This is a genomic window from Streptomyces lacaronensis, from assembly GCF_047337785.1.
GTDB classification, from domain to species: Bacteria; Actinomycetota; Actinomycetes; order Streptomycetales; family Streptomycetaceae; genus Streptomyces; species Streptomyces lycopersici.
Genome location: NZ_JBLHDK010000003.1, coordinates 2,900,097 through 2,957,767 on the forward strand (window position 1 = coordinate 2,900,097; position 57,671 = coordinate 2,957,767).

The following is a 57,671-nucleotide window of genomic DNA, read 5'->3' on the forward strand; positions in this document are numbered from 1 at the left end:
CGGCGTCAGCACCTATCTCGAATCCTCGGCGAGCTGGGGCGTGTGGAACCTCCCCGCCGCGCTGCTGCCCTCGGGCTACCACCTGCTCGTCCAGCGCGCGGGCGGCCTGGCGGCGATGCTGCCACCGGACGAGGACCCGGCCGCCGCCGCGTCGGTGGTCTCCCGCCTCGACGGGCTCGTCATCTCCGGCGGCCCGGATGTGGAACCGGTGCGGTACGGGGCCGAGGTGGAGCCGCGCACCGGGCCGCCCGCGCGGGAGCGGGACGCCTGGGAGCTGGCCCTGATCGAGGCGGCCCTGGCGTCGGGCACTCCCCTGCTGGGCATCTGCCGGGGCCACCAGCTCCTGAACGTCTCCCTGGGCGGCACCCTCGTCCAGCACCTGGACGGCCACGTGGGCCCGCCCGGCGTCTTCGACCACCACGAGGTGAAGCCGGTCCCGGGCACGCTCCTCGCCGGGATCCTCCCGGAGCCGGTGTCCGTCCCCACCTTCCACCACCAGGCCGTGGCCCACCTGGGCAAGGGCCTGACCCCCTCGGCCCACGCCACGGACGACGGAACGGTGGAGGCGGTGGAGCTGCCGGACGCGGAGGCGTTCGTGCTGGGCGTCCAGTGGCATCCGGAGGCGGGCGACGACGTACGGGTCATGCGCGCCCTGGTGGAGGCGGCGTCGGGCTGAGGAGCCGAGAGGGGGCCGGCTCAGCCGAGCTTGAGCAGCAGTTCGGTGAGTTCGGCGGGCATGGTGATCATGCAGTCGTGGCCGGTCTCCAGCTCCCACACCTGTGCCGGGGTGCCATTGGGCTGGATCGCGGGGACGGGCCGCCGGGTGATGCCCTCCGGCACATTGGCGACGCAGTGGATATGCGTCCGCGGGACCGTGTTCGCGGCCGGGTTGTCCAGCCGGACCGGCTGCTGGAGGCAGCGCACCGGCTGATCCGACAGCATCGACCGCAGCCACGCCACATCCGCCGGTTCGGTGACCCCGAACAGATCCGAGGACGGCTCCATCCCGGCCAGGGGCGGAACCCGCCAGCCGCTCTCGGACGCCAGGGCCTGGTCGATCATGGCCTGGGTGAAGGGCATGACATCGGCCGCGGTCTCGCCGTCCTCCGGGACCATGGCGTCGAGATAGACCAGATGCCCGATCCGGTCCGGGAGCTGGTTGGCCGCGGACGAGATGACCAGCCCGGCGTAGCTGTGCCCGACGAGCACCACGTCGGTGAGGTCCTCTTCGGTGATCAGCCCGACGATGTCGTCGACATGCGTATCCAGCCCCACCTCCGGGCCCGCCAGATGCGCCGTGTCGCCGTAGCCGGTCAGCGTCGGCGCCAGCACCCGATGCCCGGCCGCCGCCAGCAACGGGACCACCCGCTCCCAGCACTGCCCACTGTGCCAAGCTCCGTGCACCAACAGATATGTCGACATAGCCGTACTCCATCCCCACACCAAATAAACGGGACACTGTCCCGATTGAAGATATGGGACAGTGTCCCGCTTAGCAAGCGGGGACCGGCTCGGCGGTCAGGAGTTGATCTCGTACGGGTCGCCGTAGACCTTCCACTTCAACGGGGGCGCCAGGTCGAAGTTCTTCTCGTTGAGGAACTTCCGCTGCTCGGTGTCGACCCGGCTGGTGTCGCTGTGCGCCTCCTCGCTCTTCATGGCCTCCTTACGGGCGTCGAGGAAGGCGTTGAGGTAGGTGGTCTCATTGCCGCCCTGCGCCGGGGGCTTGGCCTTGGACAGGGCGGTCTTACGGATGCCACCGAAGCTGTACTTGCTGTTGCCGGGGCCGTGCATCACGATCGCGTCGTAGTAGATGAACTGGCCGAGCGCGCCCAGGCCGTCGCCCTTGCCCTGCTTGACGGCCGGGTTGAAATAGACGCGGTCGCGCTCGTGCTCCTGGGCGTCCTGGAACGCCTTGTCGGCGGCGGCCTTCTTCCAGTCCTTGGTGAAGTTCGGGTCCAGGCCGTCATGGGAGTCGCCGCCGTTGACCTCGCGCAGCGCGGGGAGGTACTTGGCCAGGACGTTGCCGGGCTTCTGCTGGGTGTAGTACTCGACGAGTTCCAGCATGTCGCCGGTGCCGGAGCAGAATCCGACGATGCCGGCGGTGTAGCCGCGGCCGTCGCCTATGTCCTCGATGTACTTGAACTGGGCGCGCCAGTCGAGCGAGGAGTTCTCGGCACTGGAGACCAGCTTCATGGCGATCTCCTTCTTCGCCGGGTCGTCCAGGTTGCTCCCCGCCGCGGCCTTGTGCGCCGAGTGGGTGTGGCGCGCGTCCGACGTGGACGGCAGATGGTCGGACGCCTGCCCGACTCCGACGCCGGTGAAGACGAGCGCGGCCGGTACCGTGACGGCCACGGCCGCGAGGCCGATCCTCCTGTGCATGGGGGACATGGGGACTCCGTTCCTTGTCGACTGTGGGGGAAGTGCGCGCGGCCGCCCAGGGCGCGCCGGGGCAGCCCCGGATCCTGAGCGATCCGTTAGGAACCTTTCCTAACCATTCAAGCGAGCGCGTCGTGTCCACCACAAGGGTTTCGACGCCATTCAGCGCCATTCGACAAAGAAGCAACCCGTGCCGTACCGCCTCGGAAAGGCGGCGCCAACCCCGGTGTTACGACTGGGGGATGGGCATCGCGGGGTCCGCGCCGCCGGTCGCCCCGGGACGCTTTCCGGTCGTCCCGGACGCCCCGGCGCCCGACCGTCCGGCGGGAACGGTCGGCTCGGCCGCGCCCTCGGCCGCGGCCGGTACCTCCGTCACCGGCCGTGCCGCGATCGCCCGCCACCACGGCTCCAGCGGCAGCCCGCGCTCCGGCTCGAACGGCTGGCCGGGACGCGGCACGGCCACGGTCGCCCCGGCCTCCTTCGCCGCCGTCACCGTGCCCTCGGCGGGCTCCTCCCACGGATGCGGGGCGAGGTTGAAGGTGCCCCAGTGGATCGGCAGCATGATCCCCCGCGCCGGGTCCCCGCCCTGGAGATCGAGATGGGCCCGCATGCCCTCCTCGGGGGTCATGTGGATGTCAGGCCAGTATTCGGAGTAGGCACCGATCTGGATCATGGTCGCGTCGAACGGCCCGTACGCCGCGCCGATCTCCGCGAAGCCGGAGAAGTAGCCGGTGTCCCCGCTGTGGTAGATCCGGCGCCCGGAACCCGCCACCACCCAGGAGGCCCACAGGGTGTGCTGGGTGTTGCGCAGCCCGCGACCGCAGAAGTGGCGGGCCGGGGTGGCGGTGAGCGTGAGCCCGGCGACCTCGGTGGACTCGTGCCAGTCCAGCTCGGTCATCCGCTCGGCCGGAACGCCCCAGCGCTCCAGATGGGCCCCCACCCCGAGCGGGACGACGAACATCGCGTGGCTCCGCACCAGCGCCCGGATCGTGGGCATGTCCAGATGGTCGTAGTGGTCATGGGAGATGACCACCGCGTCCACCGGCCCCAACTCCCGCAGCGGTACCGGAACCGGGTGCAACCGCTTGGGCCCCACCATCGAGAAGGGCGAACAGCGCTGTCCCCACACGGGGTCGAACAGCACCCGCCGCCCGTCGATCTCCGCGAGCACACTGGAGTGTCCCATCCAGGTCAGCCGCAGCCCGGAGGCGGGCGGGGTGGCCAGATCGGCGACGGTGGTGGGGTGCACCGGCACGGTCCCGGCGGGTGCCCGGCGGACGCGCTCCTCCTTGCGGAAGTAGGTGGACGCGAACGTCAGCATCGAGCCGGACGGGGCGGTGCGGGCCCCCACCGGGTTGACGAACACACCGTTCGCGAAATTCGGCGACCGCCGGATGCGCTCCATCCGCTCCCCGCTGGGATCCGCTCCGAAGGCGGCTGGGCGCAGGGCGGCGGTGAGCCGGGATCGTGTCGGATGGGAGCCGGTCACGGGGCCTCCAAGGTGAGAGGGCGGGAGCACTCCAACGCGCGGTGCCGTTGGGCTGCAATGACACAACTCTTACGAGGGGGGACCTTGTTCCGCGGAGGAGGAGAAGGACAGCACCAGATGGTCCTCCACCGGGCGGTAGCCGAGACGCTGGTAGAGGGCGTTGCTGGTGGGGTTGTCAAGATCGGTGAAGAGCAGGAGCTCCTTCACCCCGGCGGCCCGCGCGGCCCCGCTCACGGCGGCCGTGGCGGCGCCCGCGTAGCCGCGTCCGCGCAGCTCGGGCGGGGTGTACACCAGGGCGACCCGGGCCATGTCGGCGACCGTACGGCTGATCCCGGCGCAGGCCACCGGCCGGCCGTCGAGCTCCCACACCGTGATCCCGCCATGGCCGAGCTTGTCGTCCACCTGCGCGGTGGCATCGCCCCTCAGCGCGGCGGTCTCGCGGGCGAACCCCTCGCACCAGTTGATCAACAGGTCCCGGTCGGCGGTGGTGGCGGTCCGGGGCCGCCCCGGTGGGGCCGGATCGGGCGGGGTGAGGGCATCGAGTCGATAGAGCCGGTGGGTCTGCTCGACGGTGTTCACCGCACCGGTGAAGTCCTCCCAGGCGGAGGCGAAGGTCTCGGCGGTCTCGCGCCCCGCGTTCACTCCGGTGACCTTCAGCTCGCCGTCCCGGGCGAGGGTGCGGGCGAGGGCCCGTGCCGCCTCGCCGGAGAGGGGGGAGAGCAGCGGGGGGTAGGGCGGGGTGCACAGGAACGCGCCCTCCGCCGGACCCTTCTCCTCCCCGGCCCACCAGCCGTAGACCGGCGGCTCGGCGCCGTATCTGCCGCTGCCCGCCGCTGTCAGGGAGGAGACCACCGTGAGCAGAGTGGTGTTCCGGGCCGGGTGGGCGCGCAGGAAGCCACCCGCCGCGGCCCGGAACTCCTCGAGGTCGTCACTCACCGTCCACGCCATGTGCTCCAGGCTGGCGCGTGGCGGCGGAGCGGCGCACCTCAATTTCCTCGCTTCCGACCGGACGGCCGCTCGGCGCCGGTCATCGTCGGTCGATCAGCGGTGAATCGGCTGTCGCCGGCGGCCGGTCAGCAGCTCAGGTTGGAGCCGGGGGTGGTGCCGAGTATCTGGACGAACCGCTGGTAGGCGTCTATTCGGCTCTGCACCTGGCCGGGGTTGCCGCCGTTGCACTCCAGGCTGCCGTTGATCGCGCGGATGGTCTCGCCGAAGCCCCGCTGGTTGACCATGGCGTCGTGCGGGGTCATCGAACCGGCCCCACGCTGGGTGTTCCAGAACCACAGGGCGGTCTTCCAGGACACCGCGGCGTCCCGCTCCACCAGCCAGGGGTTGCCGAGCAGATCGATGCCGAGCGCGTCGCCCGCGGCCTTGTAGTTGAAGTTCCAGCTGAGCTGGATCGGTCCGCGGCCGTAGTACGCCGCCTGGCCCGCGGGGCAGCCGTAGGGCTGGTTCCAGTCGCAGTAGTGCGGGTAGTTGGAGGTGTTCTGCTCCACGATGTGGACCAGGCCGCCGGTCTCGTGGTTGACGTTCGCCAGGAAGGCGGCCGCCTCCTGCTTCTTGACGGTGTCGCTGCCGGTGTTGGCGAAGCCGGGGTAGGCGCTCAGGGCGGCGGTCAGGCCCTGGTAGGTGTAGAACGAGTTCCGGTTCGGGAACATCTGGTTGAACTGCGCCTCGCTCACCACGAAGCCGCTCGGGTTCTGGCCCTCGCCGCCGCAGGTGTAGGGCTCCCAGTACCAGGTGCTGATCACCGGGTCATAGCCCGGGTTGTCGTGCTCCGCGCGGTAGTACTTGCCGTCGGTGTACCGGACGATGTCGCCGGTGACGTACGGCTTGCCCGCCGCCCAGTTCGGGTAGTCGCAGGCCGCCTGGGCGGTCGTTCCCGCCGCCGAGGCTGAGGTCATGGGCATGACAAGCACACTCGCACACACCGCCGCGGTCGCCGCGAGCGGCGCCAGAACACGTCGTCTCCACATGGGGCCGATCTCCTTCGCGTGGGGGGCCCTGGAACTCTGAGGGACACTCAAGCGGTTTGGTCTATACCAGTCAAGGTATAGACCAAACCTTTGTGCCCGGGATGAGTAATTGGGCCGCCCCGGAGCAATTCCGGGCGTACGAAGGTGATCTGACCCGAACCGTGAATCACCCGGATCGGCACGCCCGAGGGGCTGGTGCCCCCAAGTGGACCGGGCTACAGCCGCCACCCGCGCCGAAGCGCCGGTCTGCCATGCAGGACCGGCGCCTCGGTGATCTCGGTGGACATCGGCTATGTGCACCTGGAATCGCTTTGTACGACGTGTTCGCGGGCGGTGCGCTGGAACGCGTCCCGGCGACACCGCCCCCGCCGGTCACTTCATGGTCGGTCGGTCACACTGTTTCCCCCTCGTTCCCCCTGGTCACGACGAGCGTCACAGAACCGGACGTCCCGGAGGACGTCACAGAAACAAAAAGTCCGCTTCCCCGGCCTTCGCACTCTGGATGAAGCGTTTCATCTCCAGATGGGTGTAGATCAGGGCCGGTCCGTCCGGGTCGGTCGACTGGCGCAGCGCCACCCGTCCGTCCGTCAGTCTCATCGCCTCGACGCAGCTTCCCCCATTGCCACCGCTCCATGGCTTGTGCCAGCCCTCGCTGCCGAGGTCCCTTGCCGGCATGCCGCTGTAGACGCGGTTCCCGCATATGCGATCCATCGTTCAGATCTCCTTGCGAATGCGACTCAGAATCGCCTGAGTCGTCTGTGCAGGCGCGGCCTGCGCGCACATCCGGTCCAGGGCCTCCAGGAACGCCGATACGTCATCGCGCTGGTCGAAGTAGGAGCCGCTGACGAGCGTCTCCGTGTACGCGATATCGGGCAGCTCCGGGATCGGGAACCGGAAGATATGGAAGGGTCCGTACATCGCCGGGTGCGGACCGGCGTCGAACGGCATGATCTGCAAGCGGATATGAGGCGCCTCGGCCTCCTCGATGAGCCGTGTGATCTGGGCACGCATGGTCTCGGCGCCGCCGATGGGGCGGCGCACCACCGTCTCGTCCATGACCACCCACAGCATCGGCGGGTTGTCCCGGGCGAGCAGCGCCTGGCGCTCCATGCGGAGGGCCACGTTGCGCTCGATCTCCGATTCGGGTGCATGCGGCATGCCCGCGCGGAGCACCGCGCGGGCGTATCCCTCGGTCTGCAGCAGCCCTGGGATGTAGTGCGGCTCGTAGGCCCGGATCAGATTGGCCTCGACCTCCAGGCTGACGAAGGTGTTGAACCACTCCGGCAGGACGTCGCGGAACCGGTGCCACCAGCCGGCCTTGTTGGCCTCGCGCGCGAGGGAGAGAAACCCCTCGACCTCCTCGGGGTCGATGACGCCGTACGTCCGCAGCAGCTTCTCGACATACGGGAGCTTCAGGCCGACCTCGGCCTTCTCCATCCGCCGGATCGTGGCATGGGTGACGTCCAGGGCTCGCCCGGCCTGTTCGAATGACAGCCCGGCCTTCTCCCGAAGGTCCTGGAGCCGTTTTCCGAGCACGACTCGCAGGACGGTCGGGGCTCCGCCCGCCCGCGCATCCGCCACTACCGTCCCCCTCCAAGTACCTTCACGACACAGCAGTCTGGCATGGGCTCAGCATTCCGAACAGCCTGCGCTTGCGATTCTGTAATTTACAGATTGAACCTTGCCATACGCGAGCGTGACAGAGCATAGTGTCGGCGTGGCTCCTTCCTATGAGGCTCTCCGGTTAGGGCGCGGCGGCACCGTGGTCGCCCCGCCCCGCCACGACGTGTTTCGTCTGCCGGCGCTGAGCACGTCCGTCGCCGAGGCGAGAAGGCATGTCGTCCGGCGGCTGGGCTCATGGGGCATCGACCAGGACACCCGGGACAGCGCGGAGTTGATCGTCTCCGAGCTCTTCACCAACGCGGTGCGCCACACCTCCAGCGAGGACGTTCGCTGCTCACTCCAGCTCATAGGCACCCGGCTGCGGCTGGAGGTGGCCGACCAGGGCTGTGCGCGCACGGTGCCCGAGGCCCGGTCGGTGAGCGCGGACCAGGAGGGCGGCCGCGGGCTGATGCTGGTGGAGGCCATGTCGGAGGCCTGGGGGGTCAGGCCGAACCAGGGGGGCGCGGGCCGCGCCGTCTGGGCCTACCTGGCGATATAGCGGCCCCGCGGCGACGATACGACGGACGAGCGGTGCCGAGGGAATAGGGGCAGCGACAGCGCACCGGGCGGTCAGCCTCGGGGCGCCAACGGGGGTCTGCCCCTATTCCTCCGGGACCGCTTCGGGTCACGGATCGTTCAGGGCCGCAGCGGCAGCAGATCGGGCCGCTTGGGCTCCACATGGTCACCCGACGACTCCCCGCGCAGCCGTCGGCCGATCCAGGGCACCAGATATTCGCGCGCCCAGTGGATGTTGTCCCGGCGCACCTCGGCCGCGGTGCGCTGCCCCTCCGGGGGCCAGGGCTGATCGGGATCGGCCGGGACGTCCAGGCCGAGCACCTGACCCGCCCTCAGCGCGACCCGGGTGTGCCCGTCCGCCGACAGATGCAGCCGGTCGGCGTCCCAGGCCCGGCGGTCCTGCACCGACCGCAGCGACCACAGGTCCAGCACCGGGCAGCCGTGGCGGTCGGCGATCGCCCGCACATGTGCCGTATACGTGGCGATCTTGCCCCGCAGATGGCGCAGCACCGGCACCCCTCTGGTGTCGAAGCCGGTGCACAGCAGCACCGTGCCCACCCGCGCCCGGAGGTCGGCGACGGCCGCCTCATAGCGCTCGGCCACATCGTCGGGGTCGCTGCCGGGGCGCAGGATGTCATTGCCACCCGCGCAGAAGGTGACGAGATCGGGGCCGAGTTCGATGGCGCGGGCCACCTGCTCGGCCACGATCTGGTCAAGGAGTCGACCGCGTACGGCCAGATTGGCGTAGCGGAAATCGTCGTGGGGTCGTTGGTCGGACAGCAGGACGGCGAGCCGGTCGGCCCAGCCGACGAACACCCCGTCAGGACCGGGGTCGCCGACGCCCTCGGTGAAGCTGTCTCCGACGGCTGCGTACGACCCGATGGAACCGTTGCTGAATCTCTCCTTATCGTCTGCCACGTCGGGACATCATTCACCCGATGGCGTGACTTACGCCACCGTAACCAGGGCTTGACGTGGGGTGATCTATCCCACCCGGTCAGTTTCGGCGAAGGTGGAATACGGCGGCGTCCAGGTCGCCGCTCAGCCCGGTGCGCAAGCCCCGGTGGGCGAGCACCGCTCCCCGGTGCACCTCCCCGGTCTCCAGGTCCCGGTAGGTGGCCGCCGGGTCGAGCCCGCGCAGCCGCAGCGGAAGCGGTGCCCGGCCGTGGTGCTGCGCCTGGAGCCAGGCCAGCACGACGGTCTCCGCGCCCCGGACGTACTGCACCGCGCTGAGCCCGTCGCCCTCCGGCGGCCGCAGCCGGTACAGCTCACCGTGCTGGACGACCGGGCGCACCCGCTTGTAGAGCGCCACCCAGTCGCGGGCCTCGGCGAGTTCGGCCTCGCTCCAGCGGGTCAGATCGCCGCCGACGCCCAGCACCCCGGCCATCGCGCTGACGAAGCGGAAGCGCAGCGAGCTGACCCGGGCGTTGCCCATGGCGTTGGGGCTGTCGGTGACCCAGGCGGCCATCACCCGGGCCGGGTGGAGCTGACCGAAGCCGTGCTGGATGGCCAGCCGGTCCAGCGGATCGGTGTTGTCCGAGGTCCACACCTGGTCGGTGAGGCCCAGGACGCCGAGGTCGATCCGGCCACCGCCGCCCGAGCAGGACTCGAAGGCGACCCCGGGGTGGGCGGCGCGCAGCCGCTCCAGCAGCTCGTACAGCCCCCGTACATGGTCGATCCACAGCCGCCGCGGATAGGGGTCGCCGGGCCAGCCGGGGTCCGCGAAGGAGCGGTTGAAGTCCCATTTCACATAGTCGATGGGCGCGCCGCTCAGCAGGGTGTCCAGCCGTTCCCACAGATGGGCGCGCACCTCGGGGCGGGCGAGGTTGAGCACGAGCTGGTTGCGGAACTCGGTGCGGGCCCGGCCGGGGTGGTGCTGCACCCAGTCGGGGTGGGCGCGGTAGAGGTCGCTGTCGGGGTTGACCATCTCCGGCTCGACCCAGATGCCGAACCGCATCCCGAGCGTGTGCACCTCGTCGGCCAGCGGCTTCAGCCCGTGCGGGAAACGGTCCGGGTTGGGCGTCCAGTCGCCGAGCCCGGCCCGGTCGCTGGTGCGCGCCCCGAACCAGCCGTCGTCCACGACGAACAGCTCGACGCCCATGTCGGCGGCCAGCCGCGCGAGCGAGCGCTGCTGCTCCTCGCTCACCTGGAACTCGGTGGCCTCCCAGGAGTTGTAGAGCACCGGCCGGGACCGGTCGGCGCCGGGGACCACATGCGCGAGCTGCCAGGCGTGCCAGGCGCGGCTCGCGGCCCCGAAGCCGCCGTCGGTCCACAGCCCCGCGAAGACGGGCGTGGTGAAGGACTCGCCCGGCGCGAGGAGCAGCTGGCCCGCGTCGTCGTGGCCGACCCCGCCCACCGCCTGGACGGCGCCGTCGCTCAGCAGCTGGACGGCGATCCGCCAGGCCCCGGACCAGGCGAGCGCGCAGCTGTGCACCTCGCCGCTCTCCTCGGTGGCGGCCCCGCCGTCCAGGGCGATCCAGGGCAGATGGTGATGGCTGGTGTGGCCCCGGCGGCTGCCGATCACCTTCTCACCGGGGGTGAGCTCGGTGCGGGCGAGCCGGCTCTCGGCGGCCCAGCGGCCGTGCAGATGGGACAGCCGCCAGCGGTCGCGCGCCGGGAGCGACCAGGCGGCGGAGTCGGCGCGCAGCAGCTCCACCGGCTCCTGCCCGGCGGTGCCGGTGTGGGCGAGGGTGGTCCAGCGCTCGATGACATCGCCGTCGTCCCGCATCCGGTAGTGGAGGGTGATGTCGAGGTGGTGCAGCGGATCGTGGAAACCCAGCCGCAGCTCCTCACCGGTGCCGGGGTCGAGGACGGTGCCGCCGTCGAAGCGCCACTCGGTTCCGCGTACGCCCCCGGCGTGCACGGACAGGGCGGGGCGGACGAAGCGCGGGCCGCCCTCCACGGGGTACTCCTCGCGCCCGTCCAGCGGGGATTCGAACGGCCAGTCCGGCGGCCCCGGCTCGGCGGCGAGGGCCTCGGCGTCCTCGGCCGCGATCCTCGGCCCCCAGTGGAGATGGAGCAGCTCATCACGGTCGGTGAGGTGCAGGGCGTAGCTACTGTGCCGCCCCGTGAGCACCCAGAGCCGACCGCTTCCACCGGTTTCGATCATCGCACTCCCCAATTCTCCACAGGTCTCAACATGATCGAGGAGGGCGGGCGGTGCGGCAATGCCCGCACCCTCACGAGACCGATTGCCCGCTGCACGCATGTCGTATGGTCAGCTTCAGCCGCCTCGTCGACGAGCCGCGTCGGCGGCCCATGGTGAAGGAGAGCCCGTGACGCAGCAGTCGCAGTCGCCGCAGGTCCCCCAGGCCGAGAGCCAGCTGGTGGGGGTACGCAATTTCCGTGATCTCGGTGGACTGCCGGCTGCCGACGGCCGCCGCGTACGGCCCGGAGTGCTGTTCCGCAGCGGCCATCTCGCCCATGCCACCGAGGCGGACACGGCCTACCTCGACTCGCTCGGCCTGCACACCGTCTTCGACTTCCGCAACGCCGCCGACATCAAGCTGGAGGGCCCGGACGTCAGGCTCCGCGGGGTCCGCAACGTCAATCTGCCGCTGTCCGACCCGGCCGACGGCGCCGGGTTCTGGAGGATGGTGCGCGAGGGCGATCTGAAGACCTTGCGCGAGCTGCTCTCCGAGGGCCGGGCCGAGAAGCGCATGATCGGCTCCTACCGCTCCATCATCACCAACCGGCTCGTCGAGCACGGCCGGATCCTCCGCGACATGGCCGAGGACAGCTCACCGGTGCTGATGCACTGTTCGGCGGGCAAGGACCGGGCCGGGCTGTCCATCGCGGTGACGCTGCTGGCCCTCGGCGTCCCCCAGGAGGCCATCGAGGCCGACTACCTCGAGTCGGCCGCCGCCCACCGGCGCTACAAGATCTGGCGCAAGGGCGCTCCGGGGGACGGCTCCGACCCCATGTCGCCTGAGGTCATGGCGCTGCTGCTGCCGCTGTTCGACGCGCGCGCCGAATATCTGGCGGCGGCCCTCACGACCATCGAGGAGACCTGGGGCGGCACCGAACGCTATCTCGCCGAGGGGCTCGGTCTCGCCCCCGAGCAGCGCGACCGGCTCCGGGAACGGCTGCTCACGGGCTGACGCCCGGCCGGGCGGGCTCATGGCCCGCCCGCCGGTTCACCACATGGTGTCGGGCCCGGCCTCCGGCTCGGTGACCCAGCCGGCCGTCAGCACCAGACCGGTGGCGCGGTGCACGGCCAGGAAGCCGAACGGCCGCTCGTACCGCACGCTGATCAGCCTCGCCGTCCGCTGCGGCGGCGCCGAACCGGGCGCCATGGCGAACGCGGTCACCGCCGCCGCGAGGAAGCCCTCGGCGCTGAACGAGGCGGTCATGGACTGCTCCGCCGAGGACAGCGCCAGCGCGGCGGGGCTGATCCCCGGAAAGTGGCCGTGCGCGGTGTCCTGGGCGGTACGCAGCCCGAACAGCCCGGCCCGGCGCAGCAGATCGTGCCGCGCCGTCACGGTGAACTGCGGGGTGGTGAGCGACGCCCGGGGCGTGGGGTCCCAGCTCGGGACCTCCATCACCCGGATCCCGGGCCCGGCCTCGCCCGGCGGCAGCGCCGAGCCGGGCCATCCCGCGTAACCCCCGGCCGCCGCGCCGATCCCGGCCTCCAGCACCTCGCCGCCCGGGGCGTCCTCGGCGCCGAGGACCAGATGCACATCGAGCCCGTTGCCGCCCGCGACCCCGGACAGGGTGAGCGGACCGGCCGGGGTGTCGGGGAAGACCCGCAGCACCCCGTCGAGGTCGTCCGTGGAGCGGGTGAGTCCGGCCAGTGACCGGTCCCGCCAGGGGCCGCTCGCCGGCCTCAGCAGGCCCGGCTGGAACGGCTGGAGCCATGCCGTCTCCACCGTGAGCGCCCCGGCCAGCACCAGCCGGGTGTCGGGGGTGAGCGGCACCGGCATCTCGGCGATCGCGCCCCGGGTGCGCCGGGACGCCCAGCCGTCCAGCTCCTTGCGGTCGCGCTCGGCGTCCCCGGTCAGCGTGGACCGTACGCCCGGGGGCAGCGCGGCCTCCCACTCGGGCCGGATCGGCAGGTCCTGACGGGTCCACAGCCCGGTGGCCGCGTGGACTCCGTCCATGGCGTCCAGCGCCCCGAGCGTCTGTCCGCCGAGCGCCGTCGCGCCGTCCGCGCCGACGCCCAGCGCACCCTCCAGCTCCTGCCGGGCCGGGCCGTCGGCACCGCCCGCGAGCAGGGCGAGCAGCGGCCAGACACCGGTGGCGGCGAAGGCCGTGCCCTCGTCCGCCACGGCCGCCCGCGCCCACCGCGCCGTCAGCGTGTTCACGGCCCGTACGGCGGTCGCGTCGATCATGCGGGGTCCCCCATCGGTCAGCGGTTGGCCACCGCCTGTTTGACCAGCGTCCGGCCGAAGTCCCAGATCAGGCCGCCGCCGTCGTGTGCGTCGTCCATGACCGCTGTGAACGCCTCGACGAAACGGTCCACTTCCCGCTCGCCGATGATCAGCGGCGGGATCAGCTTAATGACCTCCAGATGGTCGCCGGACACCTGGGTGAGGATGCGATGGCGCCGCAGCAGCGGGACGACGACCATCTGCGCGAACAGCCCCTTGCGCGCCGCCTGGAGCATCGCCCACCGGCTGCGCAGCCCCAGTGAGCTGGGTCTGCCGAACTCGATGCCGATCATCAGCCCCCGGCCGCGGACGTCGTGCAGCAGCTCGTAGCGGTCCACCAGCGCGGCGAGGCGGTCGCGCAGCAGCTCACCGGTGCGGCGGGCGTTGGCCACGACCTCCTCGTCCGCCATGACGGCGAGGACCGCGAGCCCGGCCGCCATGGCCTGGGCGTTGGAGCCGAAGCTGGCGGAGTGGACCAGCACCCGGTCCATCGAGGAATAGACTTTTTTGAAGATCCAGTCCTTGCCGAGGGTCGCGCCGACCGGCACATAGCCCCCGGAGAGGGCCTTGGCCACGCACACCAGGTCCGGTTCGACGCCGTCCTCGTGGCTGTAGGCGAAGAAGTCCCCGGTGCGGCCGAGGCCGGTCTGCACCTCGTCCGCGATGAGCAGGGCCTTGTGGCGGTGGAGCAGCTCCTGCGCGGCGCGCAGGAAGCCGGGCGGGGTCTCGTGCACCCCCTTGCCCTGGATGGGCTCCACCACGAACCCCGCCACGTCCCCGCGCGCCAGCTCCCGCTCCAGCGCGTCGAGGTCGCCCATCTCGATCGGGGTGTCGGGCAGCAGCGGGGCGAACCCCCTGCGGAAACCGTCCTCACCGTTGACCGACAGCGAGCCGGTGGTCAGCCCGTGGAAGGCGTGGGCGCAGTACAGGACGCGTGGCTTGCGGGTGGCGTAGCGGGCGAACTTCAGGGCCGTCTCGACGGCCTCGGTGCCGCTGTTGCCGAAGAAGACCCGGTCCAGGTGGGGGGCGTGGGTCAGCAGCCGCTCGGCCAGCAGACCGGGCAGCGGCTGACAGTCGAAACGGGTCAGATCGGCCAGGTCGGCGTCCAGGACGTCGTGCAGCGCCTTGCGTACCACGGGGTGGTGGCGGCCCAGGCCCATCACCCCGAAACCGGCGAGCATATCGAGGTAGTCCTGGCCCTCGTCATCCCAGAAGTACGCGCCCTCGGCCCGCTCGTAGACCTTGTCGAACCCGATGGTGTGCAGCATCCGGGGCAACTGGTGGTTGAGGTGCCGGGTGTGCAGGTCGTACCGCTCCGACGCCCGCTCGGCCAGCAGCTTCCCGAGGTCGAAGCCCGAACGCCGCTGCTGCTGCTCGGCTGCTGTCATGCCTGGCTCTCCTTGGCGGCGGTACGCGCCTCGGCGAGGGCGCCCGCCCGATCCGGGGGGACCGCCTCGATACGGGTCAGGGCCGCCCCGATCCGGCCCGCGATCTCGGCGGGGGTGAGCCCGATGTCGGCGAGCACCTCACCGCGCTTGGCATGCGCCAGGAACGCCTCGGGGATGCCGAGCGTCCGCACCGGCAGGTCGACTTCGGCGTCCCGCAGCGTCTGGGCGACCGCCGCGCCCACCCCGCCGGTGCGCACATTGTCCTCCACGACCGCCACCAGCCGGTGGCGCGCCGCGAGCCCGGGCAGCTCGGGGTCCACGGGCTTGACCCAGCGCGGATCCACGACCGTGCAGCCGATACCGCGCCCGGCCAGCAGCTCGGCGGCGCGCAGCGCGACGGAGGCCATCACCCCGGCCGCCACGAGGAGGACGTCCTCGCCCCGGCGCAGGACGTCCATCCCGCCCACCCGGCCGATCGCCGGAATCGGCTCCCCCACCGACTCCTTGGGGAAGCGGATGACGGTCGGCGCGTCGTCCACGTCGACCGCCTCGCGCAGCTGGGCACGGAGCTGGTCGGCGTCGCGCGGGGCGGCGATCCGCAGCCCCGGCACCACCTGGAGGACGGACATGTCCCACATGCCGTTGTGGCTCGGGCCGTCGGTACCGGTGACCCCGGCCCGGTCCAGGACGAACGTCACGCCGCACTTGTGCAGGGCGACGTCCATCAGCAGCTGGTCGAAGGCGCGGTTGAGGAAGGTGGCGTAGACGGCGAGGACCGGGTGGAGTCCGCCGGTGGCGAGCCCGGCCGCCGAGACCGCCGCGTGCTGCTCGGCGATGCCCACGTCCCACACCCGCTCCGGGTACGCCTCGGCGAAGCCAGCGAGGCCCACGGGGTGCAGCATCGCGGCGGTGAGGGCGACCACATCGGGCCGCTCGGCGCCGATCCGCACCATCTCCTCGCCGAACACCGAGGTCCATGAGCGGCCGCCGGAGGGGATCAGCGGCGCGCAGGTGAGCGGGTCCATCGCGGCCACGGTGTGGAAATGGTCCGCCTCGTCCTCCAGCGCGGGCGGGTAGCCCCGCCCCTTCTCGGTGAGGCAGTGGACGAGGACCGGGCCGTGGAACCGCTTGGCGCGGCGCAGGGCCGACTCGACCGCCTCGGTGTCATGGCCGTCTATGGGGCCGACGTACTTCAACCCCAGGTCCTCGAACATGCCCTGCGGCGCGAAGGCGTCCTTGAACCCCTTCTTGGCGCCGTGCAGCGACCCGTACAGCGGCTGGCCGACCACGGGGGTGCGCTGGAGCACGTCCTTGCCCCAGGACAGGAAGCGCTCGTAGCCGTCGGTGGTGCGCAGGGTGGCGAGGTGGTTGGCGAGCCCGCCGATGGTCGGGGAGTAGGAGCGCTCGTTGTCGTTGACGACGATGACCAGCGGCCGGTCCCGGGCGGCGGCGATGTTGTTGAGCGCCTCCCAGGCCATCCCGCCGGTCAGCGCCCCGTCCCCGATGACGGCCACCACATGGTCGGTGCGGCCCTGCACCTCATTGGCCTTGGCGAGGCCGTCGGCCCAGCCCAGCACGGTGGAGGCATGGCTGTTCTCGATGATGTCGTGCTCGGATTCGGCCCGTGACGGATAGCCGGACAGCCCGCCCTTGTGGCGGAGCTTGGAGAAGTCCTGGCGGCCGGTGAGCAGTTTGTGGACGTAGGACTGGTGGCCGGTGTCCCACAGGATGCGATCGGCGGGCGAGTCGAAGACGCGGTGCAGGGCTATGGACAGCTCGACCACGCCGAGGTTCGGTCCCAGATGGCCCCCGGTCCTGGCCACCGCCTCGATCAGGAACGTCCTGATCTCCTGGGCGAGCGCGGCCAGTTCCTCACCGGTCAGCGCCTTGAGGTCGTGCGGGCCCCGGATGTTCTCCAGCAACGGCACGGTCGGTTCCCCTCCTCGGTGTATCAGCTCACGGTGACGTCCGGGGTACCCGACGGGACCCCCTCGTCCTCCATGCGCCGCGCGATGTTCATGGCCTCGTCGATCAGAGTCTCCACGATCTTCGACTCCGGCACGGTCCTGATGACCTCGCCCTTGACGAAGATCTGCCCCTTGCCATTGCCTGACGCCACCCCCAGATCCGCTTCCCGTGCCTCACCCGGACCGTTCACCACACACCCCATGACCGCCACCCGCAGCGGGACCTCCATGCCCTCAAGACCGGCCGTGACCTGGTCCGCGAGCTTGTACACATCCACCTGCGCCCGACCGCACGACGGACACGAGACGATCTCCAGCCGCCGCTGCCGCAGATTCAGCGACTCCAGAATCTGGATGCCGACCTTGACCTCCTCCACCGGAGGCGCCGACAGCGACACCCGGATCGTGTCCCCGATCCCCTCACTCAGCAGCGCACCGAACGCCACCGCCGACTTGATCGTCCCCTGGAACGCCGGACCCGCCTCCGTCACACCCAGATGCAGCGGATAGTCACACTGAGCCGCCAGCTGACGGTAGGCGTTGACCATCACCACCGGATCGTTGTGCTTCACCGAGATCTTGATGTCCCGGAACCCGTGCTCCTCGAACAGCGAACACTCCCACAACGCCGACTCCACCAACGCCTCCGGCGTGGCCTTGCCGTACTTCTCCAGCAACCGCTTGTCCAGCGACCCCGCGTTCACCCCGATACGAATCGGCACACCCGCCCCCGACGCCGCCTTCGCGATCTCCTTGACCTTGTCGTCGAACTGCCGGATATTCCCCGGATTCACCCGCACCGCCGCACACCCGGCATCAATCGCCGCGAACACGTACTTCGGCTGGAAATGAATGTCCGCGATCACCGGGATCTGCGACTTCTTCGCGATCACCGGCAACGCGTCCGCGTCATCCTGCGACGGACACGCCACCCGCACGATCTGGCACCCCGACGCCGTCAACTCCGCGATCTGCTGCAACGTCGCACCGATGTCCGCCGTCACCGTCGTCGTCATCGACTGCACCGAAACCGGCGCGTCACCACCCACGGCCACCGGCCCCACCTGGAGGCGGCGTGAGACCCGGCGCGGTGCGAGGGGCCTGCCCGGCACCGCGGGCAGGCCGAGTGCGACCGGTTCCGCCGCACCCGCCCCGTCTGATTCCGCCGCACTCATCCCGTCACCCATTGCTTCCGGTGGCGGTCTCCCGGGCGGCGCGCAGCGACTCCTTGAGGGAGCCCATGGTCGCCAGGACCGCGGTGGGTTCATAGCCGCAGTGGGCCATGCAGTTGTCGCAGCGCGGATCCTTGCCGCGGCCGTAAGCGTCCCAGTCGGTCTCCTCCACCAGCTGGCGATAGGTCGGGACATAGCCGTCGCTCATCAGATAGCAGGGGCGCTGCCAGCCGAAGAGGGAGTAGTTGGGGATGCCCCAGGCGGTGCACGGGAAGTCCGTCTTGCCCTCGAGGAAGTCGAGGAAGAGCGGGCTGTGGTTGAGCCGCCAGCGGCGCCGGTTGCCCCCGGCGAACGCCTTGCGGAACAGCTCTCGGGTCTGCTCGACGCCCAGGAAGTGCTCCTGGTCGGGCGCCTTCTCGTACGCGTAGGCGGGCGAGATCATCATCTCGTCCACCTCGAGCTCGTCATTGAGGAAGTCGAGCACGTCGATGACGGTCTGCGGGGTGTCGGTATTGAAGAACGTGGAATTGGTGGTGACCCGGAAGCCGCGCCGCTTGGCCTCCTTGATGGCCTCCACCGCCTCGTCGAACACCCCCTCCTTCGCCACCGATTCGTCATGGCGCTCCCGCAGCCCGTCGATGTGCACCGCGAAGGCGAAGTACGGGGACGGCTTGAACAGATGCATCTTCTTCCGCAACAGCATCGCGTTGGTGCACAGGAAGACGTACTTCTTCCGCGCCACCAGCTGCCGTGCGATCTCGTCGATCTGTGGGTGCATCAGGGGTTCGCCGCCCGCGATGGACACCATCGGGGCACCCGACTCCAGCACCGCGCCCACCGCCTGGGCGACCGGCATGCGCTGCTTGAGTACCCCGGCCGGATGCTGGATCTTCCCGCAGCCCTCGCACTTGAGATTGCACGCGAACAGCGGCTCGAGCTCGACGATCAACGGGAACTTGTCCCGCCGCTTGATCATCTTCTGTTCAAAGAGATACGTCGCGACCCGGATGGTCTGGCGGAGAGGCATGGCCATCTAGCTCACCTCCTGGGAGCAGCGAGGAACGGTGCCAGTGAAAGAAAGCGGGGAGAACGGTCCGAAGAACCCGGAAAGCCGATATTCCACCGCGTAGCGTGCTGATTCGGACGAGTTCATGTTCAGGAGCGTCCACGACCACCCGGACGGCCGCAACCGGACGGACGCCGTGGCCGACGGCGGTGCGCAGGGTCGCGGCGGACTCCATGTCCACCGCGATGGCGCCGGTGCTGTGCAGCGCGGCCCGCTCCGCGCCACGCACCACATGGTCCGAGCCCACGACCGGACCGATATGGACGGCCCGGCGGGGACCGCCGGGGAGGGGGTGTGACAGGGCGTCGGCGAGGATCCGGGTGCCGGTGCACACGGTGCGGCCCGCCGGATCGCGGGTCTCGTCGGCGACAACGATGTCCCCCGGATGCATTCCGGGGGCCAGCCCGGCGCAGAAGCCGGTGGCGATGACGGCGGTGCGCCGTCCTCCGGGCTCGCCGGGCTCGCCAGGCTCATCTGGCCCACCTGGCTCACCTGGCTCACCTGGCTCACCGGACCTTCCGGTGAGCGCCCGGATCACGGCGCGCTCGGCCGACTGCGGCCCCATGCCCGTGCGCAGCACGGTCACGGCCCCCGCGGCGGCGCCGGGGTCGGCGCCGCGCAGGGCGAACCGCTCGATGCCGAGCGCACAGGCGATCAGCAGCGCCGCATCACCGGCCTCCGCGGCCGGATCGGTGGACATCAACCGCTCCGCGGTCGCGCCCCGGTGGGCTCGCCGTGGACATACCGGCCCAGTGCCGTCACCGGGAAGACCTGCCGGTACAGGTGGTAGTTGATGGAGAAGTCCCAGGGGAAGCCGGTGCCGGTGAAGTACGGCTCGTCCCAGGAGCCGTCCGCCCGCTGGGTCCCAGCGAGCCAGGTGACCCCGCGCTCGACGGCCTCGCCGTCCCGCTCCCCCGCCGCCAGCAGCGCGAGCAGCGCCCACGCCGTCTGCGAGGCGGTGGAGGCACCCCGGCCCATCCACTCGGCGTCGAGGTAGGAGCGCTGGTCCTCGCCCCAGCCGCCGTCCTCGTTCTGGACGCTCTCCAGCCAGCGGACGGCCCGGCGGACCGCCGGATGGGAGGCGGGGACGCCGGCGGCGATCAGCGCGGGGACGACGGAGCCGGTGCCGTAGACGTAGTTGGTGCCCCAGCGGCCGAACCAGGCGCCGCTCGGCTCCTGCTCGGACAGCAGCCAGGAGATACCGCGCCGGGTGCGGGCGTCGTACGTCCGCCCCTCGTGCGCCAGCATCTCCACGACATGCGCGGTGACATCGGCCGACGGCGGGTCGATGACCTCGCCGAAGTCGCAGAACGGCAGCTTGTTGGGGAGCGGGCTGGTGTTGTCGACGTCGAACGCGCCCCACGCCCCGTTCTTGGACTGCATGCCCAGGGTCCAGCGCATGGCGCGCCGCACGGCCGTCTCGATCCGCTCGGGCTCGGGGTGGTCGACCCGGCGCAGCGCCAGGATGACCTCGGCGGTGTCGTCGATGTCGGGGTAGTTGTCGTTGTGGAATTCGAACGCCCAGCCGCCGGAGGGCAGTCCGGGCCGCCGGACCGACCAGTCGCCGGGCCGGTCGATCTGCTCGGTCAGCATCCAGTCGGCGGCCTTGACCAGCGCCGGGTGGTCCGGGGCGAGACCGGCGTCGGCGAGCGCGATGGCGGCCAGACAGGTGTCCCAGACCGGGGACTGACAGGCCTCGATCATCCGGCTGCCGTCCTCGCGCCACACCGCGAACCGGTCGAGCGACTCCAGACCGGCGCGCATCACGGGGTGGTCGAGGTCGTAGCCGAGCAGATGGAGGGCGATGACGGAGTAGACGGCGGGTGGCTGGATGCCGCCCCAGCAGCCGTCGTTCTCCTGCCGCTCCACGATCCAGCGGGCGCAGGAGCGCAGCGCGGCCCGGCGCAGCGGGCGGAAGGCGACCTTGTGGTAGGCGTGCAGCGCCCGGTCCAGCCGCTGGAAGGCGCCGTCCCAGGAGGCGACGGGGGCGAGCGGGCGCGGCGGATTGGGCCTGCGGGGGTCGGTGTGGAGCTCGTCGAGGGGGAAGGGGGCCGGGCGCACGGGGCGCTTGGCCGAGACGATGGTGAGGGGCACGATGGTCTGCCGGGCCCAGCAGCCGAAGTCGTAGATGTTGAGCGGAAGCCACTTCGGGAAGTAGATGATCTCCGGTGGCAGCTCGGGCAGATCCTCCCAGCGCCACCAGCCGAAGAGGGCCAGCCAGATCCGGGTGAACACCCGACTGCTCGCGATCCCGCCCCGGGAGCGCACCCAGGCGGAGGCGGCGGCCATATGGGGCGCGTCGGGCTCGTCGCCGGCCAGCCGCAGGGCGACATACGCCTCGATGGTGGCGGAGAGCTCGGGCGGACCGCCGTGGAAGGTGGCCCAGGTGCCGTCGGTGGCCTGCTGGGAGCGGAGATAGCGGGCCGCGGCGTCGAGGGTGCCGGGGTCCTGAATGCCGAGGAACTGGCGGAGCATCAAGTCCTCGGCGTCCATGGTGACGTTGGTCTCCAGGTCGCCCTTCCACCAGCCCCGCTCGTCCTGGCGGGACAGCAGGTGGTCCACGGCGCGGGCCGTCGCCTCACGGGCGACACTCAAGGTCTTGGAGTCGGATGACTCGGAGGGTTGGACGGTCGGTGTCGCTGTCATGGCTTCCCCTCTGCAGTGTGCTCATCTGCCGTCTCTGGGGCTTCCGTCGGCCGGCACCCCGGCTGGGTGCCGGCCGGCGACTGCGAACTAGCGGTCCATGGCGATCATCTCTCTCGTACGACGACGAAGTCGGCGAGCGCCACGAACCGCGCCCGGATCTCGGCGGGCATGTCCACCGAGCCCAGCGCCTCCATGGCGGTCGCATGCTGTCTGCGGGCCTCCTGAGAGGTCCAGTCCCGGCCACCTGCTTGCTCGATCAACGCGGCGCGGACGGCGAATTCTTCCTCCGAGAAGTCGGCGAACTCCTCCTCCGGCTTGTGCGCGTCGGCCGCGAGGATCTGGGCGAGCCGCTCGGAGTCGGGGCCACCGGCGTCGAGCGCGGCGACCACGGGGAGGGACTTCTTGCGCTGGCGCAGATCGCTCCAGGTCCGCTTGCCGGTCGCCTCCGGGTCGCCCCAGATGCCGAGCAGGTCGTCGACGGCCTGGAAGGCGAGGCCCAGGTGGTAGCCGTAAGCCTCCAGGGTGTCGGCGGTGCGGTCGTCGGCGCCGCCGAGCACGGCGCCGATGGAGGCGGCGCAGGCGAGCAGGGCGCCGGTCTTGTTGCCCTCCATCTCCAGGCACTCCTCGACGGTGACCCGCTCGCGGTGCTCGTAGGAGATGTCCTGGGCCTGGCCGTCGATCAGCTTCCGGGTGGCGGCGGTGAGCCGACGGGTGGCCCGCCCGGCCTCGGCGGTGCCGATCTCCAGCAGTATCTCGTTGGCCAGCGCGAACAGGGCGTCACCGACCAGGATGGCCTGGGCCGGGCCGTGCACCTTCCAGACGGTGTCGCGGTGGCGGCGCTGCTCGTCCCCGTCCATGAGGTCGTCGTGGAGCAGCGAGAAGTTGTGCACCAGCTCGACCGCGACCGCGCCGGGCACCCCGGCCTCGGGGGTGGCGCCCGCCGCCTCGGCGGACAGCAGGGCGAGCGCGGGGCGGACGGCCTTGCCGCCGCCGCCCTCGGCCGGGTTGCCCTCGGCGTCGATCCAGCCGAAGTGGTATGCGGCGACGGTGTTCATGGGCGGGGCCAGCCGGTCCACGGCGGCGCGCAGCACCGGCGTGGCGAGCGTACGGCCGCGGTCCAGCAGCGCCATGACGCCTGCGGTGTCGACACCTGGGGTCGCCGGGGTCACGGTCTCTCCTCTGTTCTTGGTGGTGGTGCTCATGCCGCCTCCTTGGGCGTCCCCCCGCCTGGGGCGGGGAGAGGGTTCACATGCGGGCGGCCTAGGTCGGTGAGGGCCGCGCGGGCGGCGGACAGACCGCTGCGCACGGCGCCCTCCATGGTCGCGGGCCAGCCGGTGGCGGTCCACGCACCGGCCAGGTAGAGGCCGGGCGCGTCGGTCGGGGCCGAGGGTCTGAGGAGGCCGACGCCGGGGACGGGGGCGAAGGTGGCGGTGCGCTCCCGGGTGACGAAGAAGTCGCGCACCCGCGCCCCGCGGGCGACCGGCAGCAGCCGCTCCAGCTCGGGCAGATAGCGGGCGCGCAGCTCGGCCACCGGACGGTCGATGTCGTCGTACGCGGCGGACTGCGACACCGCCAGGTACTGGCTGTCCCCGGCCCCGGGCGCGTCCCTCAGCCCCGAGGCGTCCGTACGGTCGAAGACCCACTGGACGGGGGAGCCGATCGCGGCGAAGAAGGGGCGGCGCAGCACCGTGCGGTCGTAGATCACATGCAGATTGAGGATGGGTGCGGTGCCGATGCGCAGCAGCCGGCCGGGGTCCTTCAGGGCGCCGTCGGGCAGCAGGGCGTGCGCCTCGCGCTGGGGTACGGCCAGGACGAGCACGTCCGCCTCGGCCCGCGGCTCCTCCCCCGGCCGCCCGGCGGTGGCCACGCTCCAGCGGCCCTCGGGGGTGGGGGTGACGGCGGTCACCCGGGTACGCAGGTCGGTGGTCACGCCCGCCGCGTCCAGTGCGCGGTGGGCGTGGGTGTGGTGCAGCTCGCCGAGCGGGGCGCGGGCCCAGCCGATGTCGGCGGCGCCGGGCCGGGACAGCAGTCCGGTCTTGAAGACCATCGCGGCCAGGCCCAGCGAGACATTGGGCGCGGTGGCGTTGAGCGTGGCCACGCCGACCAGGTCCCACAGCGCCTCGACGGCGCGCGGCGACTGGCCGTGGCGGCGCAGCCAGCCGGCGAAGTCCACCCCGTCCAGCTCCGGGTCCTCGGGGTCCAGCCGCCCCAGGGCGAGCGCGGCGCGGCCCACCTGGGCGCGCTCGGCGAGGGAGAGATGCGGGTAGGTGGCCAGGCTCGCGGACAGATGAAGGGGCACCGGCAGGGCGGTGCGGCGCAGCCGGCCGAGCCGCCGCCCGGCGCGCCCCCGGGCGTCGAGGACGGGGACGTCCAACCGGCCCTGGAGCGGGGCGAGTCGGGCGGCGCCGACCCGCTCCAGGAACCACTGGTAGGCGGTGCAGCAGCGCAGATACACATGCTGGCCGTTGTCGACGCTGAGCACGCCCGCCGGGGAGGAGCGGTGGAAGGAGAAGGCGAGGCCGCCCAGGCGGGGGCGGCCCTCGACCAGGGTGACCCGCAGCCCGGCGTCGGCCAGCGCGAGCGCGGCCGTCGTACCGGCGAGCCCGCCGCCGATCACCAGGGCGCTCCGCCCGGCGGGGCGTCGTCCGGCGGCCGGGGCGGGGTCCAGGGTCGAGTGGGTCACACCGGCCTCCCGGTGCCGCGGCGCTCGACGGCGCGGGCGTCAAGACCGGCCAGCCCGCGCACCGCCACATACGCCTTCTCATGGCCGGGCAGCGAGACGCGGCCGCGCAGGACGGCCGCGGGGTCCTTGGCGATCCGGTCCAGCAGCCTGCGGTAGATGCCCGCCATGGCGGACACGCACGCGCCGCTGCGCCGGTCCAGCAGCGGCAGCAGCCGGAAGCCCTCGGCGAACAGGGCCCTGGCCCGCCGCACCTCGAAGTGGACAAGGCCGGTGAAGTCGGCGTCCGGCGGTGCGGTGGAGCCGCGGAACGCGTCGGTGCAGCCGAATTTGGCCAGGTCGTCGCCGGGCAGATAGGTACGCCCGGTGGCGGCGTCCTCGCGGACGTCGCGCAGGATGTTGGTCAGCTGGAGGGCGAGCCCGAGGGTGTCGGCGTAAGCCGGGGCGCGCTCGAGCTCGTCCTCGCTGTGGCCGGTGCCGGGGGCCGTCCCGAAGACGCCGAGCGACAGCCGTCCGATGGCGCCCGCCACACAGCGGCAGTAGACCTTGAGGTCGTCCCAGGTCTCGTAGGTCTGCCCGGCCACGTCCATCAGCACGCCGTCGATCAGCTCGTCCAGCGCGTCCAGCGGGATCGGGAAGCGGTGTGCGGCATGGGCGAGGGCGACGGCGACGGGGTCGGTGTCGTCCTCCTCGATGCCGCCGCCCCGCATCCGGTCCAGCAGGGCACGGGTGTCCGCCAGCCGGGCGCGCTTGGCCTCCGGGTCGAGGGGGCCGTCGCCGATGTCGTCGACCCGACGGGAGAAGGCGTACAGGGCCGACATCGCATGGCGCTTCTCCGTCGGCAGCAGCCTGATGCCGTAGGCGAAGTTGCGGGCCTGGTGGCCGGTCACGGCCTCGCAGTAGCGGTACGCCGCGAGCACTGGCGCGGACGCGTGCGGAGATCCCTTCACGGTCCGGCTCACCCCTCTCTTCGCAGTGTCGCCCCCACCTCGCGCAGCAGGCTGAGCTTGGTGGGCCTGGGCGGTCCAGGGAGTACGTCATGTCCCGCGGCCGCGACCGCCCGCAAGGCGGCCCGCCCCCCGGCCACGAATCCGGCGAGCAGCACCTTGAGCCTGCCGTGGACGCTACCCACCAGGGGGGTGCCTTCATTCAGCAGGGCGGCGGCGCGTTCCGCCTCCTTCGCGACCAGCGCGCGCAACCGTACGCCGCCCCGGGGGGCGGCGAGGTCGGCCTCGGTCACACCGAAGCGTTTCATGTCCTCGGCGGGCAGATAGACGCGGTCCCTGCGGAGGTCCTCGGCCACGTCCTGAAGGTGCTCGATGATCTGCAGGGCGGTGCAGATGGCGTCCGAGTGGCGGATCCGCTCGGGGCTCGCGGTGCCGGTGATGCCGAGGACGAGCCGTCCGACCGGGTTGGCGGACAGCTCGCAGTAGCCGAGGAGGTCCTGGTAGGTGGCGTACCGCCGGATCCGCTGGTCCTGGCGGTTGGCCTCGATCAGCCCCAGGAAGGGCTCTTGGTCGAGCCCATGGCGGTGGACGGTGGGGCGCAGGGCCCGCAGCAGCGGATGGCGCGGCTCCGCGGCGGGCTGGAAGACCCGGCGGAGGTCGGCCTCGAACGCGTCCAGCATCGCGGACGCGTCGTCCGCCCGGTCGCGGTCGAGACCGAGGAGTTCGGCGTCGGCGCCGCCGGGGGCCAGATCGCCGTCGCCGATGTCGTCGACCAGCCGGGCGTAGCCGTAGACGGCCATCAGATCGGTGCGCCAGGCGCGGGGGAGGAAGAAGGGTGCCACGGGGAAGTTCTCGTGGGCGGCCTTGTCGAGCACGGCGCGAGCGGCTTCCTGCCCGCCGCTCCGGCTGCTCGACGTGGTATGGGACCCGCTGCGCTCGTCCTCGACGGTCACCGTGGACAGCCAGGCGTACGGGCGAGACCCAGGACGCCACGTGGGTCCCGACGACCGGGCCCCTCGGGAGCGCTGGAGATGGGCCGTGTAGCCAATGCCGTCACATCCCCCGTTCTACACCGGTTACCAGGGTCCGCACGATCCGGACACGCCGCTCCGTCTTGTCAACGGGCCCCGGCCCCCAGCCCCCGAACAGGCGACAAGGGCCCGGCTCCGGCATGATCCGGACGGGCATTGCCACAGCTTACGCCTCTCGGTGTACACATGTACGGAGCGATACCCCGATGTGACCTTCGAAGGGGCGCCGGGCGGGTGACCGGCGAACGCCCCCGGGCCGGTGTCCGGGGGGCCTTCGGATGACCTCAGACGACCTCTTCGTAGAACTCCGAGATGTCCAGCACCCGGCACAGGTCGCGGAGCTCGAACTCGAAGAAGTGCTGGCCCTCGGAGAGCGCGAAGGACATATGGCCGAGCGCCTCCATGGAGATCACCCCGTACAGCCGCACCCAGCAGCGGAGCATCACGGCGATGGCTCCGGGGGGCATGTCGACGTCCTGGTCCTCGCTGAGCGCGGTGAGGGTCTGCGCGAGGCCGGGGTCGAGCTCCTCGACCTCGGGGGCGGGGAAGCCCCGCACCCGCCACAGGTCGGCGACCAGATCGGAGTACACGGAGCCGAAGACCCAGCTCATATGGCGCTCGGGCTTGGTCTCCTCGCGGCCGAGCCCCGGGGCCCAGGGGCCGAGGATCAGCCCGAACTCATGGGGATGCTTGATCGCCCAGACGCGCAGCGCGCGGGCGCCGCTGATCCACCGGCGGCCCGGCTCCTCCTCGGGGTGCTGGCCGAGGACCCCCTGCATGAAGCGGGCCATCTCCTCGAAAATGTCCACACGCAGCTGAAGGATCAGCGCATCCCGGCTACTGAAGTAGCGGTAGACGGCCGGCGCGGTCATGCCCATCTCACGCGCGATGGCCCGGATGGTCACGTTTTCCGGGCCCTCCTGAACCAGGAGCGTCCGGGCGACGTCCTTGATTTCACGGATGGTCGCGATGCGCAGCCGCTCGCGCCGTGAGTACGGTGCGACGTGCGCTTCCCCTGGCGACACGCGTCCCCCTCCCTGATGCTGCGCCGCTCGACAACCCGGCGTACACGCACACGATACCGCGCCTCCGTTTAGTGAACAGCGGCGGTGACAGTGCCTCTGGTTCAACTGCTAGCCCCCTGACCCTGCCACAGATCCGCGGGGTTGCCCCGCCGGATGGCTCAGCGACCACCATCCGGGTCACCCGGGGACGCGGGGGAGCGTCCGCACATACGTCGGACATTCATTCGGAGGCATTGTGCGCGAGTGCTCCGGGGAGCGGACGGGGGACATTGGACGGCCACACTGGGCGCCACCTGGGAGTAAACGGCCGTAGCGATCGTGAAATGAAGTTCTTGCCCGTCCCGGCGCACCTGGGGAAAGGGTCCGTCCCACCCCTTCCACCAGGAACGTCAAGAAAACCGACCGGTCGGCGCGGTGGATTTCCGACCCGGCCCGGGAACGGTTTCCGCGGCCCGCCGGAGGGCGTCGCCCCGGCGCCGGAGCGCTGCCGCGCGGTCGGCCCGGGCCTCGTCCTTCGTGTCCCGCCGTACATCTTCCGCATTCTCGTCCGCATCGCCACGGGACGCGTTTCCCCCGAAAAGCGCCCGCGTCCCGGGGATAACGATCCACCGCCATGAACCCCTGCTTCTGACGGTGCGCCGGGTTTCCCGGGCCGGGGCGCGCGGGCGAAATCGGGAAAGGCGACGGAGTGGTCCTGGGCCGGAACTCCCATTCCGCTTCCGCCCTCCGGCCTACGGGTGATGGGGGCAGGCGGCGGGGGCGGCGGGAGCGGTCCGGCGGGACGGGCGGGGCGCGGCGGTGGATCGCTCGCGCGGAGTCACCGTCACCATCACGTCCTTGAGCGGCCGCAGCGAGATCACCGGTGAGCCGTACCGCAGTTCGGTTCCCGGGATCCGGCTGATCCGGAAGCGCTGGTTCACCATGGCCACGATGATGCGCAGCTCCAGCAGCGCCATGAAGTTGCCGACGCACTGCCGGGGCCCCGAGCCGAACGGGAGATACGCCATCCGCGGCCGCTCCTTGATGGCCTGCGGGGTGAACCGGTACGGGTCGAAGGCCAGCGGGTTGTCCCAGTGGTGCGGGTTGTGGTGGGAGACCAGCGGGGACAGCAGGATCGAGGAGCCCGGCTCGATACCGTAGCCGCCGAGGGTGTCCGCCTCGACGGCCGCCCGGGGGAAGATCCAGATGGGCGGGTGCATCCGCAGACTCTCGTCGACGACCATCTTCGTGTACGTCAGCCCCTCGGCGCTCTCCGCGTCCGGCAGCCCGCCGCCGAGCACCGTGCCGATCTCGGCGTCCAGTTCCTCCTGGACGCCGGGGTGAGCGGCGACCGACAGCAGCGTCCAGCACAGGGAGACGGCGGTGGTCTCATGGCCGGCCAGATAGACCGTGAGCAACTCGTCCTTGATCTGCTGATCGGTCCAGGGCTCACCGGTGGCCGGGTCGGTGGCCCGCTCCATCAGCGCGATCAGCGGCCCCTCCCCCGTCTCCGCGTAGCTCCGGCGCACATCGGCCACGATGCGGTCGAAGACCCGGTGGATCCTGAGGATCTTGCGCTGACGGTCCGTCGGCACCCAGGAGGGCAGCATCTCGGTGGCGGTGCCGCGGCGGAACATCACCTCCACCACATCGTCCACGATCGTCTTCAGCAGGGCCGAGTCCGGCTTGATGTCGTAGGCGAACAGCGAGCGGGAGAGGGTGACCAGGGTCAGCCGCAGCATGTCGGTCATCAGGTCGACCGGCTCACCGGCGGCTGCCTTGCGCTCCCAGGTCTCCAGCATCTCCTCGGTGGCCCGGATGATGTTGGGGATGATGTCGGTGATGGCGTTCTTGAGGAAGACCGGCTGCACCGCCCGCCGGTGGGCGCGCCAGAACTCGCCGTCGGTGGTGAGCAGTCCCTTGCCCATGACGACGCCGAACTGCTCGTAGAGCGGGCCGCGGACGTAGTTGCCGTTGTTCTCCACCAGCACCCGGCGCACCGCCTCGGGCTCGGTCACCTGGTGCACCAGGAACGGGCCGAGCCGCATCCGGACGATCTCGCCGTGGTCGCGTTGCAGACCGAGCAGGAATTCGGCGGTGTTCCGCTTCCAGGGGCCCAGACTGCCCAGCAGCGGGGCGCCCTTGGGGCCGGGTGCGATGCGCGGCGCGGAGGTCGCTGTGGTCATCGGTGGTCTCCTTGCTTTCGCGGCCGCGGCCCGCGGGGCACCGGAAACAGGCGGCGCACGAAGAGATGGTCGAAAAGGACGTCGGAGGTGAGGCGCCGCAGGGCGATGGTGCTGTGGGCGAGGAGTCCGACGGGGTAGCGGGCGCGCGGCCGGGAGCCGCGGGCGCCCTTGGCCACCACCTTCGCCACCCGGCGGGCCACATCGTCCGACTGGATCGCGAAGGTGCCCGCCAGGGTCCGGCGGCTGCCGGTGTAGATCGCCTCGAAGTACTCGGCGCTCTCCCGGCGGAAGGTCTCGTACGTCCGGCTCACCGGCCGCAGATTGGCCACGTAGGTGGCGCCGAAGCGGGTGGTGCGCACCGGGCCCGGCTCGACGAGGACGACCCGCACCCCGAAGTCGGCCACCTCGTTCCGCAGCGAGTCGCTTAAGCCCTCCACGGCGTGCTTGGTGGCGTTGTAGAAGCCCGAGCCGGGGACGGCGTAACGGCCGAAGATGGAGGAGACGTTGACGATGGTGCCGCCGCCGTGGGCGCGCATCGCGGGCAGCACCAGCTGGCTGAGCCGGACCAGGCCGTACACATTGGTCTCGAACTGCTCGCGCACCTCGGCCAGGGAGGCCTCCTCGATACAGCCCGACATGGCGTAGCCCGCGCTGTTGACCAGCGCCCCTACCGCGCCGTGCGCCGCCTCGACCTTGGCGACGGCGGTGGCCATGGACTCCTCGTCGGTGACGTCGAGCGCCATGGTGCGGATGCCTGAGCCAGCGAGCTCCGCCAGCGTCTCGGGCCGCCGCGCGGTGGCGTACACGGCGTGCCCGGCCCGGTGCAGCCGCAGCGCGCACGCGCGGCCGATTCCGGAGGAGCAGCCGGTGATGAGGACCGGGATGCCGGCCCCGGGGCCCGGGGCCGGCTCATGGCCGGTCACGCGGGGGGCGCGTCGAACGCCCCGAGCTGGGTGGCGAGGTCGTAGGAGTCCATGGAGAACCAGCTCTCCACGATCTTGCCCTCGTCGTTGAACTCGTCGATGACGATGCCGGGGATCTCCAGCTTGCGGCCCTGCGCCGGGATGAGGCCCGCGTAGTCGTCGCCGGTGTGGGTGCCGCGCGCGGTGAAGCGGCTGACGACCTTGTTCCCCTCCAGGATCCAGTCGTCCACGGTGACGTGGAGGTCGGGGAAGGAGGCGCGCTGGAGCCGCACCCACTCCTTCAGGTGCTCCACGCCCTCCTTGCCGTTGGCGGCGGTGCCGTGGCTGATGTGGTCCTCGGTGGCGCCCTCGTAGATGACGTCGAGATTGCCCTTGTTGAGGCACTCCTCGTAGTAGCGCGCGAGGACGGCCTTGTTCTGCTCGGGAGTGGACATGAACTGCCTTTCTATTCCGTCGTGTTTCCCAGCGGGCCGGAGAGTCCCGAGACGGTCGCCACGGGGTCCCCGGAGTCTGCGTCGGTGATCCGCCAGACGCCGAGCGAGGGATCGCCCTCGACACGGGTGGGTCCGCGTTCGGCGGAGTGCGGTGCGATCCGGCCGAGGATCAGGGGGTCGGCGGTGACCGAGAGCCCGTCGCCCTGGGTGGTGCACCGCCGCACCACGTTCTCCAGCGCGGCGACGGGGAGGGCCGTCCCCGGCACGTACGGCGTCGCCCACAGGTCGACCGGCAGACAGCGCGGGACCTCGGCCACCAGGCGGCCCTCCGGCCCCGCCGTCCACGCGGAGAGCGGCACCACGGCGCCGCGCCAGTGCAGGAAGGGCGGCCCGGAGCGGAGGGTGGTGGTCTGAGGCACCTCGGGGCGCGGCGGGGCGGGCGGCCGTGGCGCGCCGGTCTCGTGGACGATGCGCAGGCTCGCCTCCGGGCCGCCCCCACCGCCCTCGTGGCGGTAGCGGACCTCCACGATCCAGTCGTGCCCCTCGTGGAAGCCGCGGATCTCGCGGACCAGCCGGATCGCGGGGCCGTCGAGGCTCAGCAGCGCCAGCGGCACCACGATCTCCTCCAGCGCACCGGCCCGCAGCGCCGGGAAGTCCTCCGGGACGATCCATTCGGCGGCCCGCAGGGCGTTCTCCAGCAGGAGGGAGGGCGGCAGTGCGGGGGTGCCGTCGATGCGGAAGTCACCGAGCGCGGGGGTGTGTTCGGGGTCGAAGACGACGCGTGCCGTCAGCTGGGCGTGCGGCTGGTAGGAGGTCACCTCGCCGAGGTGGAAGACCTTCGGATAGGCGGCGGCGAAGCCGGGCAGCGCGGGCACCACCGGGTAGCCGATGGCCTGCCCCGGGTCGATGGCCTTGCCCAGCGGTCCGACGAAGGTGACCTCGCCCTCGGACCCCGCCAGCAGTTCGGCCCGCCAGCGCTCAAGACCGTCCGCCACGTCGATCGCGGCCATGTAGCGCAGGGTGGCGGCGAAGTTGGCGATCAGCCCGATGCGGTCCCAGGTGGGCCAGGCGAGGGTCATCACGGGGAACGCGGCCCGGCGGGCGGCCCACTGGCCCAGCCGTGCGAGACCGTCGTTGGCCGCCGCGTATTCGAGCTGGCCGACCATGCCGCCGAGCCGTCCGGTGAGGGAGCCGACGCTGCAGAAGAACTTCAGGTCGCGCCTCCGCACCTCCTCGAAGACGTTGAGGAAGCCCTCGATCTTTACCTCGACGGTGCGCAGGATCTCCTCGTCGGTCTTCTTCGGCAGCCGGGCGGAGGTGTCCACCCCGGCGTTGTGCACCACCCCGGCGAGCCGGCCGCCCTCCAGCGCGTCCTCGCGCCGGATGAGCTCGCGCACCTGGGCACGGTCGGTGAAGTCGCAGCGCGCGTACTCGATGCGCAGCCCCTCGCGCCGGGCGGAGGTCAGATGGGTGGCCAGCTCCCACAGCCGTCGGGTGCGGGCCAGCCGGCCGCGGACCACGGCGGGCGACTCGCCCTTGGTACGGCCCGCCCAGACCTGCTTCTCGTACGCCTTCCACCCGGCCTCGTCCACGCCGAACCAGGGCTCGTCCCCGCTGGGGAACGGCTCCCGGCCGGTCACCACGACCCGTGCGCCGTGCCGGGCGGCCAGCGACCTGGCCAGCTCCCAGCCGATGCCCCGGCCGCCGCCCGAGATCAGCACGGTGTCCTCGGGGCCGAGGGTGAGGGCGGGCGCGGCCACGGGCCGGTCCTCGGGGGTGAGGGTGTACCGGCGGCCGTCGCGGTAGCCGACCTCGATCTCACCGGTGCGGCCGAGTTCGGCGGCGACGATGCCGGGCAGTTCGGCGGAGGCGGCCAGGTCGATGTCGACGACGCGGGCGGCCACGTTGGGGAACTCCCGGTGGAGGGTCTTGGCGAGCCCCGCCCAGATGCCGCCGAGCGGCTGCTCAAGACCGTCCCGCGGATGCTGGCCCATCCCGCCGCCGAGGTAGCTGACGGCGAGATAGCACAGCCGGTCCGCGGCGGTCTCGGCCGCCCAGTCGTCGTATGTGCCGCGCAGCGCGGTCACGGTCTCGGTCAGCGCCCGCCGCCAGGCCCCGGCGGAGGCGGCCCGGTCTGGGTCGTACGCCCGGCCCACGGTGAGGTCGACGATGGCGTCCACGGGGCCGGGGCCGTCCGGCCCCCGGCGCACCAGCGCGCCGTGCTCCTTCAGTTCGCGCTCCACACCGGCGGCGATGTCCTCCTCGCCGCCGATCAGCAGCACCCGCAGCCCGGCGAGCCGGGGGTGCGGCCCGGCGGGGCGGGGCAGCTCGGTGAGGCGCCACACCATCCGGGCCACCGGCTGGACCGGCGCGTCCTCCTGAGCCACGGTCATGTCGGGCCGAGTCACGGTCATGTCCGGTCCTCCCCCGCCGGTGCCTGCTCCAGCGGGACGGCCTCGCCGGTCTCGGCGTCGATGTAGCCGATGAGGGTGGCCCGCATGTCCTTCATCTGGAGCAGCATCCGGCCGTCGGGCCGCACCGCCACGAAGCGGTTGCTGATGGTGTCGGCCGTCAGATCGAAGCCGGGCGGGGTCACGAAGAGGTCGATGTCCTCTCCGGACGCGGCCAGGTCGTGGTCGCTGATCTCCTCGTACAGATCGATCCGGCGGATCGACAGCGGTGCGGCCACCGGCACCAGATGCCCGTCGACCAGATCCAGCACCCCCACCCGGGCCAGCCCGTCGAGCAGGATGCTCGGCACGGTGAAGCGGGACCACACCGGATCACCGGCCGGGACGTCGGGCGCGTAGCGGGCGCGCTTGCCCCGGGGGTGGATCCGGGTGTCGGTGGTGGAGACGAAGGGGCCGGTCAGCCGCACCGGGGAGCCGGGCTGGTGGTACGGGTCGGGGACCGGGGTCTCCTCCCCCGCCGGCCACTCCTCCCAGCGCGGCGCGGTGGGCGGCTCGGTGTCGAGCAGTACCCGGGCCAGGAAGTGCACCCGGTCCTTCACCAGGACCACTCCGCTGGGAGCGACCACGTCCTCGGTGATCCGCACCTGGACGACGGTCACCTCCCCGGGGCCGTCCACCAGTTCGGCGCGGACGCGCCTGGGACCGGCCGGGATGTCGCGGTAGACCCGCAGGAAGTGTTCGAAGCGCAGATCCTCGAAGGCGATCACCCGCTTGCCGGGGACCAGGGCCCGGGCGGCCTCGGCGGCCAGCTCGGTGACGAAGGTGCCGGGCAGGGTGGCCTCGCCGCGCACCGTGTGGTGTTCGAGATAGCCGTCGGTGTCCAGGTCGAAGGGGCATTCGTAGACCACGGACCGCTCGTCGGACTCCACCAGTCGGCGCAGGAAGAACCCGGGCCGCTCCGCCTCGCCGGTGACCGGCCGCTCCGCCTCGCCCGTGGTCCCCAGGTAGCCGGGGTAGAAGCGCTCCACCGTGGCGCGTTCGGCGTCGCCGAGGTGGACCACGGAGGGGCGCCGCACGGGCGCGTGGAGCTCCTGGACGAAGTGGTGGATGCCCTCGGTGATGGCCATGTTGCTGTACGAGCCCGCGCGCTCGTAGTACGCCTTGGTCAGCTCGTTGGCGCCCATGCCGACGCCTTCCCACAGCGTCCAGCCGATGGTGAACTCGTCCGTCGGCGAATCGGTGGCGCGGGTGTGGGTCGCGGCGGCGGCCAGGAAATCGTTGGCCGCGGCGTAGTCGGCCTCCCCCAGCTGCCCGAAGTAGCCGAGCAGCGAGCCGAAGTTGCACCACAGCCGGGGCGGCGCGGTGCGCAGAGCGTGCCTGAGGTGGAGGTAGGAGTCCAGCTTCAGATCGCGGATGGAGGTGAACTCGGCGAAGCTCTTGTCCTTGATCAGCCCGGAGCGCTGCAATCCGGCGGCGTTGACCAGCAGGTCGATCCGCCCCCGCTCGTCCAGCACCCGGCCGATCGCCCGGTCCACCGCCGCTCCGTCGCGCATGTCGCAGGCGAGGTAGGTGACCCGTCCGGCGCCGCTGTGGGCGGCCATCTCGTCCAGGTTCCGCTTCGCCCAGCGGGCGTTGACCATGCGGTCGAAGGCGCGGTTGATGTCGGCCACGGTGCGGCCGTCGCGCCGGGCGATCTCCGTCTTGATGTAGCCGGCGCGGCGGGCGGCGAACTCCTCGTCGGTGCCCTGGTACGTCTCCGGCGGGTAGTCGTCGAGGGAGTTGCTGCCCAGCACGTAGATCCGGGACCGGAAGTGTTCGGCCACCGCCTTGACCACCTCGGCGGTGATGCCCCGGGCGCCCCCGGCGACCACCACGACCGAGTCCGGGCCGAGGACGGCCGGCGCCCCCGCCCCCAGGTCGTTCGGCTCGTCGGAGAGCAGATACGCCTTGCGTACGCCGTCGAGGTCGAACACCGCCGGGAAGACCCGCTCGGCCGCGCTCTCCTCCTCGGCGCGGGCCATCGCCCCGGTGAGGTCGGTGGCCGAGGTGCACAGTGTGAAGGCGAGGCAGGCGTCACGCTCCAGGGCCGCGGTCTTCCACAGCCCGGTGAAGAGCCCGGTGTACGGATGCGGGATGCCGCCCGGCGCGGCGCCCAGCAGCAGCGCCACGGCCGAGGAGCCGGGGTCGCCCAGGTCGTCGTAGAGGTGCTGGAGGGTCAGATAGGCGGCGTCGTGCAGGGCGGTGAGGGCGGGCGCGGGGCCGTCCGTGGCCGCCCGGCCGAGGTCACCCACCACCCTGAGGTGGGTGACCCCGGGGCCCGCGCCCGCCAGGGCCCGGCGGACCGACTCCTCGGTGACCTCGGGCAGGTGGTGCCAGCCCGGGCGCGGGGCCGCGAGCGGCGCCGTGGACAGGACGGTGAGGTCCGCGTCCGGCGGCGCGGCGGCGGCGAGCGGCTCGGGGGCGTCGGTGAGCACCACCGCCCCGGCGGGCAGGAACGGGACGCGCTCGCGCACGGTGCGCGCGGGCAGCTCGGTCAGGACGGGAACCTGGCGGCGGACCCGTACCGGGGTGCCGTCCGCCAGCCGTCCGCCGGTGGCGAACGCGGCGGGCAGCGCGGCCGGGACCGCCTCCGGCCCCTCGGACTCCGGGCCGTGGGACTCGGGGCCGTCACCGGGGATGGTCAGCCGGAGCCGGGCCCCGGCGGCGCCCTCGCTCTCGTCGGTGGCGATCTCCACGGTTCCCGAGGGCCGGTGCAGCGCCCTGAGGACGGCGAGACCACCGGCCGCGCCCAGATAGCGGGCGTGCTCGGGCGCGGGCGCACCGCACAGCAGGATCTCGTCCGCGGTCTCTCCCCCGCGCCCCGCCTCGACGGCGCCGAGCGGCTCGTCCACGTACGCGAGCACCTCGAGCCCGGCGGCGCGGGCCCGCTCCTCGGTGGTGAGCGCGAACAGGAAGGCCCCCTCGGCGAGTTCCCTGGCCTCGGGCGGCAGCAGCTCGCCGATCAGTGTCCGGTATTCGGGGAGGCTGTTGCCGTTGATCCCGCCCGCGAGCGCGAAGTCCAGCTCACCGGTGCGCAGATAGCGGCCCGCGGAGGTGATGGAGGAGACGGCGGAGGCGAAGCCGGAGTCCATCGTCATGTTCGGGCCGTTGAGGTCGAAGTAGTTCGCCACCCGGGCCGAGATGATGTTGGGCATCTGGCCGGGGAAGGAGTCCTCGTTGGAGGCCGGGATCATGCCGCGTACCCGCTCGCCGAGCCGCTCCAGGACACCGGGCAGGGCGTCGGAGCGCAGTTCGCCCAGCGCCTCGGCGATGTCGTCGAGGTAGCAGCGGTTGGCGTAGAGCATCGCGGCGCGGGTCGGGCCCATATGGCCGACGAACACCCCGGTCTTGAGCGCCCGCTCCTGCCAGAAGTCCGGCATCTGGTCGCGCAGTTGATGGGCGCACTCCACGATCATCAGCTGGCAGCGGTCCAGGGCGCGGATGGTCTTGGGCGGCAGCCGGACCTTGCTGAACGGCGGCGCCGGGTACTCGTCGCCGAAGCTGTCGCGGGGGCGCGGACCGCCGCCCAGCCAGCGGGTGACCTCCTCGCGGCCCGCCAGCCCCGGCAGATGGGCCGACCAGCCGACGATCGCCACCCGGCTGCCGGTGTCCGGGACCTTGGTGACGGTCGCGGGGGCCCGGTCGGTGGCGGTGGCGGCTCCGGCGGCGGGGCGCGCCCGGTGCTCGGAGACGATCAGATGGGCGTTGGTGCCGCCGAAGCCGAAGCCCGACACCGCGGCCAGCCGGGGGCTGTCGGACTGCTCCGGCCAGCTCTTGTGCTCGGGGGTGATCTCCAGTCCGGTCTCGGCGAGCCGGAAGTCCTCGCGGGGCCTGGAGAAGCGGAACTGGCCGGGGATGGTGTGCTCGGCCAGGCCCAGCAGGTTCTCGATGAGCGAGACCACGCCCGCCGCCCAGCCGGTGTGGCCGATCAGGGACTTGTTGGAGGTGACCGCGGCCGGCCCGGCGGTGCCGTAGTACTCCCGCAGCGTGGTGAACTCGGCGAGGTCACCGGCCGGGGTGCCGGTGGCGTGGGCGTTGACCCAGCTCACCTCGGTGCCCTCGACCTCGCCCGCCTCCAGGGCGCGCCGCACCGCGAGGCTCTGACCGGCGGCGTTCGGGGCGTAGACGGCCTTGCCCTTGCCGTCCGAGGACGAGCCGAACGCGCGGAGCACCCCGAGCACCTCGTCGCCGTCGGCCCGCGCCCGGCTCAGCCGCTTGAGGACGACCAGCGCGGCGCCGTCGGCGAAGATCACGCCATCGGCGTCCTCGTCCAGCGCGTGCACCTCACCGCGCTTGGAGAGCCCCTGGAGCTTGGAGAAGAGCACGGTGCCGCGCGGGGCGAGCGCGAAGGCGCCGCCGCAGACGGCGATGTCCTGCTTGCCCATCAGCAGGCCCTTGGCCGCGATGTCGATCGCGTACAGCGACGAGGAGCAGGCGGTGTCCACCATGTGCAGCTCGGTGGAGGGCGGCAGCAGACCGCGCATCGCCAGCTCTCCGACGCGGTGCGGCAGGAAGCGCGAGCGGTCCTGTCCGGCGCGCCAGTAGCGGCGGTTCAGGGCCGCCTCGATGTCGCCGCCGAGGGTGGTGCGCTCGCCGTCGTCCAGCGGCAGGTCCCCGAGGATGTCGTGCGTCATCCGGGTGACGCTGTCCAGCACCCCGGCCTCTTCCAGGTGCTGGCTGCCGTCGGGGGTGTAGCCCACGACGAAGGAGCAGCGGTCGGAGTCCTGGTGGCGCACTCCGTCCAGGGCCTGGACCAGGCTGTGGCGCAGCCACATGGTGGTCAGCTCGTGGTCGTCCGCGCCCTCGGCCATGCTGTCGACGGAGCCGGGGGCGGCCTGGAAGTCCGTGATGAAGACGCAGCGGTCGGCGTACGCCTTGTCCTCGGCGGCGGTGTCGACGGCGTGGAAGTTCTCGTGCCGCCAGCGGTCCCGGGGGATCTTGACGAACAGCTCGTCACCGGTCGTACGGAGCTTCCAGAACTCCTCGGGGCTGTTCGCCCCGGCGACCGCCAGACCCATCCCGACGACGGCGATCGCGTCATCGGGGACGTCGGGGGGCACGGGCTCAGCGGCCACGACGGGCTCAGGCCCGGCCGTCAGGACGGGCTCGGGCGTCACGACGGGCTCGGGCTCGGCCGCCACGACGGGCTCGGGCGTCACGACGGGCTCGGGCTCGGCCGCCACGACGGGCTCCGGCGTCACGACGGGCTCCGGCTCCGGCGCGGCCTCCTCCCGTACGGGGGCCGCGGCGGGCGGCGACATGAGGGCGGCGCCCAGCGTCAGTCCCCCGTCGGCCAGCACCACCTGCCCGGTGATCCACCGCGAGGCGTCGGAGGCCAGGAAGGCGACGACGTCGGCGAACTCCTCCGGGGTGCCCAGCCGTCCGAAGGGGGTCGCCCTGGCGATCACCTCCTGCATCTCCCGGGCCCGCGGGAACTTGTCCGCGACCTCGCTCTCCAGCATGGCGGCCGAGGCGGTGTTCACCCGGATGCCCAGCGGGGCGTACTCCACGGCGAGATAGCGGGTGGCCGCCTCGGCGGCGGCCTTGGCGGGGGCGCAGGCCGAGTAGTTGGCCATCACCATCTGCGAGCCGCCGAGCGCCGAGACGGTGACGATCGACCCGCCGCCGCCCCGCGCCATCAGCGGGGCCGCGGCGCGGGCGCAGCGCAGTCCGCCCTTGTAGTTGGTGTCGATGGCCTTGGCGATGTCCTCGTCGGTCACCTCGGCCAGGGGCAGCAGGGCCCCGTTGGCGGCGCTGTTGACCAGGATGTCCAGCCGCCCGTGGCGCTCCTCGATCTCGGCGAACATCCGGTCGACCTGCTCCTGCCGGGCCACCGAGGCCCGGGCGAGCTCGACCCGGGCGCCGCTTGCCACCAGTTCGTCCCTGGTGCGCTTGGCCTGGTCGTGCGAGTGGAAGTAGTTGAGGACGACATCGGCGCCGCGGGCCGCGAGGGTCCGCGCGATCGCCTTGCCCACGCCCTTGGAACCCCCGGTGACCAGGGCCACCTTCCCCGTGAGGTCTTTCATGGGAACGACTGACTCCTTCTGCGACTGCTGCGACGAGGGGTGGGCGCTTCAGCCCGTGGCGGAGGCCGGTGTGTGGGCCCCGTGGTCGTTGAGCTGCTGGAGCACAAAATCGGTGATCTTGCCCATGGTGTTGTAGGTGGCCAGCCGGAAGCCGGACTCGCGCGGCGGCAGCCCGTAGCGGCTGGAGACCCTGGACAGGAGTTCGACCTGCTTGACGGAGTCGACGCCCAGCTCGGCCTCCAGCTGCACCTCGTCCTCGAAGACGTCCTCGGGGTATTCGAGCGCCTCGGCGTAGAGGGTCCGCAGCTCCCCGAAGAGCTGATCGCGGCCGTACCCCTCGGGCCGCGAACCGGACGCGGGGGCTTCCGGGGCCTCCGGCGCGGGAGCGGCCTCGGCGGCGGACTCCGGCTCGACGGCGGCCGCGGGCCGGGGCTCGGGCTCGGCGCCGCCGCCCTCGGTGGACTTGCGGAAGGCGTCCAGTTCGGTGCGGACCAGCTCCAGCACCATGTGGCCGCGCTCGCTCCAGTACGCCGCGAAGACGTCCGCGGGCACCGAGGGGGCCAGCAGCTCGGCGAGCCCGCCGCGCTCGGGCGACGCCAGACCGGCCTCGCGCAGCGCGTCGAGGGTTCCGTCGAGCGCGAGCCGGCCGCCGGTCACGGCCAGCGTGGGCAGCGACCGCACCGCGGAGCCGTCGGTCACCTTGGCGACCAGCTTGGAGAGCGCGGCGCGCCCGCCCGCCTCCACGAACACCTCGGCGCCGGTCTCCCGCAGGTGCCGTACGGCCGCGGCGAACCGCACCGGCCGGGTGAAGTGCTCGGCCAGCAGCTCGGCGAGGGCGTCGCCCGGCTCGTAGTAGCGCTGCAGGATCGGCGAGTAGACCGGGCGGTTCAGCGGACGCTGATCCAGCTTCGTCACGTACGCGGCGAACTCGGGGGCGGCGGGGGCGAGCGCCGGGGTGTGGAAGGGGAAGGGGGTGTCGATCTCGATGGCGCCCACGTCCAGCTGCCCGGCGATCGCCACGACCCGGTCCAGGATTCCGGCGGGGCCGCTGACCACGGTCTGCTCGTCGTGGTTCTCGGTGGCGACGGCCAGCAGCGGCTCGTCCACCAGCTCCAGCAGCTTGCGGGTGCGCTCGGCGCTCGCGGCCAGGGCCACCATGCGGCCGTCGACCCCGCCCTGCCGCTCGATCACGGCGACGCGCTGGGCGACGATCCGGACCCCGTCCTCGACCGAGAAGGCCCCGGCCGCCACCAGGGCGGTGATCTCGCCGAGGCTGTGCCCCGCCAGGACGTCGGGGGCGACGCCCTGGGCGGCGAGGATCTCGTAGGCCGCCAGACCGGCCCCGTAGATGGCGACCTGGGAGGCCCACGGGTCGTTGTCGAGCAGATCGCGCAGATCGGCCTCGCGCTCGCCGAAGAGCACCTCGGAGACGCGGCTGCCGTAGAGCTCCTCGGTCACGGTGTCGAGCCGCTCGAAGACCCGGCCGATCTGGGGATGGCGCTCCTTGGCACGGCGGAGCGCCTCGCCGTCGAAACCGCCTTGTCCGGGGAAGAGGAACGCCGTCGTGACGCCGGGGGACGGATTGCTGGACATGCCGATGCCTCCATGGCTGTGGTGGTGACGGTGGGTGAGGTGCGCCACCCGCGCGGGTGGCGCGGCGCTGTGGGCGGCCGAAGGCCGTTGTTGTGAGGTCGCGGCCGTGCCCGGGGGGCGTACCCGGGGGCGTGCCGCGGGGAGCCCGGCTAGGCCACGCGGGCGACCGGGGAGTCGAGCAGGAAGGTGCCCATGCTCCCGAGGTTGGCGGCGATCAGCCGGTCGGCGAGCCGGGTCGCCGGGGGCAGATGCCGGGGGGCGCCGCGGACGAGCCAGCGCACCATCCGGATCTTCCAGCCCGGCTCGGAGCCCGGCGGGATGTGGTCGAAGAGGGCGTGGATATTGGCCGGGGAGTAGAACTCGGCGGGCGGGACGATGGTGGCGAACATCCCGACCATGCCGCTGCCGTGGTGCGGGCTGCGTGCCATCGCCCGGATGAACTCCAGCTCCTCGCGGTTGTAGTCGGCGATCGCGGCGTGGTCGCGGGTGTACTGGAAGTGGCCGCTCACCAGGGCGTCGCGGCGCCGGGCGTAGTCGGAGAGGGCGGGGGCGAGGTCGCGGCCCCCGGCCAGGGCCGGTTCCACGGCCTCCACCAGCAGTTCGGCACCGCGCAGCGAGTCGGTGATACCGGCGGCGGTGATGGGGTCGCGGGTGTAGCCCGCGTCGCCGACCAGGGCCCAGCCGGGGCCGTGACAGTGGCGCAGGAAGTTGGGGACCGCGCCGGTCATCCACTTGTCGACGCGCCGGGTCTCCCGCAGCCGCTCCGCGAACTCCGGGTCGACCTCCTCGAAGGCGGAGACGACCGTGGCGTCGCGCTCCCCGTCGGCGGAAGCCTTGAAGTCCTTGACCGGCAGGGCGAGTCCGACGATGGTCAGGCCGTCGTGGGTGGGCCAGGTGAAGGCGTGCTGATGGCGGTGGCGGTAGGTGCGCACCTTGCCGTCGTGGGGCAGATCGGCCCAGTACGACCAGTGGCTCTTGTTGAGCACCGGGTGGGAGTCGTACTTCTCGGCCCCCACCAGCCGGGCGACGGTGGAGTTCGAGCCGTCGGCGCCCACGACCAGCCGGGCGTGCTCGACGATGGGGGTGCGGTCCTCGGTCTCGGCCCGGACGCCGATGACGGTGCCCTGGGCGTCCGTCAGCAGCTCCCGCAGCGCGACCTGTTCCCGCAGCTCCGCCCCTGCCTTGACGGCGGCCTCCAGCAGGATCTCGTCCAGCTTGCGGCGCTCCGGGGAGTACGCCTCGGCCACGCCCTCGACGGCGGGCAGCTTGGCCATCAGCTGAACCGGGCCGCTCTGCAGACCGTAGGAGTGAATGGGCGGGCAGCCGGTGGCCGCCACCTCGTCCAACAGCCCCCAGCGCTTCAGCCGGAGAATTCCCGGAGGGTGGACCAGATTGGTGGCGGCCCCCTTACCGCCGGGGAATTTCGCCCGGTCGAGGAGAAGGACCCGGTACCCCGCTCTCGCCAGGAGCATCGCGGTCGATGACCCACTGATGCGCGCTCCTACCACAATGACGTCGTACATAGCGTCCCCCATACCCAACGGTCACCCGGGGACCGGGGACCGGTGGATCATCTCGTTCGCTCTGACTTCGCTCTGTCCAAATTAGTTGCGCGACCGGCTCGGAAGGTTTCCCTCGTATGAATCCTCGACGGCCCCCGAAGAAATCACCTTCGTTTCGGCCGGCGCGGTGCGGCCGCGCGGTGCCATGAGAATGGCGAGACAGCCGGCGGCGGCTATTCCGGCGCCGATCCAGGCGGCGGGCCGCAGCCCGTCCACGAATTCCTGGGGCGAGCCGTATCCGCCCAGCGTGGTGAATACAGAGGTGAGCACCGCGACGCCGAGTGCCCCGCCGAGCTCCCGGAAGGTGTTGTTGGCGCCCGAGGCGATTCCCTGGTCGCGGGGCGCGACGACGTTCATCGCCATTTCCGCGACGGGCGAGAAGAACAGCCCCAGGCCGATTCCGCCGAGCACCAGACCGGGCACCTGGTCGGCGTACGCGGTGTCCGCGCTCACCACGGACGCCAGCCAGCCAAGACCCGCGGCCTCGAACAGCAGGCCCGCGGCGACCACCAGACGGTTGCCGAGCCGGGCGGTCAGCAGCGCCGCCAGCGGGGCGACGACGACCGGCATCGCCGTCCACGGCAGCATCTTCACGCCGGCCTCCAGCGGCGAGAAGCCCTGGATGTTCTGCATGAACTGGGTGAGCAGGAAGACCAGTCCGAACATGGCCGCGAACATCAGCAGGCTGGCCGCGTTGACCGCACTGAACGCGCGGTTGCCGAACAGCCGCATCGGCAGCATCGGTTCGGCCGTGCGCAGCTCCCAGCCGACGAAGAGCGCGAGCACCACCAGGCCGCCGGCCAGGAAGCCGAGCACCCGGCCGCTGGTCCAGCCGTGTTCGGTGGTGGACACCAGCGCGTAGACCACACCGAACACCCCGAGGCTGACCAGGACGGTGCCCACCGGGTCCAGCGAGGTGTCCGGGCGGGTGGACTCGGCCAGCTTCCACAGGCCGAGCACCAGCACCACCACGCCGATCGGCACATTGACCCAGAAGATCCACTCCCAGGAGATCTTCTCCACCACGGCCCCGCCGATCAGCGGGCCGAGCGCGACCGCGAGCCCGCTGAGGGCGCCCCAGACGCCCAGCGCGACACCGCGCCGGCGCTCGGGGACGGCCACGGTCAGCAGGGTGAGCGTCAGCGGCATCACCACGGCCGCCCCGAGGCCCTGTACGGCACGGGCGGCGATCAGGGCGTCCGCGCTGCCGGACAGCGCCGCGGCGGCGGAGGCCCCGGTGAAGACGACCAGGCCGGCCAGGAACACCCGGCGGCGGCCGAACCGGTCACCGGCGGCCGCACCGGCCATCAGGAAGACCGAGAAGGTGAGGGTGTAGCCGTTCACCGTCCACTCCAGGTCCTGGAGGCTGGTGCCCAGGTCCTTCTGAATGGCGGGCAGCGCGGTGATGACGACGAGGTTGTCCAAGGCGGCCATGAAGACGGTGAGTCCGGACACCACCAGCGTCCACACGGGGTTCATTCCGCTCGGGCCGGAACGGTCAGTCATGAATACCTTTCCTATGATGGCGCGATTGCTGTGCGACAGGTTGGTTCACGTCGTTATCCGGCCGACGGATAAACGGGCAGACGGGGCAACGCTAACCGGCCACGACTCTCCCCGGAACTGTACTTTGGTACAGGTGGCGGTAGCTCAGCGCGACGAGACCGGCCTGTAGCCGCGATTCCACCTGCAGTTTCGCGAGTATTGACGCCACATGTGCCTTCACCGTGCGCTCGGTCACTTGCAGCCGCAGCGCGATACGGCGGTTGGACCAGCCCGCGCCGAGCAGCGCAAATGTCTGGCGCTCCCTGGCTGATAACAACGGCACACGTTCCAGCTCCCGCGCCCAGTTGGGCACGGGAATATCGGGCACGACGGCGAGACCACCCCTGTCGGACACGGTTACATTTCCCCCTAGTTAGGCGGCTCTTCGAGCCGCCGATCATGCAAGAATCAGACTTGATTGCCCTCTTGATTATTGCGGCCGCACGCCCGTACGAGTCAAGGATTTCCGACCCTTTCTCGCCTCGCGAGAAAGGGCTGGTGAAGCACGGAGAATGCGCTTCACGTTTACTCCTGTTACCGTAAATTTACTTCATTCTCGTATCGTTGCCATCCGAACCGGAGGGACGGCCCCGCCCCAGGTCGGCCAGGCCCGCCGCCGTCCGCTCCACCGCCTCGATGACGGTCACCGGACACCGCGTCATGATCTGTTTGGGCTTCATCACCAGCACCGAGCCCATCACCAGTCCGTCCCAGGTGACCGGCGCCGCGCACTCGTTCCACCCCGCCGCGCACTCCTCGTGGCCCAGGGCGTACCCCCGCGCCCTGATCCGGTCCAGCGAGGCCAGGAGCCGCATATCGTCCTGGTAGGCGCCGGGACCGGCCTCGGCGGGCACCGGCCGGTCCAGCACCTCCGACTGGATGGTCTCCGGCAGATACGCCAGGATGGCCCGCCCCGCGGCCCCCACCCGCAGCGAGTGCTCGACGGTCTGCACCGCGCGCGGTGTCATCCCCAGCTCCGTCAGATCGGAGTCGCCGACGGCCATATCGGCGCACTGCCGGTGCGCGCCGCCGAAGGGCGCCAGCAGATAGAGGAAGGCCAGCCCCCCGGTGGCCCGGCGCAGCGCCTCCAGGAGGGCGTGGGCGGCCTCCGGCGCGGGCGAGTGCGCCAAGGCCTTGAGACCGAGCTGCGGGGCCGCCGAGCCCAGCCGGTACAGCCCCCGGCCCTCGCGGACGAAGATGCCCTGGTGCACCCCGGACTGGAGGATCCGGTAGACGGTCGAGTCGTCGAGATCCGCCGCTCTGGCCAGCGCCCCGGGCCCATGGGCCCGTCCGCCGAGCTGGGTGAAGGCCCGCTGCACGCGGAACACCCTCTCGGCATGGCTGCTTCCGCCCACGGCACCACTATTGGCCACCCCGTCAGCCCCCCGTGCAGATTCCCCCGTCGCTCTGCCCAACGTGCCACGGTTCCACACCCATTCCCATCCGGGGCACATAGTCCGCTTGTGGACAACAAAACCCCGCCGGGTTGCCCGGCGGGGCCTGATGGTTTATCGGACGACGTTCGCCGAGCGGCTACTTGCCGGTCTCCTTCTCGTACGCCTTGATGACCTCGTCGGTCGGGCCGTCCATCAGCAGCTCGCCCTTCTCCAGCCACAGCACCCGGTCGCAGGTGTCCCGGATGGACTTGTTGTTGTGGCTGACGAGGAAGACCGTGCCGGCCTCCTGGCGGAGCTCGCGGATCCGGGCCTCGGAGCGCTTCTGGAACTTCCTGTCACCGGTGGCCAGCGCCTCATCGATCATCAGCACATCGTGGTCCTTGGCCGCGGCGATGGAGAACCGCAGCCGGGCCGCCATACCGGAGGAGTACGTGCGCATCGGCAGGGTGATGAAGTCACCCTTCTCATTGATGCCCGAGAAGTCCACGATGCCCTGGTAGCGCTCCCGGACCTGTTCACGCGTCATACCCATGGCCAGACCGCCGAGGATCACGTTCCGCTCGCCGGTGAGGTCGTTCATCAGCGCCGCGTTCACACCCAGCAGCGACGGCTGACCGTTGGTGTAGACCTTGCCGCGCTCGGTGGGCAGCAGCCCCGCGACGGCCTTGAGCAGGGTCGACTTACCCGAGCCATTGGACCCGATCAGACCGATCGACTCACCCTTGTACGCCACGAAGGTGACCCCGCGCACCGCGTGCACCTCACGCATGCCCGGGGCGTTCTTCCGGCCCAGCAGGCGGCTGAGGGCGGCGGTGGCGCTGCCCTTCCCCTTGGGCCCGCCGTTGACCCGGTAGACGATGTGGACATCGTCGGCGATGACGGTGGGCACCCGTGTCGGCGCGGAAGCCGCCTGAGCGGACTGGTCGGCCCGCTCCGCCTGGGCACCTTTGTCGAGGGTTTGCTCAGCCACGGCCGTACTGCTCCTCTGCCTTCCAGAAGTACACGAATCCCCCGGCACCGAAGAGGACCGCCCAGCCCACGGCCAGCGCCCACACATGCGGCGGCAGGTTGGCCCCGGTGTAGTCGTCGATCAGCGCGTACCGCATCAGGTCCATGTAGACCGCCGCCGGGTTCCCCAGCATGGCGTCCGAGATCCACTTGCTCGCCCCCGCGTGTTCGAGCGTACGGGCCAGCGGGAACATCACGCCGGACGCGTACATCCAGGTACGGAGGATGAAGGGCAGCAGCTGAGCCAGGTCCGGGGTCTTGGCCCCCAGCCGGGCCATGATCAGCGAAAGCCCGGTGTTGAAGACGAACTGGAGCGCCAGCGTGGGAACGATCAGCAGCCAGGCGAAGGACGGGAAGTGGCCGAAGCCCAGCAGCACGATGACCAGCACGATCATCGAGAAGAGCAGCTGCTGCAGCTGCTGCAGCGCGAAGGAGATGGGGAGCGAGGCACGAGGGAAGTGCAGGGCCCGCACCAGACCGAGGTTCCCGGAGATCGCCCGTACGCCCGCCATGGCGGACGCCTGGGTGAAGGTGAAGACGAACACACCCGTCACCAGGAACGGAATGTACATGTCGTTCGCCATACCGCGGCTGCTCTTCAGCAGCATGCCGAAGATGAAGAAGTACACCGCCGCGTTGAGCAGCGGGGTCGCCACCTGCCACACCTGACCCAGCTTGGCCTGGCTGTACTGAGCGGTGAGCTTGGCCGACGAGAAGGCCACGATGAAGTGACGCCGACCCCACATCTGGCGGATGTACTCGCCGAGGCCCACCCGGGCGCCGCTCACCGACAGCTCGTACTTCCGCGCCAGCTCGGCCGGGGACAGGCCGTCGTCGGCTGATGGCGGGCCACTCACGGCTACCGCACCGTCGTGCGTAGTCTCGCTCACAGTTGACACTTTCGTCTTCAGGGTGCGCTGAGCGGGGCCGCGCCCCGGGTCGCGCCCGATGCTCTTCGTTACGAGCTTGTCAGATGACAGGAGGTCGGCCCAGTCGGGTCAGGCGCCATACCGTACGCCACTTCATGGGCCGACGTGGACCACACGGTGTCTTCCAGCCTTCACGGAACCCTCCGAACCAGGCCCGAAGTGCGGTTTTCGAGGGACGCCTGGCCAGTGTGAGCAGCAGCCAGACGCCCAGATAGACGGGGACGAGCAGCGCAGGAAGGTTACGCCGGGCCAGCCAGACCCGGTTGCGCGCCACCATGCGGTGGTAGACCGCGTGCCTGCTCGGGGCGGTGGTCGGATGGTGCAGCACCATGTCCGACCGGTAATCGATCATCCATCCGGCGTCCAGCGCCCGCCAGGCCAGATCGGTCTCCTCATGGGCGTAGAAGAAGTCGTCAGGCAACCCTCCGACCTGCTGGAACACCGTGGTACGCACCGCGTTGGCACCGCCCAGGAAGGTGGTCACCCGGGAGGACCGCAGGGGGTCGGAGGCGCGCAGCCGGGGCACATGGCGACGCTGGGTGACACCGGTGTCGGGGTCGGCGATGCGGAACGAGATGATGCCCAGCTTCGGGTCGGCGGCGAACGCCTGGCGGCACAGCTCGGCGGTGTCGGTGCCCGGGAGCAGCCCGTCGTCGTCGAGGAACAGCAGCACATCGACGTCCGACCCGCCGGGTCCGAACGCCTCGATACCCACGTTACGGCCCGCCGGAATGCCCACGTTCTCGGGCAGCTCGATGGTCCGGACGCCCTCCGGGAGCGTGGGCAGCGGCGAGCCGTTGCCCACGACGACCACCTCGACCTGGTCGCCGTCCTGCTTGGCGACCGAGTCGAGGAGTGCGCGCAGTTCCTCGGGGCGATTGCCCATCGTCAGGACGACCGCTCCGAGCTTCATTGTGCTCATGCTCACTTGAGCCTGCTCGACGCGAGGATGGACACGAGGTGAAGCAGGGTTTGCAGCAGGGCGATACCGGCCAGTACGGCAACGCCCAGCCGGGTGAAGAACAGATCGCCGCGCACCTGGTCCACGACCGCCACCACGAGGATCAGCAGCGACGCCTCGACCCCGAGGACCAGCCGGTGGAACTTCAGCGCCGCGGCCGCCCTGCGGGCCAGCGCCACACCGGACGAGCGCGGCTCGGCGGCCGCCTCCTTGACCGGCGGCAGACCGCCCTGGTGCCGGGCGACCCCGACGAGGTCGGTCTCGGCCTTGATCAGGATGGCGCCGAGCGCGGCGAGGGTGCCGAGGAACGCCCACAGCCAGTCGATCCGCCCGGAGCCCCACAGATCGGCTGCGCGCAGACCGAAGCCGACGAGCACCGCGGCGTCGCACAGGTACGCGCCGACCCGGTCCAGATACACGCCGCCCAGCGAGAACTGCTTCTTCCAGCGGGCTATCTCGCCGTCGACGCAGTCCAGCAGCAGGTAGAGCTGGACCATCAGCACCCCGAGCACGGCGCCCGCGATCCCCGGCACCAGCAGGGCCGGGGCCGCGAGGGCGCCGAAGACGGTCATCAGATACGTCAGCTGGTTGGGCGTGACCCGCGTGTTCACCAGGTGCCGGTCGATGCGCAGCGAGATTTCCCGCATGTAGAGGCGCCCGGCCCAGTGCTCACCGCTCCGCCGGTCCTTCACCCCCGCGGGGTGGACGACCGGGCGGAGTTCAGCCACTGATGGCTTGACTGACTGCTTTGGCATAGTCGGCGTATGCGTCCCTGATCGCGTCGGATGAGAGGTCGAGGTGCTCGAGGATCGTGTAGCGGCCGGGGCGCGTCTTCGGAGCGAACTCCACCACCTGGACGAACTCGTCCACGGTGAAGCCGATCTCCTCGGGCAGCACGGGCAGCCCGTGCCGGTGCAGCACCTCGGCCATGTGCTCCGACTCCTCGTGCGCCCCGCGCAGACGCATCGCGAAGGCGGCGGCCAGACCGCACTGCTCGCCGTGGCTGGCGGCGCGCTTGGGGAAGAGGAGGTCGAAGGCGTGGTTGATCTCGTGGCAGGCACCGGAGGCCGGGCGGGAGTCCCCCGCGACCGACATCGAGATGCCGGTGAGCACCAGTCCCTCGGCCAGCACCTGGAGGAAGCCGTCGTCGCCGACCCCGCCGGGGTGGCGCAGCACGGCCTCACCGGCCTGGCGCGCCATCGCGGCCGCGAGGCCGTCGATCTGCTCGCCGGTCTCCCGGTTGGACAGCTCCCAGTCGGCGACCGCGGAAATGTTGGACAGGGCGTCGCCGATACCGGAGCGGACGAAGCGGACCGGCGCCTCCCGGATCACATCGAGGTCGATGACCACGGCGATCGGGTTGGGCACCCCGTACGAGCCGCGGCCCGCGTCGTTGTCGAGGGTCGCGACCGGGGAGCACAGACCGTCGTGCGAGAGGTTGGTGGCGACGGCGACCAGCGGAAGGCCGATGCGCGCCGCGGCGAACTTCGCACAGTCGATGATCTTTCCGCCGCCCAGCCCCACGACGGCGTCGTAGTGCCCCGACTTCATGCGGTCGGCGAGCTTGATCGCGTCATCCAGGGTGCCGCCGTCGACCTCGTACCAGCTCGCGCCCGGCAGCGCCGGCGCCAGCCGCTCGCGCAGCAGGGCGCCGGAGCCGCCGCTGATGGCGATGGCCAGCTTGCCGGAGGAGGAGATCCGCTGGTCGGCGAGGACCCCCGCGAGGTCGTCCAGGGCGCCCGCGCGGATGTCGACGACGAGCGGCGAGGGGATGAGCCTCGTCAGTACTGGCACGCGATCTCACGGCCCTTCGCCAGATCGTCGTGGTTGTCGATCTCGACCCACTTGATGTCGCCGATGGGGGCCACGTCGATCTTGAAGCCGCGGTTGACCAGCTCCTGGTAGCCGTCCTCGTAGTAGAGGTCGGGGTCGCGCTCGAAGGTGGCCTTCAGCGCGTCCGCGAGGTCGGCGGCGGCCTCGCCCTCGATCAGGGTGACGCCGATGTACTCACCGGTCGCCTCGGCCGGGTCCATCAGCTTGGTGATCTTCTGGACGCCCTTGTCGGGGTCGGCGACGACCTTCATCTCCTCGTCGGCGAGCTGCTTGACCGTGTCGAGGGCGAGGATGATCTTCTGGCCGTTGCCGCGCGCGGCCAGCAGGGTCTTCTCGACCGAGACCGGGTGCACGGTGTCGCCGTTGGCGAGGATCACGGTGTGCTGGATCGCGTCACGGGCGCACCAGAGGGAGTAGGCGTTGTTCCACTCCTCGGCCTTGTCGTTGTCGATCAGCGTGAGCTTGACGCCGTAACGCTTCTCCAGGGCCTCCTTGCGCTCGTACACGGCCTCCTTGCGGTAGCCGACGACGATGGCGACCTCGGTCAGACCGACCTCCGCGAAGTTGCCGAGGGTCAGGTCGAGGACGGTGGTCTCACCGTCCACGGGCACCAGGGCCTTGGGAAGCGTGTCGGTGTAGGGGCGCAGACGCCGTCCGGCGCCGGCCGCGAGCACGAGGCCGATCATGCGGGTTCTCCTGATTCGTCGTGTACAGCGGGTGCTCCTGAGGACACCCAGAAGCGGATGCTCTCGATGAGCACCGCCAGCGCGAGGGCCGCCGCCAAAGCGGTCAACGCGATGGTGAAACCTTGGTTCTGGTGGTGCAGCAGAGCAGCGGCGGCGGTGACCGCCACCGTCCGCCCCTCGTGCCCGCCGATCGCCCGCACCAGCCGGTGCGGGGGCGCTCCCGTGCCACCACGGATGCGGTACACCGTGTCGTAGTGATGGTAGGCGACCGCCGCAACGAGCCCGAAAGCCGCCGGCAAGGCGCCGTTCACCTCCGAGCAAGCCGCCAGGATCAGGATGGTGCCGTATTCGGCCGCGCGGAAGAGCGGCGGCACCAGCCAGTCGAGGGGGCCCTGGAGCGGCGCGGAGACGGCGACGCCCGCGAGGACCGCGTAGAGCACGGCGCAGCCGACCGGCACCCAGGAGCCGAACCCGGCGGCCGCGGCGCCGGCCAGGACGGCCGCCGTGCCGAGGGCGGCCGACAGCGGGGCGAGGTACGAACCCGTCCCGCGAGGGAGGGCCTTGGCGACCAGTTCGGCCAGCGGGCCGGAGTCGGTCAGCTCGGCGAGGGCGCGGGCGGCCCGGTCCGTGCGCTCGGCCCGGCGGGTCAGCGAGCGCAGCACCCGGCCCGCGGTGGTGTAGCAGGCGGCCAGCGCACAGCCGATGAGCAGTGCGTAGAAGGTGATACGGGGCGTGGTCAACGCCGTCAGCACGGCGATCATCGCCCAGCGCTCGCCGATCGGCAGCACGATCATGCGGCGCACCCAGACCGTCCAGCCGACGCTGTCGAGGCGGCCGGAGAGGGCGGCGGTGGGGCTGGTGTTGCCGGTGGCGTCGTGGTTGGCCTCGTTGAAGGCGAAGTCCACGACATGGCGGCAGGTCTGGAGCACCATCGCGCCGAGCGCGAGCGCCCAGATGTCGTCGCCGTCGGCGCGGGCGGCGCCGAGTGCGAGGCCCGCGTAGTAGGCGTACTCCTTGGCCCGGTCGAACGTGGCGTCCAGCCAGGCGCCGAGCGTGGAGTACTGGAGCGAGTAGCGGGCCAACTGCCCGTCGGTGCAGTCGAGCACGAACGAGGCGATCAGCAGCAGACCAGCCGAGACGAACCCGGGCCGGGTGCCGGTGGCGGCGCACGCCGCCGCGATGAGGGCGGTGATGAGGGAGGCGGTGGTGACCTGATTGGGGGTCAGCCCGCGCCGGGCGCACCAGCGGGCGATGTAGCGGGAGTACGGGCTGATGCAGAAGGTCGTGAAGAAGCCGTCCCGCGACTTCACGGCCGACCGCAGCCGCACCCGCTCGTCGTCCACCGCGTCCACGGCGTCCCGCGCCGCGGCCCGCGCGGCGGCGTCCGCGGGCACGGCGGCCACGAGCACCCCGAGCTCGGGCCGGTGCACGGGGACGCCTCCGGCGTCGAGGGCGGCGGCGAGGTCGTCCACGCGGGAGTGGGCGTCGGGCGCGCCGTCGGTGACCGTGGCCGCGGACGGCTGCGTCCGGCTCCGGCTCCGGCTCCGGCTTCCGGCGTCCTTGTCCGACGCGTGGGCCGCGTCCTCGTCCGACGCGTGGGCCGCGTGCTGGTCCGAAGCGTGGGCCGCGTCGCGGGTCTCACCGGCCCGCGTGGCGGGCCCGGGAGCGGTGGCGTCCGCGGGTACGCCTGCGTCGGATACGCCTGCGTCGGCGAAACGGTCCGGCGAGGCCGTCCCGCCGCCGGTGCGGGTCACCTGACCGACAGCACCGACAGCACCGGCGTTGACGGCCCCAGCCGCGCCGGGCGCGGTCGCATCCGGCGCGGCTTCCTCGGGACCCCGCGCCGCTGAGCCGTCCAGCCCGACACCGGGACGGAGCCTGCCACGACCGCCGCGCGCGGCGGCGTCGGCCCGATCGGCCGCGCCCGCAGCCACGGAGGCGCCGGGGCTCGGGGCCGAGCCGGAACCCGGGGCCGCGCCGACAGACGGCGGCGCCTGCCCCGCGCAGCCGGGTGCGGCGGCGGGCACCGAGGTCGGGGCGGCCGCTGTCGGCGCGGCCGCGCGCTCCGGGCTCCGGGCGAAGCCGCGGGCCGGGGCGGCGGTGGGCGCCCCACCTCCGTTCCCAGAGGTCCGCGCCGTGGCGGCGGCACCCGTCACGGCGCGGGCCAGGGCCGTACGGGCCTCGGCCTGGACGCTGAGCGCACCGCGCACCGTCGCGGCCGGGAAGCGGGGGTCGGTGAGGGCCAGCCGCAGGGCATGGACATGGCCGACGAAGCGGGGGTCCACGAGGGCCACCCGCTCATGCGCCGGGACGGCGGCGAGCTCCGCCGTGACCCCGGCGGCGTCGGTCGCCGTACGCACGGCGAAGCCCAGCGACCGCAGGTCGTCCTCGAGGGACGAGCCGGCGACCGGCGCACCGGTGAGAATCGCGGTCGACAGACGAACTCACTCCTTGGCAGCTGACATGGTGGCCGCGCCGCTGATGGCACCGGCCTGGGGCCCTCCGGGCCATGGGCATCGCACGCCCTGGCCCCGTGGGGCCGGCGGCACGTCCGGCAGAGGCTATCGGATCGCTGGAAGCCGCCGTTCACCGCACATTCACCACACGATCGGGGGAACGACCACTTCCGCGCGCCGCCGATCATCATGGTGGATGGCGGCTGTCCTCCACAAACGGCGATCGCCCCGCCATGGATAGGGTGCGGGGCATGACATGGCTGATCACAGGTGGTGCCGGATATATCGGGTCGCATGTCGTGCGGGCCATGGCCGAGGCGGGCGAGTCCGTGGCCGTGCTCGACGACCTGACCAGCGGCGTCCGGGCGCGGCTGCCCGAGGACGTGCCGCTGGTGTGCGGCTCCACCCTGGACCGTGAGCTGCTGGACCGCACATTCGCCGAACTGGGGATCACCGGTGTGGTGCATCTCGCGGCGAAGAAGCAGGTCGGGGAGTCCGTGGAGCAGCCGCTCCGCTACTACCGCGAGAATGTGCACGGGCTCACGGTGCTGCTGGAGGCGGCGGTCGCGGCCGGTGTCAGCCGCTTCCTCTTCTCCTCCTCCGCCGCCGTCTACGGCATGCCCGATGTGGAACTCGTCACCGAGGACACCCCGTGCCTGCCGATCAATCCGTACGGAGAGACCAAGCTGGCCGGAGAATGGCTGGTCAGAGCGGCTGGCGCGGCCCACTCCCTCTCCACGGCCTGTCTGCGCTACTTCAATGTGGCGGGTGCCACGCGCCCCGAGCTGGCCGACACCGGAGTCTTCAACATCATCCCGATGATGTTCGAGCGGATCACCGGGGGAGAGCCGCCGCGGATCTTCGGTGATGACTACGACACCCCCGACGGCACCTGTGTCCGCGACTACATCCATGTCGAGGATCTGGCCTCCGCCCATCTGGCCGTGGCCCGTCGGCTGGCCGCGCAGCCGGAGCCGGGCGATCTCACGGTGAACATCGGCACCGGCCGGGGCGTCTCGGTGCGGGAGATGTCCGATCTGATCGGCGAGATCACCGGCCGCCCGGAGCTCACCCCCGTGGTGGGGCCGCGCCGGGCGGGCGATCCGGCCCGGGTCGTCGGATCCACCGAACTGATCGCCAAGGAGCTGGGCTGGAGCGCCCGGCACGATGTGCGCGCGATGGTGGAGTCGGCCTGGGAAGGCTGGTGCCTGCACCACCCCGAGGCCCGGCGCGGCTGACCGGGCGGGGCACACCGGGCCCCGCACGACCGCTCCGGCCATGCCGGGGCCCGCCCTCATGATCGGCCTGCCCTGGGTCGAGGGGCTGCACGACCTCCACGTCTGGACCATCGCCTCGGGAATGCCGGTGCTCTCCGCGCATGTGGTGGTCGTCCCGGGGGCCCTGGACGCGATGGGCCACGAGCGGATGCCGCACGCCCTCCAGGGAGGTCTCGGGGAGCACTTCGACGCCGGGCACCGCACGTTCCAGCGGGAACCGGGTGGGCATGCTGATCACGAAGCCAAGCTGTGCCACTGTCACAGACGAGGGGCACATGTGCGGCAGACTTGGACGTTCACGAGTCGGAACTATGAGGATGGTCATGCCGATCACACCTGCCAACGGCGGCTCCGCCGAGACCGCCGAGACCGCCGCGCCGAGCGGTTCCGCAGAACGGATCATGCTCGAGCTGGTCGACGAGGACGGTACGACGATCGGCACCGCGGAGAAGCTCTCCGCTCATCTCGCGCCCGGGCAGCTGCACCGGGCGTTCTCCGTCTTCCTCTTCGACGACGAGGGGCGGCTGCTGCTCCAGCGCCGCGCGCTGGGCAAATACCACTCCCCCGGGGTCTGGTCCAACACCTGCTGCGGCCACCCCTACCCCGGTGAGCCGCCGTTCGTGGCCGCCGCCCGGCGCACCGCCGAGGAGCTGGGCGTGGCGCCCGCGCTGCTGCGGGAGGCGGGCACGGTCCGCTACAACCACCCGGACCCGACCTCGGGCCTGGTGGAGCAGGAGTACAACCACCTCTTCGCGGGGCTGGTGCGGGCGACCCCGCGCCCGGACCCCGAGGAGATCGGCGAGATCGCCTTCGTCACCCCCGACGAGCTGGAGAAGCTGCGTGCCGAGGGGCCGTTCTCGGCGTGGTTCATGACCGTGCTGGACGCGGCCCGCCCGGCGGTCCGTGAGCTCACCGGGACGGCGGCAGGCTGGTAGCGGCGCCGGGCAGCGGAAGGGCGGCCCAGACCACCTTGCCGCCGCTCGCCGTGTGGTCCACGTCGTAGGCGCCGCCCGCCTCCTCCGTGATCGCCGTCACCAGCAGCAGCCCCCGCCCACCGGTCCCGCCCTGGTCCGCCATGAGCGCGACGGGGCGGTAGGGATGGTTGTCCTCGACGGCGATCCGGACCCAGTTCCGGCTCAGGCAGACCTCGACGCCGATCTCGGGGGAGAGCAGCGCCGCGTGCCGCACCGCGTTGGTGACCAGCTCGGAGACGATCAGGAGCAGGCTCTCCACCAGTTCGTCGTTCACCGGCGCCCGTTGATGGACCAGCAGCTCGCGCACCGCGTGCCGGGCCTGTGGCACGGAGGAGTCCAGGGCCGGTGCGGTGAACCTCCAGGTCCCCTCGTAGCCGACCGGGGGCGGGGCGTATCCCGCTTCGGAGGGGACTCTTCCGACGATCTCCATGTGCGATACCCAACCCCTCGCCGCGGCCCGACCACTCGTATCGAGTGTTGGGAAGCTCTGGTACTGACCAGAGGACTACGCACAACTTGATGCTTATCGAGCGTTTTTGATCGTTGGCGTATGCCACGGTCACGCGCTCGACTGTTCCTGCTCGCGTGGATTCCGTGCATTGACTCTATGGAGTCCGAGCCTTGTCCTGGCCGTGACCGGCTTGAACGGCCGGGTCCCAGCGGATATCAGCGGCCCGGATACGATCCGCCACATGGAGCCCTCTCTGGAGCACGAGGTCGCGGACGGCATAGCGACCGTCGTCATCCGCCACCCCGCCAAGCGCAACGCGATGACCCCCCGGATGTGGCGGACGCTGCCCCCGCTGCTGGCCCGGCTCGCCGCCGACCCCGCCGTACGGGCGCTGGTGCTCACCGGCGACGGCGACACCTTCTGCGCGGGCGCCGACATCGGCTCGCTGAGCGCCACGTACGAGGAGACCGCCGGGATCGCGCTGCCCGCCGAGGAGGCGCTGGCGGCCTTCCCCAAGCCGACCCTGGCCGCGGTGCGCGGCTACTGCGTGGGCGGCGGCTGCCAGCTCGCGGCCGCCTGCGATCTCCGGTTCGCCGAGGAGGGCGCCCAGTTCGGGATCACCCCGGCCAAGCTGGGGATCGTCTACGCCTCCAGCTCGACCCGCCGGCTGGTCGAGCTGGTGGGACCGGCCACCGCCAAGTTCCTGCTGTTCTCGGGCGAGCTGATCGACACCGAGCGGGCGCTGCGCACCGGGCTGGTGGACGAGGTGCTGCCGGTGGGCGAACTCGACAAGCGGGTGGCGGAGTTCACGCGGGTGCTGGTCTCGCGGTCGCAGCTCACCCAGGCCGCGGCCAAGGAGTTCGCGGCCGGGCGCGCCGAGCCGGACAGGGTCGCGTACTGGCAGGAGCAGGCGGGGGACAGCAAGGAGGCCGCCGAGGGCATCGCGGCCTTCTTCGAGCGCCGCCCGCCCCGGTTCCGCTGGACCCCACCGGCCGAATGACCACGGCGGGACGCGGCCGGATCGGGCGGGGTCCATGGGATCCGTGAGGGCGTCACGGCGGCGGGGGTCTGGCGGGACCGGCCGGGCCGATGGGAGCCGTAAGGGCGTCACGGCGGTCGAGGAGTGGCCGGATCCGGCGGGACCGACGAGGACTGGTGAGACCCGGGCTACCGGGAGTGACTACCTGTCGGTAACGTGCGGCCCATGACCACACTTCCCGAGCTTGCCGCCCGTCGCTGTTACAGCGTCGTCAACCCCCTCCACTCCGCCATCTACTTCTCCCCCGACTTCGGCGAGGAACTCGCCGAGCTGGGGCTGAAGGACGGCGCGGCAGCGTACTTCGTCGGCCGCGCGGCGCCCCTCGGACGGGTGGGCGCGGGCACCGTCACCGCGACCTTCTTCAACTTCAGCCACGACCTGGTCGCCCGCCACATTCCGGCCGCGTGGGATGTGGTCTCCCCCGAGGTCGCCCTGGAGGCCCGGCTGCGGGCCGCCGACTCGGTGCTGCGGCGGGTGCTGGGCGAGGAGATCATCGCCTCCAAGGAGCTGGCCGAGGCCGCGGAGCTGGCCCTGCGCGCCACGGAGGCCTGCTCGCGCCTGGCGCGCCCGCTGTACGCCGCCCACGCCGACCTGCCCGTCCCGGACGCCCCGCACCTGGCGCTGTGGCACGCCGCCACGCTGCTGCGCGAAC

46 protein-coding genes and 2 pseudogenes (2 of these 48 cut by a window edge) are annotated in these 57,671 nt (G+C 71.6%); 9 read left to right on the forward strand and 39 right to left on the reverse strand.

Going from position 1 to position 57,671, the window contains the following annotated elements; all coding sequences use genetic code 11:
- Positions 1 to 676, forward strand: partial view of a gamma-glutamyl-gamma-aminobutyrate hydrolase family protein gene (locus tag ACMTAK_RS12230; protein ID WP_413806238.1) — the 3' portion only. It extends 17 nt beyond the left edge of the window; the window shows 676 of its 693 coding nt (coding positions 18–693); the start codon falls outside the window, past its left edge; its stop codon occupies positions 674 to 676.
- Positions 677 to 696: 20 nt separating this feature from the next.
- Here ACMTAK_RS12230 and ACMTAK_RS12235 read toward each other — a convergent pair whose 3' ends face one another.
- The 5 genes from ACMTAK_RS12235 to ACMTAK_RS12255 form a co-directional block, all read right to left on the reverse strand.
- Positions 697 to 1,422, reverse strand: coding sequence for an alpha/beta fold hydrolase (locus tag ACMTAK_RS12235; protein WP_413806239.1), 726 nt, complete (start codon positions 1,420 to 1,422; stop codon positions 697 to 699).
- Between the two features lie 96 nt (positions 1,423 to 1,518).
- Complete coding sequence (locus tag ACMTAK_RS12240; RefSeq protein WP_413806240.1) at positions 1,519 to 2,388, reverse strand: chitosanase; 870 nt, start codon at positions 2,386 to 2,388, stop codon at positions 1,519 to 1,521.
- A gap of 217 nt (positions 2,389 to 2,605) precedes the next feature.
- The gene (locus tag ACMTAK_RS12245) at positions 2,606 to 3,865 is read right to left on the reverse strand and encodes an MBL fold metallo-hydrolase (RefSeq protein WP_413806241.1); all 1,260 of its coding nucleotides are present in this window, start codon (positions 3,863 to 3,865) and stop codon (positions 2,606 to 2,608) included.
- Positions 3,866 to 3,934: 69 nt separating this feature from the next.
- The gene (locus ACMTAK_RS12250) at positions 3,935 to 4,813 is read right to left on the reverse strand and encodes a GNAT family N-acetyltransferase (RefSeq protein WP_413806242.1); all 879 of its coding nucleotides are present in this window, start codon (positions 4,811 to 4,813) and stop codon (positions 3,935 to 3,937) included.
- Between the two features lie 125 nt (positions 4,814 to 4,938).
- Positions 4,939 to 5,841 (reverse strand): glycoside hydrolase family 19 protein, encoded by a 903-nt coding sequence (locus ACMTAK_RS12255; protein ID WP_413806243.1) that lies wholly within the window; start codon positions 5,839 to 5,841, stop codon positions 4,939 to 4,941.
- Between the two features lie 216 nt (positions 5,842 to 6,057).
- Here ACMTAK_RS12255 and ACMTAK_RS12260 point away from each other — a divergent pair.
- Positions 6,058 to 6,347 (forward strand): annotated as a pseudogene (locus ACMTAK_RS12260) (STM4011 family radical SAM protein); the annotation flags it as partial.
- Here the strand turns inward: ACMTAK_RS12260 and ACMTAK_RS12265 are convergent.
- Entirely contained in the window at positions 6,301 to 6,552 is a 252-nt protein-coding gene (locus tag ACMTAK_RS12265) for a DUF397 domain-containing protein (RefSeq protein WP_344317935.1), read from the reverse strand. The pseudogene ACMTAK_RS12260 and the gene ACMTAK_RS12265 overlap by 47 nt on opposite strands.
- A 3-nt stretch (positions 6,553 to 6,555) precedes the next feature.
- The gene (locus tag ACMTAK_RS12270) at positions 6,556 to 7,422 is read right to left on the reverse strand and encodes a helix-turn-helix domain-containing protein (protein ID WP_413806244.1); all 867 of its coding nucleotides are present in this window, start codon (positions 7,420 to 7,422) and stop codon (positions 6,556 to 6,558) included.
- Positions 7,423 to 7,558: 136 nt separating this feature from the next.
- Here ACMTAK_RS12270 and ACMTAK_RS12275 point away from each other — a divergent pair, with 136 nt between their 5' ends.
- Positions 7,559 to 8,002: an ATP-binding protein gene (locus tag ACMTAK_RS12275; protein ID WP_243146363.1), complete on the forward strand. Its 444-nt coding sequence runs from the start codon at positions 7,559 to 7,561 to the stop codon at positions 8,000 to 8,002.
- Between the two features lie 137 nt (positions 8,003 to 8,139).
- Here the strand turns inward: ACMTAK_RS12275 and ACMTAK_RS12280 are convergent, their stop codons facing one another.
- Together ACMTAK_RS12280 and ACMTAK_RS12285 are read right to left on the reverse strand one after the other, a co-directional pair.
- Entirely contained in the window at positions 8,140 to 8,937 is a 798-nt protein-coding gene (locus tag ACMTAK_RS12280; RefSeq protein ID WP_201854681.1) for an SGNH/GDSL hydrolase family protein, read from the reverse strand.
- 79 nt (positions 8,938 to 9,016) lie between these two features.
- Positions 9,017 to 11,128 (reverse strand): alpha-galactosidase, encoded by a 2,112-nt coding sequence (locus tag ACMTAK_RS12285; protein WP_413806245.1) that lies wholly within the window; start codon positions 11,126 to 11,128, stop codon positions 9,017 to 9,019.
- Positions 11,129 to 11,294: 166 nt separating this feature from the next.
- Between ACMTAK_RS12285 and ACMTAK_RS12290 the strand changes: the two genes are divergently transcribed.
- Positions 11,295 to 12,119 (forward strand): tyrosine-protein phosphatase, encoded by an 825-nt coding sequence (locus tag ACMTAK_RS12290; RefSeq protein ID WP_413806246.1) that lies wholly within the window; start codon positions 11,295 to 11,297, stop codon positions 12,117 to 12,119.
- Between the two features lie 36 nt (positions 12,120 to 12,155).
- On the opposite strand, the gene ACMTAK_RS12295 is transcribed toward ACMTAK_RS12290, so the two are convergent.
- The 29 genes from ACMTAK_RS12295 to ACMTAK_RS12435 all read right to left on the reverse strand — a co-directional run bounded on the left by ACMTAK_RS12295 (position 12,156) and on the right by ACMTAK_RS12435 (position 52,576).
- Positions 12,156 to 13,349, reverse strand: a complete 1,194-nt coding sequence (locus ACMTAK_RS12295) for a serpin family protein (protein ID WP_413806247.1) — start codon at positions 13,347 to 13,349, stop codon at positions 12,156 to 12,158.
- Between the two features lie 17 nt (positions 13,350 to 13,366).
- Entirely contained in the window at positions 13,367 to 14,776 is a 1,410-nt protein-coding gene (locus ACMTAK_RS12300; protein WP_413806248.1) for an aspartate aminotransferase family protein, read from the reverse strand.
- Positions 14,773 to 16,704 carry a 1-deoxy-D-xylulose-5-phosphate synthase gene (gene dxs, locus ACMTAK_RS12305; RefSeq protein ID WP_413806249.1) on the reverse strand — a complete coding sequence of 644 codons (1,932 nt, stop codon included), beginning with the start codon at positions 16,702 to 16,704 and terminating at the stop codon, positions 14,773 to 14,775. Before dxs ends, ACMTAK_RS12300 begins: the two co-directional genes overlap by 4 nt.
- Positions 16,705 to 16,727: 23 nt before the next feature.
- Complete coding sequence (ispG, locus tag ACMTAK_RS12310) at positions 16,728 to 17,918, reverse strand: flavodoxin-dependent (E)-4-hydroxy-3-methylbut-2-enyl-diphosphate synthase (RefSeq protein WP_413806250.1); 1,191 nt, start codon at positions 17,916 to 17,918, stop codon at positions 16,728 to 16,730.
- Positions 17,919 to 17,922: 4 nt separating this feature from the next.
- Positions 17,923 to 18,948 (reverse strand): adenosyl-hopene transferase HpnH, encoded by a 1,026-nt coding sequence (hpnH, locus tag ACMTAK_RS12315; RefSeq protein WP_413806251.1) that lies wholly within the window; start codon positions 18,946 to 18,948, stop codon positions 17,923 to 17,925.
- Positions 18,899 to 19,681: a phosphorylase family protein gene (locus tag ACMTAK_RS12320; protein ID WP_413806252.1), complete on the reverse strand. Its 783-nt coding sequence runs from the start codon at positions 19,679 to 19,681 to the stop codon at positions 18,899 to 18,901. The genes hpnH and ACMTAK_RS12320 overlap by 50 nt, the downstream gene beginning before the upstream one ends.
- Positions 19,681 to 21,627, reverse strand: coding sequence for a squalene--hopene cyclase (gene shc / locus ACMTAK_RS12325; RefSeq protein WP_413806253.1), 1,947 nt, complete (start codon positions 21,625 to 21,627; stop codon positions 19,681 to 19,683). Before shc ends, ACMTAK_RS12320 begins: the two co-directional genes overlap by 1 nt.
- A gap of 104 nt (positions 21,628 to 21,731) precedes the next feature.
- On the reverse strand, positions 21,732 to 22,829 hold the full coding sequence (locus ACMTAK_RS12330; protein ID WP_413806254.1) for a polyprenyl synthetase family protein: 1,098 nt from the start codon (positions 22,827 to 22,829) through the stop codon (positions 21,732 to 21,734).
- Complete coding sequence (gene hpnE / locus ACMTAK_RS12335; RefSeq protein ID WP_413806255.1) at positions 22,826 to 24,310, reverse strand: hydroxysqualene dehydroxylase HpnE; 1,485 nt, start codon at positions 24,308 to 24,310, stop codon at positions 22,826 to 22,828. Before hpnE ends, ACMTAK_RS12330 begins: the two co-directional genes overlap by 4 nt.
- Positions 24,307 to 25,269, reverse strand: coding sequence for a presqualene diphosphate synthase HpnD (gene hpnD, locus ACMTAK_RS12340; protein ID WP_413806256.1), 963 nt, complete (start codon positions 25,267 to 25,269; stop codon positions 24,307 to 24,309). Before hpnD ends, hpnE begins: the two co-directional genes overlap by 4 nt.
- Positions 25,266 to 26,129: a squalene synthase HpnC gene (gene hpnC, locus ACMTAK_RS12345; protein WP_413812865.1), complete on the reverse strand. Its 864-nt coding sequence runs from the start codon at positions 26,127 to 26,129 to the stop codon at positions 25,266 to 25,268. Before hpnC ends, hpnD begins: the two co-directional genes overlap by 4 nt.
- A gap of 440 nt (positions 26,130 to 26,569) precedes the next feature.
- Complete coding sequence (locus ACMTAK_RS12350; RefSeq protein ID WP_020867241.1) at positions 26,570 to 27,310, reverse strand: TetR/AcrR family transcriptional regulator; 741 nt, start codon at positions 27,308 to 27,310, stop codon at positions 26,570 to 26,572.
- A gap of 731 nt (positions 27,311 to 28,041) precedes the next feature.
- Positions 28,042 to 29,475: a cytochrome P450 gene (locus tag ACMTAK_RS12355; RefSeq protein WP_413806257.1), complete on the reverse strand. Its 1,434-nt coding sequence runs from the start codon at positions 29,473 to 29,475 to the stop codon at positions 28,042 to 28,044.
- The gene (locus ACMTAK_RS12360; protein WP_413806258.1) at positions 29,472 to 30,398 is read right to left on the reverse strand and encodes an SDR family NAD(P)-dependent oxidoreductase; all 927 of its coding nucleotides are present in this window, start codon (positions 30,396 to 30,398) and stop codon (positions 29,472 to 29,474) included. The genes ACMTAK_RS12355 and ACMTAK_RS12360 overlap by 4 nt, the downstream gene beginning before the upstream one ends.
- Entirely contained in the window at positions 30,395 to 30,832 is a 438-nt protein-coding gene (locus ACMTAK_RS12365; RefSeq protein WP_037964560.1) for an ester cyclase, read from the reverse strand. Before ACMTAK_RS12365 ends, ACMTAK_RS12360 begins: the two co-directional genes overlap by 4 nt.
- A gap of 11 nt (positions 30,833 to 30,843) precedes the next feature.
- On the reverse strand, positions 30,844 to 33,246 hold the full coding sequence (locus tag ACMTAK_RS12370) for an SDR family NAD(P)-dependent oxidoreductase (protein WP_413806259.1): 2,403 nt from the start codon (positions 33,244 to 33,246) through the stop codon (positions 30,844 to 30,846).
- Positions 33,243 to 39,308, reverse strand: a complete 6,066-nt coding sequence (locus ACMTAK_RS12375; protein ID WP_413806260.1) for an SDR family oxidoreductase — start codon at positions 39,306 to 39,308, stop codon at positions 33,243 to 33,245. The genes ACMTAK_RS12370 and ACMTAK_RS12375 overlap by 4 nt, the downstream gene beginning before the upstream one ends.
- 48 nt (positions 39,309 to 39,356) lie before the next feature.
- The gene (locus tag ACMTAK_RS12380; RefSeq protein ID WP_413806261.1) at positions 39,357 to 40,901 is read right to left on the reverse strand and encodes an acyltransferase domain-containing protein; all 1,545 of its coding nucleotides are present in this window, start codon (positions 40,899 to 40,901) and stop codon (positions 39,357 to 39,359) included.
- 149 nt (positions 40,902 to 41,050) lie between these two features.
- The gene (locus ACMTAK_RS12385; protein ID WP_413806262.1) at positions 41,051 to 42,436 is read right to left on the reverse strand and encodes an NAD(P)/FAD-dependent oxidoreductase; all 1,386 of its coding nucleotides are present in this window, start codon (positions 42,434 to 42,436) and stop codon (positions 41,051 to 41,053) included.
- 69 nt (positions 42,437 to 42,505) lie between these two features.
- Positions 42,506 to 43,969: an MFS transporter gene (locus tag ACMTAK_RS12390; RefSeq protein WP_413806263.1), complete on the reverse strand. Its 1,464-nt coding sequence runs from the start codon at positions 43,967 to 43,969 to the stop codon at positions 42,506 to 42,508.
- 91 nt (positions 43,970 to 44,060) lie between these two features.
- On the reverse strand, positions 44,061 to 44,363 hold the full coding sequence (locus ACMTAK_RS12395; protein ID WP_413806264.1) for a response regulator transcription factor: 303 nt from the start codon (positions 44,361 to 44,363) through the stop codon (positions 44,061 to 44,063).
- 190 nt (positions 44,364 to 44,553) lie between these two features.
- Positions 44,554 to 45,363, reverse strand: coding sequence for an IclR family transcriptional regulator (locus tag ACMTAK_RS12400; RefSeq protein ID WP_413806265.1), 810 nt, complete (start codon positions 45,361 to 45,363; stop codon positions 44,554 to 44,556).
- Positions 45,364 to 45,541: 178 nt separating this feature from the next.
- Positions 45,542 to 46,375, reverse strand: coding sequence for an ABC transporter ATP-binding protein (locus ACMTAK_RS12405; protein ID WP_413806266.1), 834 nt, complete (start codon positions 46,373 to 46,375; stop codon positions 45,542 to 45,544).
- Entirely contained in the window at positions 46,368 to 47,303 is a 936-nt protein-coding gene (locus ACMTAK_RS12410) for an ABC transporter permease (RefSeq protein WP_413806267.1), read from the reverse strand. Before ACMTAK_RS12410 ends, ACMTAK_RS12405 begins: the two co-directional genes overlap by 8 nt.
- Positions 47,304 to 47,382: 79 nt before the next feature.
- A complete protein-coding gene (locus ACMTAK_RS12415) occupies positions 47,383 to 48,255 on the reverse strand; it encodes a glycosyltransferase family 2 protein (protein WP_413812866.1) in 873 nt (290 codons plus the stop codon).
- 11 nt (positions 48,256 to 48,266) lie between these two features.
- On the reverse strand, positions 48,267 to 49,058 hold the full coding sequence (locus ACMTAK_RS12420) for a CDP-alcohol phosphatidyltransferase family protein (protein WP_078559614.1): 792 nt from the start codon (positions 49,056 to 49,058) through the stop codon (positions 48,267 to 48,269).
- Entirely contained in the window at positions 49,024 to 50,097 is a 1,074-nt protein-coding gene (locus ACMTAK_RS12425) for an iron-containing alcohol dehydrogenase family protein (RefSeq protein ID WP_020867256.1), read from the reverse strand. Before ACMTAK_RS12425 ends, ACMTAK_RS12420 begins: the two co-directional genes overlap by 35 nt.
- On the reverse strand, positions 50,085 to 50,822 hold the full coding sequence (locus ACMTAK_RS12430; protein WP_210945126.1) for a phosphocholine cytidylyltransferase family protein: 738 nt from the start codon (positions 50,820 to 50,822) through the stop codon (positions 50,085 to 50,087). Before ACMTAK_RS12430 ends, ACMTAK_RS12425 begins: the two co-directional genes overlap by 13 nt.
- A complete protein-coding gene (locus tag ACMTAK_RS12435) occupies positions 50,819 to 52,576 on the reverse strand; it encodes a DUF5941 domain-containing protein (protein ID WP_413812867.1) in 1,758 nt (585 codons plus the stop codon). The genes ACMTAK_RS12430 and ACMTAK_RS12435 overlap by 4 nt, the downstream gene beginning before the upstream one ends.
- 953 nt (positions 52,577 to 53,529) lie before the next feature.
- Here ACMTAK_RS12435 and galE point away from each other — a divergent pair.
- The 3 genes and pseudogenes from galE to idi all read left to right on the forward strand — a co-directional run bounded on the left by galE (position 53,530) and on the right by idi (position 55,490).
- The gene (galE, locus tag ACMTAK_RS12440) at positions 53,530 to 54,516 is read left to right on the forward strand and encodes a UDP-glucose 4-epimerase GalE (RefSeq protein WP_413806268.1); all 987 of its coding nucleotides are present in this window, start codon (positions 53,530 to 53,532) and stop codon (positions 54,514 to 54,516) included.
- A gap of 58 nt (positions 54,517 to 54,574) precedes the next feature.
- Positions 54,575 to 54,811: pseudogene (locus ACMTAK_RS12445) on the forward strand (cation diffusion facilitator family transporter); the annotation flags it as partial.
- Positions 54,812 to 54,878: 67 nt separating this feature from the next.
- Entirely contained in the window at positions 54,879 to 55,490 is a 612-nt protein-coding gene (idi, locus tag ACMTAK_RS12450; protein WP_413806269.1) for an isopentenyl-diphosphate Delta-isomerase, read from the forward strand.
- Here idi and ACMTAK_RS12455 read toward each other — a convergent pair.
- Entirely contained in the window at positions 55,465 to 55,959 is a 495-nt protein-coding gene (locus ACMTAK_RS12455; RefSeq protein ID WP_413806270.1) for an ATP-binding protein, read from the reverse strand. The two genes, idi and ACMTAK_RS12455, sit on opposite strands and share 26 nt — an antisense overlap.
- 262 nt (positions 55,960 to 56,221) lie before the next feature.
- Here ACMTAK_RS12455 and ACMTAK_RS12460 point away from each other — a divergent pair, with 262 nt between their 5' ends.
- Together ACMTAK_RS12460 and ACMTAK_RS12465 are read left to right on the forward strand one after the other, a co-directional pair.
- Complete coding sequence (locus ACMTAK_RS12460) at positions 56,222 to 56,980, forward strand: enoyl-CoA hydratase/isomerase family protein (protein ID WP_413806271.1); 759 nt, start codon at positions 56,222 to 56,224, stop codon at positions 56,978 to 56,980.
- Between the two features lie 204 nt (positions 56,981 to 57,184).
- Positions 57,185 to 57,671, forward strand: the 5' portion of a protein-coding gene (locus ACMTAK_RS12465; protein WP_413806272.1) for an SCO6745 family protein. The gene runs 377 nt beyond the window's last position; only the first 487 of its 864 coding nucleotides appear in the window; its start codon is at positions 57,185 to 57,187; its stop codon lies off the right edge, out of view.

Excerpts from the sequence above, each read along its gene's own strand:
- ACMTAK_RS12250 (WP_413806242.1), bottom strand. The coding sequence starts at position 4,813 with ATGGCGTGGACGGTGAGTGACGACCTCGAGGAGTTCCGGGCCGCGGCG.
- idi (WP_413806269.1), top strand. The coding sequence starts at position 54,879 with ATGCCGATCACACCTGCCAACGGCGGCTCCGCCGAGACCGCCGAGACC.
- hpnH (WP_413806251.1), bottom strand. The coding sequence starts at position 18,948 with ATGGCCATGCCTCTCCGCCAGACCATCCGGGTCGCGACGTATCTCTTT.
- ACMTAK_RS12255 (WP_413806243.1), bottom strand. The coding sequence starts at position 5,841 with ATGTGGAGACGACGTGTTCTGGCGCCGCTCGCGGCGACCGCGGCGGTG.
- ACMTAK_RS12430 (WP_210945126.1), bottom strand. The coding sequence starts at position 50,822 with ATGATCGGCCTCGTGCTCGCGGCCGGCGCCGGACGGCGTCTGCGCCCC.
- ACMTAK_RS12385 (WP_413806262.1), bottom strand. The coding sequence starts at position 42,436 with ATGGGGGACGCTATGTACGACGTCATTGTGGTAGGAGCGCGCATCAGT.
- ACMTAK_RS12330 (WP_413806254.1), bottom strand. The coding sequence starts at position 22,829 with ATGAGCACCACCACCAAGAACAGAGGAGAGACCGTGACCCCGGCGACC.
- ACMTAK_RS12240 (WP_413806240.1), bottom strand. The coding sequence starts at position 2,388 with ATGTCCCCCATGCACAGGAGGATCGGCCTCGCGGCCGTGGCCGTCACG.
- ACMTAK_RS12235 (WP_413806239.1), bottom strand. The coding sequence starts at position 1,422 with ATGTCGACATATCTGTTGGTGCACGGAGCTTGGCACAGTGGGCAGTGC.
- ACMTAK_RS12415 (WP_413812866.1), bottom strand. The coding sequence starts at position 48,255 with ATGAAGCTCGGAGCGGTCGTCCTGACGATGGGCAATCGCCCCGAGGAA.
- ACMTAK_RS12420 (WP_078559614.1), bottom strand. The coding sequence starts at position 49,058 with ATGCCAAAGCAGTCAGTCAAGCCATCAGTGGCTGAACTCCGCCCGGTC.
- ACMTAK_RS12370 (WP_413806259.1), bottom strand. The coding sequence starts at position 33,246 with ATGACCGTGACTCGGCCCGACATGACCGTGGCTCAGGAGGACGCGCCG.
- ACMTAK_RS12365 (WP_037964560.1), bottom strand. The coding sequence starts at position 30,832 with ATGTCCACTCCCGAGCAGAACAAGGCCGTCCTCGCGCGCTACTACGAG.
- ACMTAK_RS12380 (WP_413806261.1), bottom strand. The coding sequence starts at position 40,901 with ATGTCCAGCAATCCGTCCCCCGGCGTCACGACGGCGTTCCTCTTCCCC.
- ACMTAK_RS12300 (WP_413806248.1), bottom strand. The coding sequence starts at position 14,776 with ATGACAGCAGCCGAGCAGCAGCAGCGGCGTTCGGGCTTCGACCTCGGG.
- galE (WP_413806268.1), top strand. The coding sequence starts at position 53,530 with ATGACATGGCTGATCACAGGTGGTGCCGGATATATCGGGTCGCATGTC.
- ispG (WP_413806250.1), bottom strand. The coding sequence starts at position 17,918 with ATGAGTGCGGCGGAATCAGACGGGGCGGGTGCGGCGGAACCGGTCGCA.
- ACMTAK_RS12460 (WP_413806271.1), top strand. The coding sequence starts at position 56,222 with ATGGAGCCCTCTCTGGAGCACGAGGTCGCGGACGGCATAGCGACCGTC.
- ACMTAK_RS12455 (WP_413806270.1), bottom strand. The coding sequence starts at position 55,959 with ATGGAGATCGTCGGAAGAGTCCCCTCCGAAGCGGGATACGCCCCGCCC.
- ACMTAK_RS12265 (WP_344317935.1), bottom strand. The coding sequence starts at position 6,552 with ATGGATCGCATATGCGGGAACCGCGTCTACAGCGGCATGCCGGCAAGG.
- ACMTAK_RS12375 (WP_413806260.1), bottom strand. The coding sequence starts at position 39,308 with ATGAAAGACCTCACGGGGAAGGTGGCCCTGGTCACCGGGGGTTCCAAG.
- shc (WP_413806253.1), bottom strand. The coding sequence starts at position 21,627 with ATGACAGCGACACCGACCGTCCAACCCTCCGAGTCATCCGACTCCAAG.
- ACMTAK_RS12295 (WP_413806247.1), bottom strand. The coding sequence starts at position 13,349 with ATGATCGACGCGACCGCCGTACGGGCCGTGAACACGCTGACGGCGCGG.
- ACMTAK_RS12285 (WP_413806245.1), bottom strand. The coding sequence starts at position 11,128 with ATGATCGAAACCGGTGGAAGCGGTCGGCTCTGGGTGCTCACGGGGCGG.
- ACMTAK_RS12355 (WP_413806257.1), bottom strand. The coding sequence starts at position 29,475 with ATGACCACAGCGACCTCCGCGCCGCGCATCGCACCCGGCCCCAAGGGC.
- ACMTAK_RS12390 (WP_413806263.1), bottom strand. The coding sequence starts at position 43,969 with ATGACTGACCGTTCCGGCCCGAGCGGAATGAACCCCGTGTGGACGCTG.
- ACMTAK_RS12320 (WP_413806252.1), bottom strand. The coding sequence starts at position 19,681 with ATGTCCACCGATCCGGCCGCGGAGGCCGGTGATGCGGCGCTGCTGATC.